Below are 56,328 nucleotides of genomic sequence, written 5' to 3'. Positions count from 1 at the left end.
GTACATGACGGCGATGGGCGTTCCGGCCTTTATTCTGCCGCTGGTGATTCTGCTGGAGCTGGGCGGCGGTCTCGCTATCCTGTTTGGCTTCCTGACGCGCTTCACCGCGCTCTTCACCGCCGTGTTTACGCTGCTGACGGCCTTTCTGTTCCACAGCAACTTCGCTGAAGGCGTCAACTCTATTATGTTTATGAAGAACGTGACCATGGCTGGCGGCTTCCTGCTGCTCGGCATCACCGGACCAGGCGCTTACAGCATTGACCGCCTGCTCGGCAAAAAGTGGTAAGCGACCGCTATACTCAATAACATCAGGGCGAGGATGGTTCCATTCTCGCCTGTTTTATTTCGGAGGAGCTATGGGACAACTGGTTGACGGCGTCTGGCAGGATAGCTGGTACGATACCAAATCAAACGGCGGCCGCTTTAAACGCTCTGCAGCCGCCTTTCGCAACTGGGTTACCGCCGACGGCAGCGCCGGCCCTACCGGCAAAGCGGGTTTTGCCGCCGAGCGCGATCGCTATCATCTTTATGTGTCGCTTGCCTGCCCCTGGGCGCACCGCACGCTGCTGATGCGTCAGCTAAAGGGGCTGGAGCAGATGATTTCCGTTTCCGTGGTGCATCCGCTGATGCTGGAAAACGGCTGGACCTTCGCGCAGGATTTCCCGGCGGCCACTGGCGATACGCTTTATCAGCACGATTTCCTCTATCAGCTTTATCAGCATGCCGATGCGCAATACAGCGGGCGCGTAACCGTGCCGGTACTGTGGGATAAACGGCAGCAGACCATCGTCAGCAACGAATCCGCCGATATCATCCGCATGTTCAACAGCGCGTTCGACGCCGTTGGCGCACGGGCGGGCGACTACTATCCGGCGGCGCTGCGTGAAAAAATCGACGCGGTTAACGGCTGGGTTTATGACCAGGTAAATAACGGCGTGTATAAGGCAGGTTTCGCTACTTCGCAGCCGGCTTATGAAGAGGCGGCGACCGCGCTGTTTCATGCGCTGGAGCGGCTGGAGCAGCTGCTTGGGCAGCATCGCTGGCTGACCGGTAACCAGCTGACCGAGGCGGATCTGCGCCTGTGGACCACCCTGGTGCGCTTCGATCCGGTCTATGTTACCCATTTTAAATGCGATCGACAGCGCATCGGCGATTACCTGAACCTGAACGGCTTTTTACGCGACATCTGGCAGATGCCGGGCATCGCCGAAACGGTAAACCTCGATCATATTCGCCACCACTATTACCGCAGCCATAAAACCATCAACCCCAGCGGCGTGATCTCGTTAGGCCCGGAGACGCGCTGGGATGAGCCGCACGGACGCGACGAGCGTTTCCCTGACGCGCAACGCCAGCGTTTTCATCAACCAGGCGCCTAAGGCGAACGCATCAACCACCGAGCGCCGCCGCGCAGCCACATGCGCGCAGGCGCTGCCATTCACCGCCTGTTTTGCACGCCGTCCAGCGCGATCCCGCTTTGCCTGCCACAGCCTGACAAGGCTACCCTTTTTTCGCCAGCAGGCGCGGAATTTCACGCAGGCACCAGGCTTTCGCCTCGCCCATGCTGTCGCGACGCCAGGCCATGATAATATCGATCTCGCGCGTTGTTTCCGGGCTGACCACGCGCAACCGTCCCTGCGCAATATCTTCTTCCACCAGCGGCCAGGGCATGCTCGCCACGCCCAGCCCGGCCAGCAGCGCACGTCGCTTATCGTCCATGCTGCTGAGCGTCAGACGCTGCTGCTTATCCAGCAGCTGTACCGTTAACACCGGCCTTTCGCGCGCGGTATCCGCCACTGCGATACCACGATATTTTACCCGCGTGGTTTCCGACAGCGGCTCCGGCTCCTGATGGATCGGATGATCCGGACTGGCGACGATAACGCTCATCACGCTGTAGAGCTTGCGGGTATTGATCTCCGTGGAGGCGCGAAAGTGCATATCGGGCGCCACCACAATATCGGCGCGTCCCTGCTCCAGCCGCTCCCAGGCGCCCGCCAGCACTTCGGTGATAAGGGAAATCTGCGTATTGGCCTTTTCCGCCAGCTTGCCTACCAGCGGAAACAGCGATTCGGTAGGCACCAGCGCTTCGGTTACGATGGTCAGGTGGGTTTCCCAGCCGCGCGCCAGCGCTTCCGCATCGGTAGTCAGTTTATCGGCTGCCTCCAGCAGCACCCTGCCGCGTTCCAGCAGCATACGCCCAACGTTGGTAAACCTGGTGCGATGGCCGGAACGATCAAATAAAACGACATCCAGCTCCTCTTCCAGCTTCTGCATGGTATAGCTAAGTGCAGATGGCACGCGGCCCAGTTCATCCGCCGCCGCGGCAAAGCTGCCGCGCCGATCGATAGCGTCCATCACGCGTAATGCTTCCAGGGTCAGGGCCCGATCTTTTGCCATAGCGCATCTCTGTCAGTAATTTTGAATATGCCTGGCAGATTAACTGGCTAACAATCCGGCGTCCAGATATTTACCATGGAAACCTAACCAGCGTTTCTGCGCTACAGGCAAACGCTGCCGGGAGGCAAACTAACGATGATGACTTCACGCACCGCGCAACAGTGCGGCCAGGCCGATTACGGCTGGCTACAGGCGCGCTATACCTTTTCTTTTGGCCACTACTTCGATCCGAAACTTCTGGGCTACGCTTCGCTGCGCGTGCTGAATCAGGAAGTGCTGGCGCCCGGCGCCGCCTTTCAGCCGCGCACCTATCCGCAGGTGGATATTATTAACCTGATTTTGCAGGGCGAAGCGGAGTACCGCGACAGCGAAGGCAACTGCATTCGCGCCGCCGCCGGCGAAGCGCTGCTGCTGTCAACGCAGCCGGGAGTGACCTGGAGCGAACTGAACGTCAGTAAAGAGCGCGCGCTGACGCGTCTTCAGCTCTGGCTCGACGCCTGCCCGGATCGCGAGAATAATCTGGTGCAGCAGCTGGCGCTGAATACGCGCCAGCCGCATCAGCTAGTCGCCTCGCCTGACGGAGAAGATGGCAGCCTGCTGGTGCGTCAGCAGGTCTGGATCCACCATATCCGGCTGGAGCCAGGTGAAAAATGGCAGCAGCCGCTGCGGGGATCGCGCGCCTGGCTACAGTCGATCCACGGTAGCTTTCATGCGCTGACGGCCAACGGCGAGCGGGAGAGGCTGGCCTGCGGCGACGGCGCCTTTATCCGTGACGAATCCCGCCTTTGCCTGGAGGCGCAAACCTCGCTGCGCGCGCTGGTCATCGATCTGATGGCGTAACAGAGCGGGGCGACATCAACGTCGCCCCTGGAGAACTATTTCAGGATAGTAAAGGCGGTAGTGACATGCTTCACGCCGCTGACCCGGCTGGCGATATCCGCCGCCGCGCTGGCCTCCTGCTGCGTCACCAGACCTAACAGAAAGACCTCGCCGTTTTCGGTGGTCACCTTCACATTAGACGACTTCACCCGATCGCTGCCCAGCAGCTGAGAGCGCACCTTGGTGGTGATCCAGGTATCGGATGAGGCGGTGCCGAGCGTCACCTTCGGCCCCTGGCGCACTTCGTTATAGACCTCCGTCGCGCCCTCCACGCCCATCGCTATCTGCTTCGCGCGATCGGCTACGTCGCTGCCCGGCGCCTGGCCGGTCAGCAGCACTTTGCCCTGGTAGGCGGTAGCGACGATATGCGCCTCGTTTTTGATCTGCTGATCTTTCGCCAGCGCGTTGCTGACGCGCAGCTCCAGCGTTCCATCGTCCACCTGCGTCCCTACGGTACGTGGATCGGTCGCGGTCTTGGTCGCCACCGCCGCGCTGCCGACAACCACGGCGGCGCAGCCCTGTAACAGCAAGGCGGTAAAGATCACGGCCAGCACAGATAATGCTTTCATGGCATCTCCTTATTTATTCCTGGTGTGGAAAAAGCGTGTTATCAATCAAATCACACAGGCAGTTCACGGTGAGCATATGCATCTCATGAATCCTTGCGCTTCTGTGCGAAGGAATGCGGATCTCCACATCCTGCGGGCCCAGCAGGCCGGCCAGCTCGCCGCCGTCATAGCCGGTCAGGGCGATAATGGTCATATCACGCGTGACCGCCGCCTCAACCGCCTTAATAATATCCCGGCTGTTGCCGCGGGTAGAGATCGCCAGCAGCACATCGCCCGTCTGACCCAGCGCCCGCACCTGCTTGGCGTAGACTTCGTCATGCAGCCGGTCGTCGCCGATAGCGGTCAGCAGGATGTTATCCGCGCTCAGCGCCAGCGCTGGCAGACTGGGGCGCTCCGCTTCGTAACGGTTGATCATGCTGGCGGCAAAATGCTGCGCGTTCGCCGCCGACGTGCCGTTGCCGCAGCAGAGAATCTTATTGCCGTTCAGCAGCGAATGCACCATCGTCATCGCCGCACGCGAAATGGCATCGGGCAGCGCCTCCGCCGCGGCTATTTGTGTTTGTATACTTTCGGTAAAACAGGCTTTAATTCTTTCCAGCACGCTACCACCTGGTTCTAAATGTGGGCTTGAAACGCATCGGGCAGCCACGTGAGCTGCTCTCCGGTGATGGCGACCACGTCAAAGCGACAGTCGGCCGTATCGAAACTGGCGTTGCGCGCCGTCAGCCACAGGGCCGCGCTGCGCAACAGCTTCTGCTGCTTGCGCCAGGTCACGCTCATTGCCGCGCCGCCAAAACGCGCGTCGCGGCGATAGCGTACCTCGACAAACACCCACTGTCGCCCGTCACGCATAATTAAATCAAGTTCGCCAACGCGATAGCGCACGTTGGCGGCAATAAAAACCAGCCCCGCCCGCTCCAGATGACGCCGCGCCATTAATTCATAGCGCGCGCCTTTTTGCTGACGGCTTAGCTGGCCGGGACTACCTGCCCCTGACGATACTGGCTCCATGTCAGCTTCCTGTTGATAACGCACTGCTCAGTCGCGCTCAGCTGGCCGGTGTTGCCTTCAATACGATAGCCGGGCACCTGGCGTATTTCGCTAAAGTGGTTAGCAAGCGTCCAGGCGTCAATCCCCATCGCATAGAGACGAACCAGCGAGTAATCATTGTTAAAGCTGCGCGCCGCCTGCTGCATCAGCGCCGGATTAGCGCCTGACAGCAGCGGGATATCGCTAAACTGCAGCCCTTCCATCTCCAGACGGAAATCAGTCCCGGTTCCCGCCTGGAAGCTGCGGGAGCTGGCATAAAGCGCTACGCTGCTGCGGCTGCTGATACGCATGGCGATCATCGGCTTGATCAGCTGCAGTTCGCTCTGCGTCGCTACGATATAGACCGCATCGACGCTGCCGCCGCTGCCTGTGGCCGCCGCGCTTTCCGCCGCTCCGCTCTGCTGCGGCGCTGGAATAGTAAGCCCGGCGATAGTGACGCTCTGCGGCTCGCTGACGGCTGGCGCAATCGGCGTGCCGCTCAGGCTAATCCCGGCTCCGCTGTTGATGCCCCGCTTCAGTTCGGCGGTGGAGCCAAACGACTGCTGCAGCACCGTGTCGCCGCCCAGCTGCTGCCACTGCTGAGCAAAAGCTTTGCTGACGCGGTTGCCCAGTGAACTGCGCGGCACCAGCAGCAGCGGCATACGCTTGCCCTGCTGCCAGATATGATGCGCGGCATCGCGCGCTTCGTCTTCAGGGGAAAGCGCAAAGTAGCAAAGATTCGGATGGTTCTGGATATTCTCCGGCTCGTTAAGCGCCAGCACGTTCAACGGCGTCGAGCCATCCGCCACCTGCTGCACGTTGTTTTTCAGCAGCGGGCCGACTACCAGCGTCGCGCCATCCTGCAGCGCCTGGGCGATAACCTGCTGCACCGGCTGCGAGCTGGTATCGTAAACTTTCACCTCAACGCTGCCGGCGGGCGCGGCGGCGGCCGGCGCTGGAACCGCTTCCTGAGGCGCGGCCTGTGCGGCCTGCGGCTCGGAGGCATCGCCGTCAGCTGCGTCGACCGGGGCGGCCGCAGGGCTTACTACCGCGTCAGCCGGGCGATCGCCGCCGCCATCCTGCGGCGCATCCGGATTTTCCGCAGCATCGTCGCCGTCATCGTTCAGCGCGATGGGATCCTGCGCGCTGCCGGGCGCAGAGACAACATTCAGCACGCCGTTTTTCGCATCAAAGAAGCCTTTCTGGATGGCGCCGGCAAATATCTGCGCCTGACCATTTAACGGCAGCAGCAGCGCAATCCTGCCGGCAGAGGCGGGCTGATAGTTCTGTAGCTGGCTCAGCGCGCCGGGCAGGTTCTTCGCCGCCGGGTTCTGCGGGTAGCGCACCTGCCAGTCGCGAATGCCGTTTTTCAGCATATCGGGTTCGCTACGGTTCGCTTTGTAAATATTGAGCAGATCGAGCCAGCCCTGCAGCGTATTCTCATCCGCGTTGATCACCAGGCTGTTCATCTGCTCCGGCGGCAGCTGCAACAGCGCCTGCCAGGTGGCATCGATGTTATCCTGATGCGCTTTATCCGCCAGCAGCGGTTCCTGAGCGATCAGCGCGCGCAGCAGATCGAGCGACGGGCGCCCCTGGCTGGCGGCGATCTTCAGGCCGTAATAGCGCCGCTGTTGATCTTTAGACATGGCGGAGGGATCGAGTTTCGCCAGTATACCCTGCGCGTTGGCGACATCCTGACCGCCAAGACGCAGCTGCGCGGTTAGCAGCTGCAGCTCCAGACGCTGAGTATCGCTCAAACTCTGGGGAAGCTGGTTAATCTGCTGGCCCGCCTGGGGATACTTCCCTTCGTTAAGCAAGGCACGTATAGCGAGTAATTGCCAGTCAGCCTTGTTATCATTTGGGCTTTGCTGCACCTGTTGCAGATAATAGTCGGAGGTGCCCATGGCCGGCCCCTGGATATCTACCGAAGGGGCTTGCGGCGTCTGGCCGGTACAGGCTGCTAAAATCAGCCCCGCCAGCAGAACGGGCACGAAGCGTCCTGCTTTTTTTCGTACGACTTTTGAAGGAAGCATACTGTATCCAGTAAGTTTTTTTCAGAATGCTCAATATTAAATCGGCTATTCGGATGAAACAATGATACAACACGATCGGGCAGAGATCTCTGCCAGCACGCTCTATATCGTTCCCACTCCGATCGGCAATCTGGGCGATATAACCCAGCGGGCGCTGACGGTGCTGCAGAGCGTCGATCTGGTGGCTGCGGAAGATACACGTCATACCGGACTGTTGCTACAACATTTCGCCATCAATGCGCGCCTCTTCGCATTACACGATCACAATGAACAACAGAAAGCAGAGCTTTTGCTAACCCGGCTGCAGGAAGGCCAAAGCGTCGCGCTGGTTTCCGATGCCGGCACGCCGCTGATTAACGATCCCGGCTATCATCTGGTGCGCCGCTGCCGCGAGGCGGGCATACGCGTGGTGCCCCTGCCCGGCCCCTGCGCCGCCATCGCCGCGCTAAGCGCCGCCGGCCTGCCCTCCGATCGCTTCTGCTACGAAGGTTTTTTACCGGCGAAAAGTAAAGCGCGTTGCGATACGCTGCGCGCCCTGCTGCAGGAGCCGCGCACGCTGATTTTCTATGAGTCGACGCATCGTCTGCTCGACAGCCTGCGCGATATGGTAAGCGAGCTGGGCGGCGACCGTTACGTGGTGCTGGCGCGCGAGCTGACCAAAACCTGGGAGTCGATTCACGGCGCGCCGGCGGCGGAACTGCTCGCCTGGGTTGAAGAGGATGAAAACCGGCGGAAAGGCGAGATGGTGCTGATTGTCGCCGGGCATCAGGCTGATGAGGAGGCGCTGCCCGCCGAGGCGCTGCGTACTCTGGCGCTGCTGCAAAAAGAGCTGCCGCTGAAGAAAGCGGCCGCGCTGACGGCGGAAATTCACGGCGTGAAGAAGAACGCGCTGTATAAATACGCGCTCGAACAGCAAGAAGGATGACAAAGCGGCCGGAATCGCCTATCATCCGCGCCGAAGCTGACCAGACAGTCGCCGCTTTGTCGTCGTCCTCCTTCGGGGGAGACGGGCAGAGGGGAGGAAAGTCCGGGCTCCACAGGGCAGGGTGCCAGGTAACGCCTGGGAGGCGCAAGCCTACGACCAGTGCAACAGAGAGCAAACCGCCGATGGCTCATTATTGAGCACAGGTAAGGGTGAAAGGGTGCGGTAAGAGCGCACCGCGCGGCTGGCAACAGTTCGTGGCACGGTAAACTCCACCCGGAGCAAGGCCAAATAGGGGTTCACATGGTACGGCCCGTACTGAACCCGGGTAGGCTGCTTGAGCCAGTGAGCGATTGCTGGCCTAGATGAATGACTGTCCACGACAGAACCCGGCTTACCGGTCAGCTTCACTCTTTAAAAACCCCGCTTCGGCGGGGTTTTTACTTTAGCAGCGGTTAACAAATGCCAGCGGCCGCTAATAAACCCCAGCCAGTAATAAACATTAGCCAGTTATAACAATGCGCCTGGCCGCCGCGATTAAAAATCGCCTTTTGCTACCATTTCACGCAGATGCTCAATATTGGTCGGACGCTCTTCTCCAGGCTGATAGCCGCGAGGAGCGGCGTCATACTGTTGTTCAATAAAATGATGCTCGTGAATATATTTGCGGTAGGCATCGATCTTTTTCAGCGCCTGAGTATAAGCATCGCTGTTCGGTTCCAGCGCAATAAGCTGCGCGACAAATTCCTTTTTTTTGGTATCGATATTAAACAGTTTTGAACGGACGAGGAATTGCTGAACATGATAGCGCCCCGCCTCTCTCATGCCGGTATATTCCGGGAAGGCTGCCAGAGCAGCCGTATCCAGCGGCCGGCTGGTTTCCCAGGCATGTAACGCTAATTTACGCCCGATAAATTCTACGTTCTGATAATGGCGGTCAATAAAACCATCCTGGCAGTAGCCTTCTTTAGTTAAGTTGCCCACAGCGCACCCTTTGCATATAGTTTTGACAATCTCATCTTTAGCGGGACTTAACCTTAAAGATGAAAATTAAAGGCAAGGGTTCGATCATACTGCAACGGAAAAGCGACGCCAGACATATTTCGTGAAAAACCGCGGCAGATCGCGCCGGCTATAATTAATCAGCGCGGACAAACCAGCAGAAAACAATTTACACACAGAACAAATACATCACATTAAAATAAGCAAAGAAAAATAACTTATTAATCCAGCGATAAAACAGCCGGACCGAGATCATTTTTATATTTCATTATTCATTCCGGCTTAATTATTAAAATATGGCTACAGCCGGCTCAGACAATCCAGCGCCACCGCCTTAAAGCTGTCGAAGTCGTGGCTGTCGCGCAGCCGCGTCATGGCGCGCTCGCGCATAAAGGTGACGAACAGATCGTAAATCGCCATCGCCTCTTCATAATCATCTTTACTGATCGCCAGCAGGAAAATGACATAGGCGGTCTCTTCGCCCCAGGCGATACCCTGCGGCGCCAGCACGGTGTAGACCACGCTTTTCTTCGCCAGCAGCCCCAGCGAGTGCGGCAGCGCGATCCCTTCGCCCAGCATGGTGCTGAGAATCGCCTCGCGCTCCTCAACCGAAGGATAGAAAGCCTGATCGACAAAGCCTTCCTGCTCCAGCTGCCGGCAGAGCTGACCAAACAGCTGCGCCTGATCGATAGGACGATCGATAATGCAGAAATGGCGAGCGTCGAAAAACTTCTCCAGCATATAAGGGCGAGTGCGATCCACCAGCACCAGTTTACCCAGCTGCTCCAGCTGATAGTCGGTGGGAAACGGCGACATCACGACTACCGGCTTGCCTTTCTCGCTAAGCCGCACGGTAGAGATAATAAAATCTTCTTCAATGGCCGCCTGCGCCTCATATTCCCGCAGCGAAATGATGCGGGTTACCACGATTTGCGGATAGCGGCGCAGCAGCATCGCCTGAATCATGCGCACGGTAGAGTTGCCGGTATCGCACACCAGCAGCACCTGCGGATGGCGCTGGTAGCCGACGTTATAGTGGCGCTCCAGCCCAACGCCGATGTGCAGCACCAGAAAGCCGATCTCGTTTTCGCTGATTTCGTAAGGCGTGTACTTGCTCCAGCTGGAGACCGCCGCCAGCGTAACGTCGTAGGCCATTGGATAGTGCTGCTTGATATTGGTCAGCAGCGGATTAGGGATGGTGATCTGGTAGCGCACGCGGGTGATCATGGTTTTAATATGCGTGAGCAGATCGGCGCGCAGCTGCTGGTCGTTTTGCAGATTGTAGTTATAGTGGGTGTTGATATAGCTGAGGATATAGTCCACCAGCGAATCGCCATCGTCGGCGCTGATGGCGCTGGGCGCGATCTCCTCCACGCGCCGGGCGGCGATATTCAGACGCAGCCAGGCCTCTTCCGCCGGCGCAATCGCCTTGCCGGCCATCGGGCGCAGCAGGTTGATAATATGATGCGCCGCCTGCTGCACCTCGTCATCCACCTCCTCGGCGCTAAAATCGCACAGCGGATAGCCTTCGCTAATACGGCGTACCGCCACCGCGCAGTAAATACGCAGGTAAAGCTCGCCTTCATCGGTCATGCGGATGTTAAAGCGCGTAAAGCACTGCTGCAGCAGCGGCTGCAGCGTCAGCAGCATGCCGCTGTTCAGCGCCTCCATCTGCAGCAGCGGGCTTTCGCTGTTCTCCTGCGCGATCTGCCAGAGCAGATCGGTAAGGCAGGTGCGGATAGCCATTTCGCTGCCGAACAGCTTCATACCATAGCGCGGGCGCGCCTCAATGGTGAGCTGATAGCGGCTGAGCCATTCGCGCACTTCAGCCATATCGCTTTGCAGCGTGGCGCGGCTGACAAACCACTCTTCCGCCAGATCCTCCAGCTTGATGGCCCATGCCGAAGTGAGAAAGCGCGTCAGCAGATAGTGGATGCGTTCGGTTGAAGTGCGCGGCACGCGCAGATGGGACGGCGTCTGCTGGCGCAGGCGCTGATAGCGCGCCGCATCAACAATGCGCAGCTGGTAACCCTCGCCGCGGCTGAGAACAAACAGCGCGCCGTGATCGGCCAGCATCTCATTCAGCATATTGATATCGGTGCGCACCGTGCGCGTGGAGACGGCGAAACGCCGCGCCAGCTCGTCCTGCGGCAGCGTTTCGTTTTGCAATATATCAAACAATTGCGCCAGTCGCTGGTTTGGAAACCTCACGGCGGCTCTCCCCTGTTGGCAGCATACGAAGGCTGCGAATTAAAACTATTAACCACTGTTCATGGTACGATCACCATCTGAGACGGCGCGCCAACCGCGGTAAAATCGCCGCTGAAGCGTAATCCGCCGCTCTCCGGATCCCGCTGGAAGCGGGTGATATTATCGCTGCGCTGGTTAAGCACGTAGAGCGAGCGTTCATCGGGCGAGAGCGTCAGCGTGCGCGGGTAGTCGCCCTGCGTCCAGATGTGATCCACCAGCTGTAGCTCGCCACCGTTGGCAATACGGAAATGCGCGATGCTGTTATGCAGACGGTTAAGCACATAGAGATGCTTACCAGCCTTATCGATAACTAACCCGGAGGCGAAGCTGGTACCTTTGTAGCCCGACGGCAGCGAGGAGAGCGTTTGCTGCTCGCTCAGCAGGCCCGTCTGCGGGTTGAAACGATAACGCGTCAGCGTTGAAGCCTCTTCGTTAATCAGGTAGAGCGTTTCGCCCTGCGGCGCAAAGACGAAATGGCGCGGCCCCGCTCCGGCGGAAGAGGCGGCGAGCCACGGCGGCGTATTCGGCGTCAGCCTGCCCTGCTCGCTGAGTCGGTATTGATAAATGCGATCCAAACCTAAATCGGTACTAAAGACGTAGCGCCCGGAGGCGTCGCTGGCGATCATATGCGCATGCGGCCCGTCATGATCGCTGCGGGCAAAGCTGCCTTCTACTGCCGCCTGCGGCTGTGCAGCGCCCGGCGGCCCCTGGTGCTGCCTGCTGTCGCTGGCGTTATCCAGCCCGCCATCTTCACGTACCGGCAGCACCGCAATGCTGCCGCTTACGTAGTTAGCCACCAGCAAAAACCTGCCGTCAGGGGTCAGCGTCAGATAAACCGGCCCGCTGCCCATGCTGCTGACCTGATTAATCATCGTCAGCTCGCCTGCCGCATTCAGCCGCCAGGCCGTAACGGCGCCCGGACTGCTTTCGCTGGCGACGTAGAGCACGTCGCCGCGCGCGTTAGCCGTCAGCTGCGCGGCATTGGGCAGCTGGCTGACCAGCGTTTTGCCGCTGAGCGCCCCGTCCGGCGCAACGTTGAAGCGATAAACGCCTTCGCCATGCGGCTGATAGCTGCCGACAAAAGCCCAGGGTGCCGCCTGCGCCAGCGGCGCCGCGCTGAGTAATACCATCAGAGCCGAAAACAGTCGCATCGCATTTACCTCTTTACGCTACGCCGCCGGGGAAGCGACATTTAGCCAACGCATTTTTTTGTGATAGCCAGCAGGGTTTTAACATCCTCCGGGCGGGTATTGCCACTCTGTTTATCAATAATTGAGCTGTAGATATGCGGAATAATTTTACTAACGCCAGCATCTAACGCAATTTGCAGGATCGCCTCAAAGTTTTCCAGATCGATGCCGCCGGTCGGCTCCAGCCAGAAATCGTGCTGCGCGCACGCCTGCGCTACCGCCTTAAACTCGTCGATCGCCTGCAGGCCGCCCATCGGGAAGTATTTTATCGAACTGCCGCCCATATCTTTCAGCATCGCAATCGCAGTTTCCACCGGTACTATTGCGTCCGGCGCCTGCGAACTCAACGGGCCGGTAGAAATCTTTACCTTGCCCGGCGTGCCGGTAGGCGACACCAGGCCGTTGACTACCGTCTGCGCCTGGCCGAGCAGCGCGCGGCTGGTGCCCACGCCGGTAAACACCTGATTGACATGCTGCGGCTGCACTTCGCCGGAAATCTCGCTGACCATCGCGGACTGGCGCGGATCGCCGGCGCCGAGGCCGACGGAGAGCGCGTTATCGATCAGCGCCGCGTATTCGCGCATATCCTCTACCGCGCTCGCCACGCTGGCGTAATTTTTGGAAAGCACGCCAACCAGCACATGGCCTTCCGCCGCCTGCCAGATAGCCTGCGCGTTCTCTTTCGATCCCGCCAGCACGTTCAGACAGACCCGGTTTTTGTAAAAGTTAGGGGTTAGCGTCATGCTTACTTTTCTCCTGTAATCAGAGCCTTGATATTGATAAAGATGGTATTGAGCTGTTCCGCCGTGACGCTGCGCACGTCCGCTTCCACGATGCCCTCATTGGCCTTATAGCCGCGGAAATAGATCGCCGTAGCGCCGTTTTTCAGCGCCTGAACCAGGTCGCCGGTGGTTTGACCGATTTTCGCCTCATCAAAATGTATCTCCGCGCGGGCGATATCGCGCCCCGCCGCATCCCATACCACGCGCGCGCTGACGCCGTTCAGGCCGTTCAGGTTGTCGATAAAGGCGCTCATTTTCTCCACCATCTGCGCCCCGCTCTCTTTTTCGCGCGTCAGGTAGTTTTCTATCGCCTGCGTCAGGCCGAGGATGCCCTCTTTGCCCACTTTCATCGCGCGCCCGATGCCTGCCGACTGACGTTTCACCCACTCCACATACTGATGGCGGCCCACTACCAGCCCGCTGGTTGGCCCTTCAATCGCCTTCGCGCCGCTGTAGATCACCAGATCGGCGCCCTGCTGGTAATACCGTTGCAGATCCTCTTCCGCCGCCGCATCGACGATCAGCGGCACGTTATGCTGACGCGCTACCGCTGCCGCCTGCTCGACGCTGAGATGGCTTTTCTGCACGCAGTGGTGTGATTTGATATACATAACCGCCGCCGTTTGCGGCGAGATGGCGGCAGCAAGCTGCTCCGGCGTACATTCGTTGGCGTAGCCCGCCTCAACCAGCCGTCCGCCGCCCAGCGTCACCATAGTGCCGACCGGCGCGCCGAAGTTGACGTTGTGCCCTTTCGGCAGCACGATTTCATGCGGCACCGTCAGCGCGGCGGCGTGCAGGTTATCCAGCAGCCAGCGGTCATCTTTAACAATCACCGCCGCCACCGACTGCGCGATGCCCGCCGAGGCGCAGGAAACCACCACCGCGTTTTCAGCGCCGAGCAGGCTGGCGATATAGGCGCCGGTCTTATCCACTAAATCTTTTATCTCGAAGTAATGGTTGAGACCATATTTTACCGTCTCCACCACATCAGCCGTCGGCGTGGAGACGCCGAGGATGGTCATGCGCCCGGAAGCGTTAATCACCTGCTTCAGGCCATATTTTTCATAAATCGAAGACATGATTGATTTTTCCTTTATCGGTAAGCTTCCACTGCCCGGCAACCACCACCGCCAGCGGTGTAAAATGCTGGTGGCCCAGCACGCTTTCGCCTTCTGAATCCAGCAGCGGATGCGGCTCGTCGCTGAGGGTAAACAGCGTCAGATCGGCATCAAAACCTGGCTCCAGCCGCCCTTTGCTTTGCAGGCGCAGCCCCTGCGCCGCATTGCAGGTGACGCAGTCGATAATCTGCGGCAGCGTCATGCCGAGGCTGAAGAATTTCGACATCACGTGCGCCAGGCTTTTTACCGGGCCGTCGATGCGGTTGCGGCAGTAAATATCGGAACTGATGGTATTGGGCAGAATGCCCTGGGCGATAGCCTGTCGCGCCACCGCAAAGCTGAAGCTGGCGCTGCCGTGGCCGACATCCAGCCGCACGCCGCGCTGCATCGCCGCCTGCACCGACTGGCGCAGTTCGCCGGCGGGCGTCAGGATGCGATTCGGTTTGCCGTTATAGCAGTGGGTGATGATATCGCCCGCGCCAAGCAGTTCGGCGATGTCGTCGAGGTTCGGCGGGTTATTGCCGATATGCACCATCAGCGGCAGCCCGCCGTTTTCCTGCTGAATCTCTTTCGCCAGCGCCAGCGGTTTAACGCCGTTTTTCTCCACCACGCTGCTGCTGATACGCGCCTTGATGCCGAGAATAAAACCGGGCAGGCGCTGCAGCGCCGCCTTTATCGCCGGCCGGTCGATCTGGCTGAGATCGGCCAGCTCATTCTGCGTCACGATGCCGGTACGGGCGATATTCAGCAGCGCATAGACCTGGGTTTCCGCCGTGCGCGTCAGCTGATAAAAATCATCAATATCCAGCGCGCCGGTGCTGCCGGCATCAACAACGGTGGTAACGCCGGTCGCCACGCCGACGCGATCCGCCTCATCGTGATAAACCGGCGATTTGGGATAGCAGTGAACGTGCGAATCAATCCAGCCGGCGCTGACCCATACCGTGCCGTCCAGCACCTTTTCCTGCTTCGCCTCGCCGTTAATTTCTCCGACGGCGGCGATTTTTCCATCCTGAATCGCGATATCAACCAGCCGATCGTCTACCAGCCGGGCGCGACGAATAATCAAATCGAACATGCTAATTCCTTCTGGCGGGCCGGCCCCGAACGAGCGGCCCGCGGTGAATTACAGCGCTACCGGGTAGATAGCGCCCAGCACCATGGCGCCCAGAATCGCGCCGCCGGTAATCGGTTTGTTCCACAGGTAGAACAGCAGCGCGCCGAGCAGCGAGCCAAGACCGATAGGAATGGAAGCGCCCATCGCCGAGAGGATGATCAACGGGCCAAGGAAGCGCCCGGAGGCGTTGCCCGCGCCCATCATAACGTCCGCTCCGTAGGTGGAGTCGCTCTGGTTGATGGTGAATTTACGCGCCAGGATGATCACATAACCGATCGCCACGCCGATCACCAGGCCGGTCAGCAGCGAGGCGGCGAAGTTAGCCACCGGAAAGACGATGCCTGCGCCAAGCAGCAGCGCCGGCACGCCCAGCCCGACGCCGGTCTGAATCGCCCCGCCGATATCGAGAATCCCCACCAGCGAGCCTTCAATGATGCGGGCGAACAGGAAGCTGGCGCCGAAGGCCGCTACCGCGCCGTAGACGCCGGTTTCCATACCGGAGCGCAGCATGGAGACGAAAGCCACTTCGTTAAAGGCGCCGATGCCGTAGAGGTAGTACATGTGAGTACCGGCAAACACGCCGGCTGAGAGCAGGCCGACAAAGATCGGGAATGACCAGTCGGCGTACCAGAATCCGCTTTTTGTTTCGTTCATCGTTATGCTCCCGGTTATTTTCCGCTCAGTCCGTTATGAATCATTTCAAGCCAGCCCGGTACGCCCGCATGGAACGATTCCAGCAGCTTCATATCAAAGCCGCGGAAGAAGCCGCTCAGCACAAACAGCAGCACGATCGCCACCATCATCACTTTGGTGACTTTGTTCCAGCCGCTCTCTTCCACGCCCTTACCGATCAGGATGCCCAGTACCAGACCCGGTACGGCGTTACCCATAATCAGCTGCGCCAGGCCGCCGAAAATAGTGGCCCAGAAGCCCGATTTCCTGCCGGCCTCAATCGCCGCCAGCCAGAAGATCACCGGCATCACCGTGTTAACCAGCAGGTTGGCCGCCGGAACCAGCACTTTCACCGCGGTAACCTGCAGCGCTTCCGGCACCGCCGAGGCGGTCGAGTTAAGGAACGCTACTACCAGCATGCCGATGAGGCCGCAGGCAATCGCCATTTTTTTCGGATCGTGCAGCGTTTCCGCCACGTTACGGTTCTTGATCATCAGCGCCGCCGCGCCCCAGTTGGGGATAATGCGGTGGTCCACATCCTGAGTAAACGAGCCTGCCGCTACCGAGGAGGCCCATGCGTTAAAGAAGAAGCCGAGACCAAAAGAGAAATGCGAGGCGGGATCGCCTTCACAGGAATTTAATTCGCCCAGTGTGCGAAAAGCGCCCATGCCCTGCGAGGTTGGCGCATGGAACATACGCGCGGCTCCTGCGCCCACGCCCACGCCTACCAGCCCGCCAATCACCAGCGACTTAAGCAAAATAATTAAAAACATGCGTCTTTCCTTATGTCTTATCGCCCAACGTTTTTTTATGGCGCTACCGTAAACTCCACCTTGTCGGTATCAATCACGGTAACGTTGACGGTAATCTCCAGCTCTACGCTGTAGTTCCGTCGCTCACGCGGTAGAAAGAAAAACAGAAACTTCTCTTTCCTGATGCTCTGCTGCGCCCGAATCACCTTTACGTCCTGAGGCTCAATGCGCAGCAGAATTTTTTGTGTGGATTGCAGTACTTTTTGTTGAACGCGGCTGAGCGCGTCGGCAAAGGCTTTGCCTTGCGTATCGCCCTTGCCGCTGACCTGCACTGAAGTAGTGAATTGTTGTTTCATACTCAGCTGCCGTACTTTTTATTCCAGGCCTGCACCAGCTTCTCGCCCAGCTCCTCTTTATCCATAAAGCCAAAACCCAGCACCGTCGCGCCTTCGTTAATCGCCGTGACGCCTTCCTCAATAGAGCGCATGCCGTGTTTGGCCTTATAGCCATATTTGTTCTGCGCCGTAATCGCGCCCGCGCCGCCGCTGCCGCAGAAAGAGATGCCGAAGTCGGCATTTTCCGCTTTCATTACGTCGCCCAGCTTCATATCCGCCGCCACGCCCGGCACCACTACCGCCCGGCCGCCCGCCTTTTCGATGCCGGCCGCTACTTTTTGTCCTTTACCTAAACGATCGCCAATGACTACGGTTACCATATTGCATTCCTTCTGTTGTATTTGCTGACTGCCGACAGAGCGATCTCCGCCCGCTTATGCATTCGCCTTTGCCACTTCAAAATGTACCGAAAGCAGCCACGCCTCTTCACGCGGCAGATTGCCGAACAGATCGACCACCTGCTGCGCCAGCTGCATCGATTCCGGGGAGATATCCTCGAACAGTTCGGCCTCGACCTCCGGCAGCGGTTCGCCGGTTAACGACCGCAGCGCCATGGCGCGTACGTGAGAAGCCAGCATCTGCTGCTGCACTTCGTTGGGATGAATCGCCGCGGCGGTAAAGAGTTCATCGATCTGTTTCATTACCCGCTCAGCTAACGCCGCCGTTTCCGCCCCGGTCACCAACGTTTGCTCCGATCTGTTATCCACCTTGCCTACTCCTGATTGCCTGAAGGTCCATTTTTTTCGCTGTGAAAACAAAGTAGCGCTATCGCCGGCTGGTTTGTAGAACGACTTTTTCCGCCACGAAGTGGAAATCAGCGCGCAGGAGGTGAGCAAGGTCGCAAAACGCCAGCTTTGTGCATCTCCTGAGCGCGCGGAGGACCTGATACGCGCCACCGCGCCAGACGCCGCACAACAGCGTTATGCAGAGCAAACTAACCGTTTAAAAAGCCCACGGGAAAATAAGAAAAGGCTATGGCAGCACCCGCGCCCTTTGTGAGGTATGGCTTGATGTGGAACAAACAGGGGGAAGTAAAAAAGAGACGGGCAACCGGCAGGTTGCCCGCTGAGGCAGAGATTACTGTCCGGCGATACTCATTTCCGGCAGCAGTACCGAACCGCACTGGATATTGCTGCGCGTTTCAATATCGTCGCCGACGGTAACGATATTGCGCCACATATCCTTCAGGTTGCCGGCGATAGTGATTTCACTGACCGGATACTGGATTTCGCCGTTTTCCACCCAGAAACCCGCCGCGCCGCGCGAATAGTCGCCGGTGATGCCGCTGACGCCCTGGCCCATCAGCTCGGTAACCACCAGCCCCTTGCCCATCTGGCGCAGCAGATCGTCAAAGCTGCTGCCCTGGCCTTTGATGCGCCAGTTATGGATGCCGCCCGCATGGCCGGTGCTCTGCAGCCCCAGCTTACGCGCGGCGTAGCTGGTGAGCAGCCAGCTTTGCAGCACGCCATCCTTAATGATTTCACGATCCTGCGTACGCACGCCTTCGCTGTCAAACGGCGTCGAGGCCAGCCCTTTCAGCAGATGCGGCTTCTCTTCGATAGTAAGCCACTGCGGCAGAATCTGCGTGCCCAGCGCATCCAGCAGGAAGGTGGACTTACGATAGACGTTGCTGCCGCTGATGGCGCCCACCAGATGACCGAACAGACCGGTTGCCACCTCCGGCGCGAACAGTACCGGCGCCTTCATCGTCGGCAGCTTGCGCGGCGCCAGGCGCGAAAGGGTACGGCGCGCGCACTCCTGCCCTACCCATTCCGGCGACTGTAAATCTTCAATCGCCCGTCCGATGGTGTAGGCGTAATCACGCTCCATATCGCCTTCCGCCTCGGCGATGACGCAGCTGGAAAGCGAGTGGCGGCTGGAACAGTAACTCTGCAGCATGCCGTGGCTGTTGCCGAACACCTTGATGCCGACGTGGCTGTTAAAGCTGCCGCCTTCGGTATTGGTGATGCGCTTATCCGCCTGTAATGAAGCCTGCTCGGCGCGCGCCGCCAGTTCGATCGCCTTATCGGGATCGATCTCCCACGGATGGAACAGATCGAGATCCGGCGCCTCGAAGGCCAGCAGTTCGCGATCGGCCATGCCGGCAAAAGGATCGGCGGAGGTGTAGCGGGCGATATCTACCGCCGCCTGTACGGTACGCTTGATCGCATCGGGGCTAAGATCGGTTGAGGAGGCGCTGCCCTTGCGGTTTTGCCAGTAAACGGTAATGCTTAATGCGCCGTCGCTGTTAAACTCGACGTTTTCCACCTCACCATAACGCGTACTGACGCCGATACCCGTAGTTTTACTGACCGCGACTTCAGCGCCGTCGGTGCCCGCCTTCGCCAGTTCCAGCGCCTGGGCCACTGCCTGCTCCAGCACTTTACGTTGTTCTGCAACCTGAGTGAGTATTTTCATTGAGCTACCATATATGATGAGTACGGCCTGCCCGCGCCGGCTTAGCCTGGTGATGCGCGGCAACGCGTAAGTTGTATCCTTCTCTGGAGTCTAACAGACTCAGAGAACAATTTCGCAGTAGCCGCGTAACCTGTTAGCATTAGCCTCTTTTTCAGGAGCCTGATAATGACGAAACACCCCGAAGAGTGGCTCGATGACGTACCGGATAATCAAGAAGAAGAAGATGAAGAGATTATCTGGGTCAGTAAGAGTGAAATTAAACGTGACGCCGAAGCGCTGAAGCGCCTTGGCGCGGAGATGGTCGATCTGGGCAAGAACTCGCTGGATCGCCTGCCGCTGGATGAAGAGCTACGCGAGGCGATCGAGCTGGCGCAGCGCATTAAAAAAGAGGGCCGCCGCCGCCAGCTGCAGCTGATCGGCAAGCTGCTGCGCGCCCGCGATCCCGATCCGATCTACCAGGCGCTGGATAAGCTGAAAAACCGCCATAACCAGCAGGTGGCGCTGTTCCATAAGCTGGAAGCGCTGCGCGACCGCCTGGTGGAACAGGGCGACGACGCCCTCACCGAAGTGCTGAATCTCTATCCGGATGCGGATCGCCAGCAGCTGCGCAGTATGATCCGCAACGCGCAGAAAGAAAAAGCGGCCAGCAAGCCGCCCAAAGCCAGCCGCCAGATTTTCCAGTATCTGCGCGAGCTGGCGGAAGCCTGATTCCGCCGCAGAACCGCCGGCGTTACGCTGTTGTCAGGTAACGCCAGCCGGCGCCCGCGCCGCTGGCGGCGCGGGCTGACGACGCATCTATCGGCCTAATCGATCCAGCAGTTTCTGATGAATGCCGCCGAAGCCGCCGTTGCTCATCACCAGAATGTTGTCGCCCGGCTGCGCATGTTTAGCGATGGTTTCAACCAGCACATCGATATCGGCGCTCCAGAAGGCGGGCTGGATACAGGCGTCCGCTACTTCAGCAACCTGCCACGGAATATGGTGCGGCTGATAGAGGAATACCTCGTCGGCGCGTCCCAACGCCGGGGCCAGATCGTCTTTGCTGACGCCCAGCTTCATGGTATTGGAACGCGGCTCCAGCACCGCAAGAATGCGCGCGGTGCCGCCTACTTTGCTGCGCAGCGCCGCCAGCGTGGCCAGGATAGCCGTGGGATGGTGCGCGAAGTCATCGTAAACGTTGATATTGTTGACCTCGCCGCGCAGTTCGAGGCGCCGGCGAGCGTTAATGAAGTCGTTTAGCGCGCGCCCGGCGTCCTCTGGTTTGATACCGACGTGGCGCGCCGCCGCGATCGCCATCAGGCCGTTATGCATATTATGTTCGCCCACCAGCGCCCAGTTGACCTCCGCCACGCGCTCGCCGTCGAGCCAGACCTCCCAGTGCGAGGCGTCCGGCGTCAGCTTTTTCGCCTGCCAGCGTCCGCCTTCGCCTACCGTCTCCTGCTCGCTCCAGCAGCCCATCGCCATCACCTGCTTCAGGTGGGCGTCATGTTCCGGCAGCAGGATTTTTCCCTGGCCCGGCACGATACGCACCAGATGATGGAACTGCTTCTGGATGGCGCGCAGATCGTCGAAGATATCGGCGTGATCGAACTCCAGGTTGTTCAGAATCAGAGTGCGCGGGCAGTAGTGTACGAACTTAGAGCGCTTGTCGAAAAAGGCGCAGTCGTACTCATCAGCCTCGATAACGAAGAATGGGCTTTTTCCTAAAGTTGCCGAGACGGAGAAATTACCCGGCACGCCGCCGATCACGAAGCCGGGTTCCAGCCCGCAGGCCTGTAGAATCCACGCTGCCATGCCCGCGGTGGTGGTTTTACCGTGCGTGCCGGCCACCGCGATCACCCAACGATCGCGCAGTACGAAATCATGCAGCCACTGCGGCCCTGACATATAGGGAATGTTGCGCTCCAGCACCGCTTCCACGCAGGCGTTGCCGCGCGTCATAGCGTTGCCGATGATCACCAGATCCGGCGCAGGCTCGAGCTGACTGGCGTCATAACCTTCAATTAAATCAATGCCCTGATTCTCTAACAGCACGCTCATGGGCGGATAAACGTTGGCATCAGAGCCGGTAACCTCATGGCCCAGCGCACGCGCCAGCATCGCCAGTCCGCCCATGAAGGTGCCACAGATACCAAGGATATGAATACGCATAAAAGATCCATTTACGAAAAAGTTCGGGACACAGTGTAGCGCCGAGCGACGCGGGAAGAAACGGATTTGACCTGTACGCCTTATGACGCATTCGGCTAAACTGCCTGTGCATACCCGCAGCTTTGTACCCTATATGCTGCATTCCATCGTAGATTCAGGGATTGTGTTATGAAAACATTAGGCGAATTTATCGTCGAAAAGCAACACGACTTTCCGCACGCCACAGGCGAACTAACCGCGCTGATTTCCGCCATTAAGCTGGGCGCAAAAATTATCCACCGCGATATTAATAAAGCGGGACTGGTTGATATTCTGGGCGCCAGCGGCGTAGAAAACGTGCAGGGCGAGCAGCAAATGAAGCTTGACCTGTTCGCTAACGAAAAGCTGAAGGCGGCGCTGAAAGCGCGCGGCATCGTTGCCGGTATCGCTTCTGAAGAAGAAGATGAGATCGTTATCTTCGAAGGGGCGGAAAACGGTAAATATGTGGTGCTGATGGATCCGCTGGATGGTTCGTCCAATATCGACGTCAACGTTTCCGTCGGGACGATTTTTTCCATTTACCGCCGCGTCACGCCTCCCGGCACGCCGGTCACCCAGGCTGACTTTATGCAGCCGGGCAATAAGCAGGTCGCCGCAGGCTACGTGGTTTACGGCTCCTCCACCATGCTGGTTTACACTACCGGCTGCGGCGTACATGCCTTTACCTACGATCCGTCGCTGGGCGTGTTCTGTCTGAGCCAGGAACGCATGACCTTCCCGGAGAAGGGCTATACCTACTCCATTAACGAAGGCAACTATATTCGCTTCCCGCAGGGGGTGAAAAAATATATTAAGTTCTGCCAGGAAGAAGATCAGGCGACCCACCGTCCCTACACTTCACGCTATATCGGCTCGCTGGTAGCGGATTTCCACCGCAACCTGTTGAAGGGCGGCATCTATCTTTACCCCAGCACCGCCAGCCATCCGCACGGCAAGCTGCGCCTGCTGTATGAGTGCAACCCGATGGCGTTTCTCGCTGAACAGGCGGGCGGCAAGGCCAGCGACGGCGCCAACCGCATTCTCGATATTCAGCCGGACGAGCTGCATCAACGCTGCCCGTTCTTTGTCGGCAATAATGAGATGGTCGATGACGTAGAGCGCTTTATGCGCGAATACCCGGACGCCGCGCAGAGCTAATCTTTTAGTCGGGTCGTCCGCGGCGCGGGCGGCCAGGCTAGCCGCATGTTTTTTCGCGTTTTTACCTCTCCTTTCTCGCCTCGTCCTCGTTGCGTTGTTATAGTGACCGCTTCCCTTTCTGGCTTGCATCCGGAGCGTTAGATGACGGCCTATGTTTCTATTCTGATATTACTGGTACTGGGCGGCCTGAGCCTGCTGGTCCATAACACTGCGGTGACTCTCTCCATCGCCATTCTGCTGCTGATGAAAATCACGCCGCTCTCGCACTTTTTCCCCTACGTAGAGAAGCAGGGCCTGACGCTGGGCATTATTATTCTGACGGTTGGGGTGATGGCGCCGCTGGTCAGCGGCTCGCTGCCCGCCAGCACGCTGCTGAAATCGTTCCTCGACTGGAAATCGCTGCTGGCGATCGGCGTCGGCATTCTGGTCTCCTGGCTGGGCGGACGCGGCGTGGCGCTGATGAGCAGCCAGCCCACCATCGTCGGCGGCCTGCTGATCGGCACCATTATCGGCGTTTCGCTGTTTCGCGGCGTGCCGGTGGGGCCGCTGATCGCCGCCGGAATAGTTTCTCTGTTTCTGTTCAATAAATAGCGGCGGCTGAAGCATTCTGAAAGCCGAAAAAGAGGGCATACTTTCATAGACAGTTGGCTATAATAGCCGTCACTCAACTTATGACGAATGAAGGAATGCGAGATGAGTTTGAACCTGGTTCCCGCCGGTAAAGACCTGCCAGAAGATATCTATGTGATTATCGAAATCCCGGCCAACGCCGATCCGATCAAATATGAAGTAGATAAAGAGTCTGGCGCGCTGTTTGTTGACCGCTTTATGTCAACCGCTATGTTCTATCCGTGCAACTACGGCTACATCAACCACACCCTTTCCCTGGATGGCGATCCGGTTGACGTGCTGGTGCCGACCCCGTACCCGCTGCAGCCAGGCTCAGTGATCCGCTGCCGTCCGGTTGGCGTGCTGAAAATGACCGACGAATCCGGTGAAGATGCGAAGCTGGTTGCCGTGCCGCACACCAAGCTGTCGAAAGAGTACGATCACATTAAAGATGTGAACGACCTGCCGGAACTGCTGCGCGCGCAGATCACCCATTTCTTTGAACATTACAAAGATCTGGAAAAAGGCAAATGGGTTAAGGTTGACGGCTGGGATAACGCTGAAGCCGCAAAAGAAGAGATTCGCACCTCTTTTGAACGCGCCGCGAAGAAATAATTTCCGCCGGGTGAGAACGCTCTCGCCATGCTGATGAAAAACACCGCCCGAAGGGCGGTGTTTTGTTATTCACCGGTGGATGCTTCATCCCTTTTGAGCCAGTCGCCGCTGGCGATACGCGCCAGGCCATCAACCGAACGCTGGTAAACGTACAGCCAGGCGCTGCCGTACGGCGTCTGAATCAGCTGGCGCTTATATTCACCGCCGCTGGTGCGCAGCGCGTCCAGTTCCCCTAAGGTACTGGCATCGATCCGATAAACTTCCCCATACACCCTGCCCTCGCCCGGCACCACGCCGGGGTAGAGGCCGAGATTGTACAGGTCGTAGCCCTCGATCTGATGATCGCCGAGCCACTGCGCGTTTGTCATCCAGTGACTGTTTCCCTGTTTGCGCCGTAAACTGCCGTAGACAATTATTCGCATTGCTAAAACTCAAACTGATAGAGCAAATCGAGTGCCTGGTCGATGCCGGACACTGCTTCCAGATAGAGTTTGGGCATCAGGCGATAACGCAGGGTTAAGGTCGCCAGTGAATCGAAGATGCCCACTCCATATTTTACCTGTAGACCCGGCAATACGTAGCCGCTGACCTGTACCTGTTGACTGTCGCCAACGCCAGCGGTATCAAGGGCCAGATTGCTGACGCCGAAGGTCTCGCCGATTTTACCCACAACCTGCCCACTTTGTGCAACCCCTAAACCTACCAGAGCGGAAGTCAGCGCGTTGCTGTCGCCGTCGGTATCCAGCCCCTGCCCGCGCAGCAGGTAAGAGAGCGCCTCCTGCTGCGACATCGCCGGATCGGAGAAGATCTCCGCTTTCGGCTCGTCCGCCAGCCCGGTCACGCGCAGGCCGGCGGTAACGCCGTCTTCGGTGGCGTCCGGGTTACGAATCGCCTCCATATTGATATAGGGCTGATCCGGCGGGCCGGCGAACTGCAGCTCGCCCTTGCGCACCACCAGATCCTGGCCGTAGGCGTGGAAACGCCCGGACGGAATATTAATCTGGCCGTTCAGCCCCAGGCCGCGCTTATCCTGCACCAGCTTCAGATCGCCGTTCAGCTTCGCCTTCAGACCGAACGCGCTCAGATGTACATTATCGCCGACGTGGATAATCAGATCGCTGTTGATCGGCACCGCCGCCGTCTGCGGCGCTACCGGCTGCAGATTTTTATCCAGCAGCACCTCATCCGAGGAGACGCCGGTAGCGCTTTCCGGCACCTCCTGCACCACGATGCGCGCCCAGGGCACATCCACACGCCCGTCCAGATTAAAGGCGACAGGCGAAGCGTCAAAGGTGAGATCCGGCGAAACATCCATGCGCACCATCGGCGGCACGGTAACCCGTACGCGATCGCCTTTCGCGGCGATATGGGCGCGCCAGTTATCAAGCTGGCTCCAGTCCGCATTGCCGTTAAGGTTAATGCCGCCGTGCGTGGTCTGAATCAAACCCTGCAGCGTCGAGCGCATACCGTTAAACGCCATCGAAAGACTGGCGCTGGTCAAATCAACCGGCATAAAGCTGCCTTTTACATCAACATCGCGCAGCCCCAGCTGGCCATATATCTGCGGACGCTGCACATCGCCGCCAAGACGCAGCGCGCTGTTCAGCACCCCTTTAATCTCCTCGCCGCGCATCAGCGCAGGATTCAGCAGCGCCAGCGAAATATTGTTGATGTTGATATTGCCCGACAGGTTGCGACGGTTCTGCGGATCGCTGATCTGCACCTTGCCGTCGAACTGGCCGTTGTTGGCGATACGCAGCAGCCACTCCAGCTCTGCGCGCCCGTTGCGCATGGCGGCATTAAGGTTCAGCGTATCGAAGGCGATCGGCAGCGCGTTGCCCTCAACGTCCTGGGTAACCTTCACGCCGTTGCCCTTCAGCGCCACGCGCCCGACGGGCAGCGAACCATCGCTGTGCCAGCTGACATCGGCATCGCCGCTGAAGACGCCGGCCAGCTGCGTTTCCGCCGGCAGGAAGGGACGCAGCATCGCCAGATCGAAGCGGTTCAGTTCGATGCGCGCATGGCCGTCCGGCCCCGCCTCAATCGGCTGCGGCACGCAGAGCTGCGCGTTCGGGTTGCGCCAGCAGTGCGCGCCGATAGTAGCGGTCTGGCGGGCGTTGAGGTAATCGATCGACATAGCGCGCGTCAGTCGCCATTCGCCTACCGGCGTAGCGAAGAAGGTGTTGTTCAGCGTGCCGCGCCAGCGCTGCTGCTGCCGATCGAAGCTGCCGTTGAGCGCCAGCTGGCCGGAAACCGGATCGCCGTTGACCACCAGCTTCAGCTGATGCTTATTCTCATCGCCGTCGGCGTCCAGCGTCAGGCGATCGATCGCCAGCGACGCCTGCGTAAGGCGGTCGACGCGCAGCTGAAGTTTGCCAGCCACCCGATCGCTGGAGCGTACGTCGCTCTCCAGCCGCACGCGAGCGATACGCAGCTCCTGCCAGCGCAGACCGTTAGCGGTAAGATCCGCCAGCAGCTGCGGCGCCTGTAGCGTACCGCGCGCCTTAATGGTGCCCTGCGCCACGCCGCCAAGGCCGGGCAGCGCGTTATCCAGATGCGGCGCGTCAACGATGGCGTCGAGGTTAAGCTTTTCGCCCAGCTCGCCCTTAACGTTCAGGTTGTTGCGTCCCAGCACCAGTTTGATGCCGGGAATATTCCACTGGCTGTAGCTGTTGCCGTACAGCGTGCCGTCGGCGGATACCGCGTTCTGCCGCACCTTGCCGTGCAGCTGCAGCGTCGGCACGCGCATTTGCCAGCTGCCGCCGTACAGGCTGCCGCGCGTGGTAATTTTGCCATCCAGCGTAGCGGGCCAGTCGGGATACTGCTGGGCGGTGTTGATGCCGTCGAGCGTTAGCTCGCTGCGCCAGCTGATCGCCTTGCTCCAGTCCACCACGCCGCTGAGATCGGCATGTCCTTTTAACGCCGACAGCCGCAGTTTATCCAGGCTGAACTGCTCGACATTGCCTTTGCCGTCCAGCGCCAGTTCGGCGGGCGGTATCGCCTCGCCTTTCAGCGCCGTGCGCAGCGACATAACGTAGTCGGTTGCCTTACCGCTAAAGCTGAAATCCAGATTGCTGGCCTGATACTGCGCCGCGCCGCTTAACGGCCAGCGCAGCTGCGGGCTGGTCAGCTTCAGCTGTAGCGGCAGGCCGGGCGTCGCCAGCTCGGTTTGCCCTTTCAGCTGCGCGTCCAGCGGACCGGAGAGATTCAACGCCAGCTGAAGCTGCTGACGCAGCGCGCCGCCGAGCGTAACTTTAAGCTTCTCGCCTTTTAGCGGCTCTATGTTCAGCGCGCCGTCAAGGGTGAAATCTAGCGGCCAGTTATCAACCAGCTGCGCCTGGCCGCTGGCGTTTACCTGCCCCTGCGGCGAGTCGATATCCAGCGTTTGCAGCTGCAACAGCCGATCCTGAGTTTTCGCCTTCAGCAGCAGGCGGTTTATCGCCAGATCGGTATCGCCGGTCAGGCGCAGCTGCTCGCCGATAATTTCCTGCACCTCGATATCCAGCGGCAGGCGAAAATCGGGCAGCGCGGGCAACAGCGGCTGCGCAAACATCGCCTGCAGCGTTTCGCCCAGCGGTTTTTCCTGCGGCTGCGGCTGTTCGATTTTCGGCTGCACTACCTGTTCATCCGCCACCTGCGCCGCTTTCGGCAGCGCCACCAGCAGGCTCTGTATATGCGTCGGCGTCAGGGTCAGCGCCCGCTGCCGCCAGTGCAGCCCGGTGGTGAAATCCAGCAGGGAGACGGCGGTATTATCCACCCTGACGTTGATATTGTGCAGCCGCAGCTGACGCAGCGTGACGGGATAAGGCGTGCTGATATCGCCTGAAGCGCTTTCCTCTTCCGCCGGCGGCGCGGCGGCCGGCGCCATTTTGCTGCTGTCGACCACCACGTTGACATCGCTCAGCGCCAGATCGTTAACGCAGAAGGCGGAGTTTTTCAGGCAGCCCAGCTGCACCGCCAGATGCAGCTCGCCGGCGTTAACCGTCACGCCAGGCATTTCATATTGCACGCCCTTCAGCGTCAGGTTACGCCAGCCGCCATCCACCTGTTCGATTGCCAGACCCGGCACCCAGCGCGCCGCGCCGTTCAGCAACAGATGCAGGCCGGGCGTAGTACCCACCAGCAGCAGCACGCCGCCCAGCAACAGCACAATAAAAATCAGTATGCCAATCAGGACCTTTTTCCATAGCTTCATAGTTCAGGCCCCAGTCCGATGTAAAACTGCAAACCGTGTTCCTCTTTATCGCCGATGGGCCGCGCCAGGTCGAATTTAATCGGCCCGACCGGCGACTGCCAGCGCACGCCGAAGCCCGCGCCGGTTTTAAAATTGCTCTGTTTAATATCGTTCACCGCCTCGCCGGAATCGACAAATACCGCGCCCCACCACTTGCCGGTCACGTTGTACTGATATTCCAGCGAACCGGTTGCCAGGTTCGAGGCGCCGGTAAGCTTACCGTCCTCATCACGCGGGGAAATGCCTTTATATTTGTAACCGCGAATGCTGCGATCGCCGCCGGCAAAGAAGCGCAGATCGGGCGGCACTTTTTCGAAATTATTGGTTTCAATCCAGCCGAGATTGCCGCGCGCCACGAAACGGTGACGATCCGCCAGGGTACGAATCCAGACGTTTTGCGCCTGCAGCACCAGGAAATCGACGTCGGAGCCCCAGGTGGTGTCGGAAATATCAATGGAGTAGCGCTGCGAATCGCCCCAGGTCGGCATCAGCCCGCCGCGCGATCGCGTGCGGTTAACGCTGACGCCGGGATAGATCAGCATGGTGGTATTGGTAACGTTGGCCTGGGTAAAGTGATCGAGACTCCAGCGCAGGTTTATCGCCTTTTGCCAGCCGGTGCTGTTATCCCAGTAGCGCGACAGCGCCAGCGTGGTGGAATCCGCTTTGGTATCGTTGAGGTCGGTACGTTTCAGGCCGCCCTGCAGCAGGTAATACTGCTCCAGCGGGCTTTTCAGCAGCGGCACCTTGTAGCTGAAATCGAGCTGCTGCTCAGGTGCGGAGATATTGGCGCTGGTGGTCAGGCTGTGGCCGCGCGAGTTGACCCAGGGTTTACGCCAGGTCGCCTTCAGCCGCGGCCCGACGTCGGTAGAGTAGCCGATGCCGGTTTCGATGGTGTTTTCGGTGCGCGGCGCCACCACGCCGCTGAGCGGCAGGATTTTATCCGGCGTGGTTTGATCGAATTCCGGCGCCACCACCACCGAGTTAAACCAGCCGGTGGCCGACAGGCGGCGGTTCAGCTCGGCCAGATCGCGCGAGCTGTAGTAGTCGCCCGGTTTGAACGGCACCAGATTTTGCAGATATTCTTCGCGGATTTGCGAACCTTCGAAAGTCACCGCGCCGAAGCGATAGCGCTTACCGCTGTCGTAGTCGAGATCCCAGTAAGCTTCCCGGCGTTCTACCGAGACGCCCAGCTGGCTTTTTTTAAATTCGCCGTCAAAGTAGCCGTTACGCAACGCCAGGTTGGTAAAGCCGCTTTTAAAGCTGTCATATTTACCGTGGTTGAGGATGGCGCCGTTTTGGGGCCGCCCTTCTTTTATCCACTGTTGATACTCAACATCGTCGCGCGCGTCGCCGCGCACAATTATGGTGCTGCCGGCAATTTTTACCGGCTCGCCGGGCGTTACCCTGGCGATCAACACCGGCCGTCCGCCCTTTTTCGGCGCGGGGCGGCTCTCAAAATCGATATTGGGCTCATAGTAGCCCAGCGCGCGCAGCCCTTCTTCAATCGCTTTTTTTACGCGCGCGCGAAACCGGCCATCCGCCGTGACTTCATCCGTATCAATGGTAGAAAGACTTGCCCTGACGTTTTTCTGTAAATCCCCGGTTAACCCTTCAAGCTGTAAGCGGATATTCGCCGCCTGAGCGGCAGGCGCGGCAATCAGCAAACAGGTCATGTAACAGACATGAATTCGTGGCACGCTTACTCCTGTTAATGTTGCCAGGTCCCCGTGAATGCCAGGGGGACAAATAACATCGCCAACCAACAGGCGCTAATGTCGAGATTAGATTTGTTTAACAGCATAGCCGTACTCCTGACGCTTCGTTTGCTTAAGCGCCAGGAAAAAGGCGGCGTTAACGCAAATTTTGCCCGTATTGTCCGTAAACCCGCGCTGCGTTACAACCGGGAAAGACTATTCTTTGCGCATCGCCGATGAAAATCATCTTTTTCGCTACGGGAATGCAGCTGTTTATTTATTACCCTGCGCGCCGCTGCAACAGCGCTGGCGGGCCGTGTCGCGCTACTGCTATAATCGACGGCAGTCGTCGAAACGGCTATTGTCATTCCTTTCTGCCCCGACCCTGCGTGTCGAAACGGCGCAGACATTTTTGGCACGGATAGCGCTCAGCCGCACCGGCAGTCCCGCAGGATCGCCGTCGCGCGCGCTGCCCAGGCCAAAAATGACAAGTACCCAAAACCAACGGAATCTCTATGTTAGATAGCTTACTTGTCATACTCGTGTTGATTACGGTCAGCGCTTTCTTTTCCCTGTCGGAAATATCGCTGGCTGCCGCACGTAAAATAAAACTGAAGCTGCTGGCCGACGAAGGCAATATCAACGCGCAGCGCGTGTTGAAAATGCAGGAAACGCCCGGCATGTTTTTTACCGTGGTGCAGATCGGCCTGAACGCGGTCGCCATCCTGGGCGGTATCGTCGGCGACTCCGCCTTTTCCCCCTCTTTTCAGCGCCTGTTTGCAAACCTGGTTTCGCCGGAGCTGGCGGAACAGCTGAGCTTTATCTGCTCGTTTACGCTGGTGACCAGCCTGTTTATCCTGTTTGCCGACCTGACGCCGAAACGAATCGGCATGATCGCGCCGGAAGCGATCGCCCTGCGCATTATCAACCCGATGCGTTTCTGCCTGCTGCTGTTCCGCCCGATGGTGTGGTTCTTCAACGGCATGGCCAATATGATCTTCCGCCTGTTTAAAATTCCCATGGTGCGCAAGGACGATATCACTTCCGACGATATTTACGCGGTGGTGGAAGCCGGGGCACTGGCTGGCGTGCTGCGTAAACAGGAACATGAGCTGATTGAGAACGTGTTTGAGCTGGAATCGCGTACCGTGCCCTCTTCCATGACCTCGCGCGAGAATATTATCTGGTTCGATCTGCATGAAGATGAAAGCAGCCTGAAAGCCAAAATTGCGCTGCATCCCCATTCAAAATTCCTGGTCTGCAGCGGCGATATTGACCATATCGTCGGTTACGTAGATTCCAAAGAGCTGCTGCTGCGCGTGCTGGGCAACCAGAGCATGACGCTGAACAGCGGCGTGCAAATTCGCTCCGCGCTGATTGTGCCTGATACCCTGACGCTTTCCGAAGCGCTGGAGAGCTTTAAAACCGCAGGCGAAGACTTCGCGGTGATCATGAACGAATATGCGCTGGTGGTCGGCATCATCACGCTCAATGACGTAATGACTACGCTGATGGGCGATCTGGTCGGCCAGGGGCTGGAGGAGCAGATCGTCGCGCGCGACGAGAACTCCTGGCTGGTAGAAGGCGGCACGCCGATCGATGACGTGATGCGCGTGCTGGATATTGATGAGTTCCCGCAGTCCGGCAACTATGAAACCATCGGCGGCTTTATGATGTATATGCTGCGCAAAATTCCGAAGCGCACCGATTTTGTTAAGTTTGCCGGCTACAAATTTGAAGTAGTGGATATTGACAGCTACCGTATCGATCAGCTGCTGGTAACGCGCATTGATGAGCGTCCGGCGTCGCTGACAATCAGTAAGGAAGCTGAAGAATAAACGGAAAAAACAGGGCAGGAAGGCGGCGGAAGCAGTCCAGCCGCCTGACATCATCAGGGCGCGTTCAGCGCGCCCCGTTACCGTTACTTATTGATACTCGCCCTGCAGACGAAGTACCTGACGGTTTACCTCTGACATCACGCTATAATGCTGCTTATCTTTGACGCGCGGTACGAGAATTTTACCTTTATCGAACTCGAACGCGCCCACATCCTTGATGTAAATCCTTCCTTTAAACAATGTTTTGACATATTTGGCGATCTGGAAAGGATTATAACGCTGAAAAATCTTCATCTTGCTTTCAACTCCGAAAATAGGAATACGCCTCGCCGTTGCCAAAATCGGTACGAACCTATGAAGCGCAAAGGGCCGATAAACTATAGAACATCATCCGTTTCCTGTGCTCTGAAAACTAAATTTTTTTACTGATTTGACACTTCATTACAGTAGAGTCTGTTACTACCGTTACATAAAGCAGTATAAACCTTCTGCCTCCGGCGATTTGTGCAGTCTGCCGCAAAGCTGGCAACGCATTGAGACAGCAGCATCATGGACGCTTATTATTTCAGAAACATGACCAGCTGGTCCGATCACCTGCCCGGAGGAAAAAATAATGATACGCGCCTCGCTCGTTCTGCTTTGCGGCCTGCTGCTGCCGCTCGCCGCTGATGCTCATAACTTTAGCCATGCCCGGCGCGTTGCGCCCGTCGGCATTAGTGATAAAGGAGAGCTTAACTATCAGCACGGCAGCTTCAGCTATCGCTCATGGAACAGCGCTCAGCTGATCGGCAAGGTGCGGGTGCTGCAACATATCGCCGGACGCTCATCGGCAAAAGAGAAGAACGCCGCGCTGATTGAAGCGATAAAGCAGGCGCAGCTGCCGCACGAGAGTTATCAAACCACCACCATTATTAATACCGATGACGCTATCCCCGGCAGCGGCATATTCGTACGCAACAGTATCGAAACCAGTAAAAAACAGTATCCGTGGTCGCAGTTTATTGTTGATGAGAATGGCGTGGCGAAACGCGCCTGGCAGCTGGAAAAAGGCGGTTCCGCCATCGTAGTGCTGGATAAAGAGGGGCGGGTTCGCTTTGCTAAGGATGGCGCGCTTAGCCAGCAGGAGGTGCAGCAGGCGATCGCCCTGCTGCGCCAGCTGCTGCAGGCGTCGCCGCTTAAAAAATAGAGACGCGGAAGCCGGGGTTAAGGAAGGATTCGCGCGGCGTGTAGTCCAGCGTGCGGCCATTCCAGTCGTGCACGTGCGCGCCTGCCGCCAGCGCCACCGCGTGACCTGCGCCGGTATCCCAGATATTGGTCGGCCCAAAGCGCGGATAAAGCTGCGCCTTTCCTTCCGCCACCAGGCAAAACTTTAGCGAAGAGCCGATGGCGATGGTTTGATGCTCGCCCAGCTGCTTCAGATACTCTTCCAGCTCATCGCCGTCACGATGGGAACGGCTGACCACTACCAGCGGCGGACGGGCGTCACGGATTTTAATCTGCGTTTTCTGCCCCGCTTCTTCTTTCCACGCTTTGCCCTGCGCGGCAGAGTACATCACGCCCAGCACCGGCGCGTAAACCACGCCCAGAACCGGTTTGCCCTGCTCGATCAGCGCTATATTGACGGTGAATTCGCCGTTGCGCTTAAGGAATTCTTTGGTGCCGTCCAGCGGGTCTACCAGCCAGTAACGCTGCCAGCGCTGGCGCACCTCCCAGCCTGGCGGATCTTCTTCCGACAGTAGCGGCGTCTCCGGCGACAGCCGCTGCAGGCCCTGCATGATAACGCGATGCGCCGCCAGATCGGCTGCGGTAACCGGCGAATCGTCAGATTTGTGAGAAACGTCGAGCGGAGCCTCGCCATGGTAGACGGTCATAATGGCCTCGCCCGCTTCGCGCGCCAGCTGACAGATTTGCTCTAACATTTTTCACCTCTTTATTGATGACCAGAATAAGCCCGGCGCCGTGGCCCGCGCTTACCGGGAACAATCATGCACGTTAATCATAGCAGCTGGCGCTTTAGCGCCGTGCGGCGCGCGCCAGAAGCGCTTTGTCGTCAGACCAGTTAATTATCAATAGCATACTTGACGCGCTACTGTCATTAGCCTTGCCGCGGCGGGCGTTCCTGGCCGGCTTTCCTCGCGGTTTTCCGCCGCGCAGGGTTATTTTTTGGTTGCTCGTCACAAAATTGCGCGCCTGAAGATAACGCCCGCCCGTTAATTTGAGATCCTGGCAAAAATTTATTTCAGGAGGAAAACATGATTAAAGGTATAACGCTGCTGCTCTCTCTGGTTTCGGTTGCGGTTTCCGCTGCAACGGTTGACTTACGCATTATGGAAACAACCGATCTACATAGCAACATGATGGATTTTGACTACTACAAAGATAAGCCCACCGATAAGTACGGACTGGTTCGTACCGCAACGCTAATTGCCGCCGCGCGCGCCGAGGCAAAAAATAGCGTACTGGTGGATAACGGCGACGTTATTCAGGGCAGCCCGCTGGGCGATTATATGGCGGCAAAAGGTATCGCGCCGGGGGAGACGCATCCGGTATATCAGGCAATGAACCGACTGAACTATCGCGTCGGCAATCTCGGCAATCACGAATTTAACTATGGCCTCGACTATTTGCAGAAGGCGCTGGCGGGGGCGCATTTTCCCTATATCAACGCCAATATTATCGATGCGAAAAGCGGCAAGCCGCGCTTTACGCCCTGGCTGATTAAGCCGGAGCAGGTTACCGGACGCGATGGCAAAACCTATACCTTAAACGTGGGCTATATCGGCTTTGTGCCGCCGCAGATTATGGTCTGGGACCGCGTCAACCTGCAGGGCAAAATCACGGTAGATGATATTACTGAAACCGCGCGCCGCTGGGTGCCGGTTATGCGCCAGCAGGGCGCGGATGTCGTGGTGGCGATCGCCCACTCCGGGCTATCCAGCGAACCCTGGCGTGCGCTGGCGGAGAACTCGGTCTGGTATCTCAGCCAGGTGCCCGGCATCGACGCCATTATGTTTGGTCATGCCCATGCGATTTTCCCCGGCAATGATTTTGCCGCCATCCCTGGCGCCGATATTAAGCAGGGCACGCTAAACGGTATTCCGGCAGTAATGCCAGGGATGTGGGGCGATCACCTGGGCATCGTCGATCTGACGCTGAATAACGACAGCGGCCGCTGGCAGGTTACCGCTGCGCGCGCCGAAGCGCGGCCCGTCTATGATAAGGCCGCTAAAAAATCGCTGGCGCAGGAGGATGCGGCGCTGGTACAGGTATTAAGCGATGCCCATCGCGCCACGCGTGAGTTCGTCGCCAGACCGATCGGCAAGTCTGCGGATGTGATGTACAGCTATCTGTCGCTGGTACAGGACGATCCGACGGTACAGGTGGTCAATAATGCTCAGCGCGCTTACGTAGAACATTTTATTCAGGGCGATCCCGATCTGGCTAATCTGCCGGTACTTTCCGCCGCAGCGCCGTTTAAAGCGGGCGGGCGCAAAAACGATCCGGCCAGCTACGTTGAGGTGGAGAAAGGCGATCTCTCTTTCCGCAATGCGGCCGATCTCTACCTTTATCCTAATACGCTGGTGGTGATGAAAGTAAGCGGGGAGCAGGTAAAAGAGTGGCTGGAGTGTTCCGCCGGACAGTTTAATCAAATCGATCCGCAACAGCGGCAGCCACAGGCATTGATTAACTGGAACTACCGCACCTACAACTTTGACGTGATTGACGGCGTTAATTACCAGATCGATGTAACGCAGCCCGCTCGCTACGATGAAGAGTGTCAGCTGATTCATCCACAGGCTTCACGCATCAGAGATTTAACCTGGCAGGGTAAACCTGTCGATCCACAGGCGACTTTCTTAATCGCCACCAACAACTACCGCGCCTGGGGCGGGAAATTCGCCGGTACCGGTGAAAAATATATCGCCTTCTCCTCACCTGATGAAAACCGCTCGGTGGTTGCAGCCTGGATTAGCGCGCAAACAGAGGCGCAGGGGGAAATTCATCCGCAGGCCGATAATAACTGGCGGCTGGCGCCGATTCACAGCGACATTCCACTCGATATTCGCTTCGAAACTTCGCCATCAGCCAGGGCGGCGCAGTTTATTTCGCAGCGCGCTGTTTATCCGGTACATTATAAACAGCAGGACAGTAACGGTTTTGCCATTTATCAGTTGGATTTACAACAGCAAAAACGCGTTTCACAGCGCTGAAGCAGCCACAAGTAAGCAGAAAAAAAGCCAGCCGAAAAGGCTGGCTTTTTAACTACTTTAATTACGCCTCGGCCTGGCCTTTATGCTGCCTGATGACGTCAATACTGTTGTTAACAATACCTACGATACCCGCGCCCATTTCAGAAATAGCACCGAAAACATTGAGCTCAAGAATTCTGCCGATACCGGAAGCCAGCAGGCCGGCGCTTTCTTCAGCGCTGCTCTGCAGCCCACGATCTTTAAGGGCATTATCTACAATTGAACCAATCGCTACGCCGATGCTTTTAGCGAAATCGCTAATAATTCCAGCGCCAGATACATGGGCGATCTCAGTATTTGTTAACTCTTTCATATTATTCCCCTCATTTAATTTAATCACCTTCCAATAGAAATTCTCTACGGAATGGCAAATAAATCATAAGTGCTGCAATTACTCTGGTAAAATGACTTACGCTTAAAAAGTAAATTAACGAGGGGTAAAAAATAATAATATTTCTGCCGCCAATTTATTAACTTTAAATAAACATAAAATGACAGAGAATTATTTATCTGTGACATACCTGCATTATGACAGCGAAAGAGACGATAATATCTAATAAGATTACTATAAAACAGCAAGTCTTACCGAATATCAAATAAAACGGCGAGCGCCACAATAAAAAAGCAGTATCTAATTGATATACAAGCAAAAAACACCTCAATAAAATATTATTGATAAATATCTGGCATCATTTTTATTCGGCTATAATAGCGTCATGCCAATTGATTGTTCCGCGATATTAAAAAATACCGCAACAATACTCTTATTAATTCTTACCTGATAAAAAACAGGTTGAGCAATGTAATGCGCCTGTTTATTCAGATAACGATGCCTGACGAAGGAAAAGCCAGACTATGCTGGCTTTTAGGGACAGAAATTATCTATATCAGGCTTAATACTAGCTTGCAAATTAATACAAATAATCAATTATAAGTGATACTGCTTATTGCATAAGTAAGCCAGCGTCAGGAGCGGCTTACCGATATTATTATTATTAATAGCCGAAAACCTGTTTCATTGCATTCAGGCCGTTATCAATCAGGCTGATAATACCCTGGCCGATATCATCAATACCGCCGACAATTTCCAGACCAACTAACTTCCCAAGGCCAGATCCCAGCAGCGTACCGCTTTCGCTGATGTTAGTCGGAACGCCAAGCCATGAGGTTACAGAGTCAACAAATCCGCCGATACCCGCACCGAAATCGCCGAGGAAACCTTCCAGACCAAATAAAGAGCCACCGGAAATCTGTTCTATTTCTTGTCCATTTAACTGACGCATAATTATTCCCTTGTATAGTTAATTTATTAATTCCTTATGATTAAGGCAGGAAAATCATAATAAAAACCAGGTTAATAAAGCAATCAATTCCTAGTTATAATTGAGAATATAATCATTAACTACAAGTTAATAACTGTTTTTTATATGCATGAAATTTAAAAGGAAAACAATAGTAAAACACGCCACCTCAAAAAAGGTGACGCCGTAGCAGATAAAGGAAAATAGCAAATAACCGATGAGAAATATCATAACAAAACGATTTATTTCTTATGTAATATATCAGTTGGGGTTATTCCAGGTTAGCCGGCGTTTAAAGCGCTGCTCGCTAGCGGCATTTTGCCATGGTGTGAAACAGCTGATAATAGCCCTCTTTCTATCTGTGGCCACGGCGATAACGCCCGCTGAGTTTGTTCCTTTAAAACCATGGTTGTGTCGGTTTTATTGCGGTTAATTTACCGTCTGCGCCAGCTGACAAGGCGGTTTACTCTTTTCTGCCGCATTTTTACCAGGCCTCGGCTTCATCTCACTCTGTTTGAGATAAAAATGGCATTTGTAGTTATGGCAAAAGAAGCGCGACAGGAAGTCATTAACAGCGTTTATTAGTAATTATACGATCTCATAACCTGCAACCGTAAATTGCCGCGGCAAAGCAGAGGGTAGAATTCGATCATTGCGGCGGGATAATACAACTAACATGAAGAACGGAACGGAACAGAACAGAACAGAACAGAACAGAACAGAACAGAACAGAATAATAAAATGGCCTGAAATCGTTCAGCAACAGGCCATTTGATGTAGCCATCAAAACAGATAGCTACCAGCCGTTAGCTAAGCTATAAGGCGCTTAGCTAAACAGCTTTTCACAGCCTTTACGCAGGGCTTCAACGCCGCCGGAGAAGTTCAGTTCAAACAGCAGGCCAATGCCTTCGCCGATCAGCGAAGCTGCTTCGCTGGTGTGATTATTTTGTCCCAGCAGACCGGTAATTGAATCATAAATTCCGCCCCAGATGCCGGCAAAAGTTCCGCCAATAATACCTAATACGCCTGCGCCAGAAACCGCTGCAATCTCTTTTGCATTAAGTTCTTTCATTTTACTCTCCTTAAGTTTATAAAAATTCCGTTTTGCTTAATAAAAGCAATAAATCTTAGCTTTTCAATTAAATAAGCGCAACATAAAGAGAAAAATTGGGACAAGACTTAAGAACCAACCTGTTTACCAGGTTATTAATATTAAAAAAAATATTAACAGCGATCATCGATAGCAGGTTACCTTAATTAATCTTAATCAGGTAAATCATAGAGTTAATATACTACCATCGGAAAATAACTTATTTCATATCAATAAAATAACAAATAAAAAATAAAGTGCTGCAGGCGGCATAAAGCGCTGAGGCAATAACGCGAAAAAAAGCGGGCGCCCTGCCCGCTTTTCAGACATCATTTAACCCATTCGTTAAACGATATCTAACAATTCCACCTCAAATACCAGCGTACTGAAAGGAGGAATTGAAGCGCCAGCGCCACGCTCGCCATAGGCGAGATGATGAGGAATGGTTAGCTCCCATTTAGAACCTACCGGCATCAGCGTTAATGCTTCGATCCAGCCAGCAATAACGCCGCTGACCGGAAATTCCGCCGGCTCGCCGCGGGCGACAGAGCTATCGAATACCGTACCGTCGATTAGCTTGCCGGTATAATGAACGCGCACATGATCCTGGCGGGACGGAATTGGTCCGGTTCCCTGGGTAATCACGCGGAATTGCAAACCAGATTCGGTGCTGTTTACCCCTTCACGCTGGCTGTTTTCCTGCAGATAGGTCTGCCCTTCCGCCGCCATCGCCTGCTGGCGCTCACGACGAACAACATCGGCACGTTCATGAATTTCACGCAGCGCACGATGTACTACGTCAACCGGCACGGCAGGCGCGTTCCCTTCCAGCGCATCGCGCAGGCCCGCCAGTATCGCTTCAGGCAGTAAACCCTGCAGGCCAGATTCAAGCAGCTGCTGTCCTACCTGCAAACCGATACCGTAACTTGCCTGAGCTTCAAGAGTGTCAAAAGAAGGGGTGGTCATAGTTTATCCTTTCATTAATACATCAAAGAGCAGGCAGCATATCAGTCTGTGCCACGGCGGTAAAATATGCCTTCTCACGATGCGAGCGAACAACAGTTTACAGGCACAACGCTGCTGAGATTTTTACCGCGCAGTCAGAGTTCTTCTGCGCTCCGGCAAACCGTACCGGCCTGGAACATAGCAGGAAACGTGTATGTCCATGCCGGACGCTGAGGGCTCGCTATGCAGCGCCATTATGTTTTGTCCCCAAAACAATAAAAGCCTGAGCTATAGAAATAGCTCAGGCCTGAATTAATACTGTTGCTCCAGAGAGCAAATTTGCGACGTTATGCCTGAGGCTGCAAGCCTTTAAGCAGATCGTTCAAAGCTTCGCTGATTTGAGCGAAACCTTCTGATACTTTGAACTGGAACAGGTTGCCGATGCCGCTACCAACTTTAGCAGCGATATCACTATAAGTGGTGCCTTCCTGGCCTAACATGGAAGCAATGGAATCAAGCATAGAGCCAACAAAGCGACCGATATCTTCACCGTTGCCGCTGTCAATGATGCATCCGCCTGAAACTGCGTTAATTTCTTTTACGTTAAGTTCTTTCATTACTTTCACCTTATAACTAATAAAATATGCATGCTCATTATTAATTAAAGCCGCCATCTGCCGCTATTAATTAACCTGAGCGCTAACGTTAAGACAGGGCTAATTTCGCTTAACTCATTGCCAGTAAAGTAATAAAGAGAGGACGATTATTACTTACAGTCAATCCTAAACGCAATCCACCTTGTCGAAAACAGAATAACACCTAATGTAAAGACGTGATAAAAATATTACGACAATTTACCATTCCAATGCGAAAATAATTTTTCAGTTTAAGCTCAGGATTTTTTTACCAGAAAGCAAAGGAAGATGAAGCAAAGAGTAAACAAAACAGAATAATTATATTTTAAATATTATGCACAGCTATCTATTGGCGTGAATAATTCAGTAGCACTGGCATATCGTTTTTCACAGACAAAAAAGCCTGAGCTATTTAATGTCAGCTCAGGCTTATGCAGGGTTTTATTAAGCAGGTGATATCAGACAGCGATTAGCTTTTACTTCCGGATCCAAAACTGTTAAAGATATTGCTGATTCCCTGGCTGATGCTATTAAAACCTTCGGCAAATCTAAGTTCGACCAGTTTACCGATACCTGCACCAATTTTAGCGAAATTCACTTTGTAAGCCGTCTCCCTGTTGCCATACTGCAGGATAAGCGCATCAAGGATTTCACCAAGGCTGGTACCAACGTCGTTGCCGTAATCAGCAAAAATACCGGCGCCTGAAACTACTGCGATCTCCTGGGTATTTAGTTCTTTCACTTTTCTCTCCTTTTAATTAGGGCTATCACCCTTTCCATTGCTAACTCATGCTATCATTGCAGGCAAAAAATCAATCTGAGAGTCAGGTTAACAGCGCGCAATCCAGCCGATATTATTCCTGATAAAATAGTAACGCCTGGATTTTTACAGCGTTTTGATTATTGCTATTATATGTAATTACTCGTCCAGTAAAGCATACCATCAGCTCTGTCATGATCTATAACAATATTACTACAAATAGCAAGCCTTGATATTTGCTCTGTCAGTTGATTTAATCCAGCCAATGCATACCTGTTCGACTTTCGGAATATCAATAAAAAAGAAACTAATAATTTCGATATTATTCATTACCCTCTGACCCGCAGATAAAATAAGCAGCCACCGTTATTTCACTTTTATTTTCTGGACGAAATAATTCCCGTACCGGTTAACTTAATAACAGACGGAAGCGAAAGAAACCGGGCGTTAACGTAGGCGGCAGCGGCAGCACTAACGCTATCTGTTCGCTTAGCTAACAGCGGACGAACAACGAAACAAGGAACAAGGAACAAGGAACACAGAACACAGAACACAGAACAAAGAGCAAAGAGCAAAGAGCAAAGAGCAAAAAGTGGATTTTCTGATGTCAGCGGCGATCCCCGCCACCTTCCGCCGCGCCGGCGTTAAAATATCTTTTCATCCGGTGACTTTTTGTAGCGAAAAGGAAACAATAGCACTATCGCAACTTTTGTAATCCAGACAGGCACTTTGCGTTTTTTTTGCCCATAATGCATCGTTGAAGCAACTGCGACGCGCCTGAGGTGCCGGAGGTAAATGTTATGCATAAGGAATCTCATTCTGGCATCCGCTTATGGCTGGCGAATATCTGGCAACTGCCGGACCGCCTCAGCTGGATGAACCCGCTGCCGTCGGCACATCGACGCGGTATTATTCTGGCATTGCTGGTTATGCTGTTGGCGTTTCTCTGGCCGACGTCGCGGGATACCCCTCCGGCACCGGCCTCACACAACGCCAGCAAAGAGGTGCCGCTGCAGGCGGAAATCTATAATAACGCGCCCGCCTCACCGCAGCAGCAGCAGCAGCAGCAGCAGCAAGATAACAGCCAGTGGCGCAGCTTCCAGGTTGCTCAGGGTCAAACGCTGGCGCAGCTGTTCCGTGACAATAATTTGCCGGTTAATGATGTGTTCGCCATGGCGGGCGTTGAAGGAGATGACAAACCGCTGAGCAACCTGCGCAGCGGGCAGCAGGTAAGGATTCGGCTGGATAATAAGGGTGTAGTGACGGGGCTAACGGTAGAAGGCGACAGCGGACCGGCGCTCTTTACCCGTCAGCCGGACGGCTCGTTTCTGCGGGCGCAGTAATAGATTAGCGACACAAACAAAAACGCCGGCCCAAAGGCCGGCGTTTTTATATTACTGAAAATCGCTTACTCAGTAACGATGTTCACGTTCAGCTTAGCGAATACTTCGCTGTGAACCTGGAAGCTTACTTCGTGCTCACCGGTAGTACGCAGAACGCCGTTCGGCAGGCGAACTTCGCTCTTCGCCACTTCAACGCCAGCTGCAGTTACAGCGTCAGCGATGTCGCGGGTACCGATGGAACCGAACAGTTTGCCTTCGTCACCCGCTTTAGAAGCGATGGTCACGCTGCCCAGCGCGTTGATTTTCTCAGCGCGAGCGTTGGCTGCTGCCAGAACTTCAGCCAGTTTGGCTTCCAGTTCAGCGCGGCGAGTTTCGAAAAACTCAACGTTTTTCTTGGTTGCCGGCACAGCTTTGCCCATAGGCACCAGGAAGTTACGAGCATAGCCCGCTTTAACGTTAACCTGATCGCCCAGGCCGCCCAGGTTTGCTACTTTATCAAGCAGAATAACTTGCATTACCTTATCCTCTCAAAGTCGATAATTGGACAGTGGCCGATTACTGATGACGATCAGTGTACGGCAGCAAAGACAGGTAGCGCGCGCGCTTGATAGCACGAGCCAGCTGACGCTGGTATTTAGCGCGAGTACCGGTGATACGGCTCGGTACAATCTTACCGCTTTCAGTGATGTAGTTTTTCAGCGTAGCGATATCTTTGTAGTCGATCTCTTGAACGCCTTCCGCGGTGAAACGGCAGAACTTGCGACGACGGAAATAACGTGCCATTTGGCTAGTCTCCAGAATCTATCAATTCAATCTGCTCGGCATGCAACACGATTTTGTTAAGGCCATTGCGCCCTTGATGGCTACAAATGAAACCTTCAACCGTGATCTGCGTGCCGACCGTTATATGTTGAGTAATCGCCTGATTCGCCTGCCCGCTAATAATCACGGGCATACGGCACCAGGCCTGCCGGAAGAATCCGGCCTCTTCCTGCTGCGAGCGGTGTTCAAGCACCAGCTGGCAGTGTGGAATCCCTGACGGACTTACTTTTTGCAGCGGCGTCCTGCATACCATGCCGGAGAGACGCAGCCGGTTCGCCGTCACGGTCGATTACTCTTCAGAATCCCCGGCATCTGCATCGTCAGAGGTTTCGTTAGCGAAATCTTCACGACGCTCACGGCGCTCGTCTTTCGCTTTAACCATCGGAGATGCTTCGGTTACGGCGTTTTTGGTACGCATAACCATGCTGCGGATAACGGCGTCGTTGAAGCGGAAGTTAGTTTCCAGCTCATCGATGACTTCCTGCGGCGCTTCAACGTTCATCAGAACGTAATGCGCTTTGTGCAGTTTGTTGATCGGGTAAGCCAGCTGACGGCGGCCCCAGTCTTCCAGACGGTGAATCTTGCCTTCTGCACCAGTGATAGCACCAGTGTAGCGCTCGATCATGCCCGGAACCTGTTCGCTCTGGTCAGGATGAACCATAAAAACGATTTCGTAATGACGCATCGAGTTTGCTCCTTACGGATTATTCAGCCTCCTGTCAGGGTCAACCGCGGCCCATGGAAGCAAGGAACGTTTTAAAGTGCGGCTGAAAAATTGACGCGTAATCATACTGGCCCGCGTGGGGAAACTCAAGCAGGAATCACGGAAAAAACCGCCGGGGCGGCGGGATGGCGCGACGGCGACGGCGGTTTTCAGCGCGGCTTCTGTACAATCAAAGGGATGCGCGAAAAAAATCCACCAGCGCCTGAAGCGCCTGCGGGGTGATTTTATGGCCGACGTTCGGCTCGGTAAGCCAGGTGAGCTGTCGGTCCTGCTGTGAGGCGCGTAATGCCGCTACCAGCCGCTGCGTTTCTGCGGCGGGCACCACCTCATCCGCGGCGCCATGCCACAGCAGCAGCGGACGATCCGCCAGTTTCGCCAGCTGGCGGCTGGGATCGTAGGCGGCCAGCGGCGCCAGACGCTCCGCCAGCGCAGCCTGCTCTGCTGGCGTGCGGGCCTGAAACGGCGGAAACAGCGTGCGGCTCAGCGCCATAAAGTAGCCCGATCCCATCAGACAGGCGACGCGGGCGATCTGGGGGTAGCGCGCCATCGCTCCCAGCGCGGTCATACCACCCATTGAGGCGCCCGCCACGCTGAAGCGTCCCTCTTCAACCCAGCCGCGCGCGCGCAGCGCCGCTTCCAGCTGCGGCAGTTCATCGATATTGCTGCGCAAAATCTCCCAAAAGTGCGATAGCCGCCATGCCTCATCGCCGGTAAAGCGCGAGCCGTGTCCGAGCGCATCCGGCATCACCACGCGAAATCCCGCCTGAGCCAGCGCCACCGCCGCCCAGGCATACACTTCTTTCGAAGAGAGATAGCCATGCCAGAACAGTACGGTTGGCAGCGCCTGGTTACGCCCGGCCGCAGGCGCGGCATGCAGGCACTCAATGTCGCCCAGCGGCTCGGTAACCACATCAATCATCATCTTTGCTGCTGCATTCTTACCCTTCATCTCGCCTCGCCGCTTACCGCTGTCGTCATCGCCTGGGATTATCGTCTGTTGCGCTTCATCTTAGCGCCTGCGACGCCAGGCGCATAGGGCGCCAGCCGTTCTGAATACGTCGCGATCCGTCGCCAAAGCGGATATGCCTGATATGAGGTTAGCGGGCTGCCGTCCAGGCCAGCGACATAGCCTGATGGCGCGCTCCATTAATCAACAGGCGAAAAAAGTTTCCTTTCCCCTGCCTTTTGTAGGGTAAAACTCCGCCATTTTTGGCCGTTTAACGAGATCCCATAATCTTATGCAAAGGTAAAAACTCATGAAGCGACTATCGCTCAGCCGCGCGAGTTTAGGCGTCAAGCTGTCGGTCATCACCTCTTTGAGCGTGGCGATACTGTTTTTCTCTCTCACGCTCGCTTTAAGCAATAATGCGGCAAAGCAGCTGCAGGCTTTAACGCTGGAAAATATGCAGAATCAGGTAGCCGGCATCGGCGATATGGCCGGCATGTTCAACGCCACGCTCAGCGAAGAAGTAGCCAACTACACCAGGCTGTTTCAAAGCTTCCTGCCGCAGGATTTTAGCCGCGATGAAAACGCGCGCATGACGGTAGGCGATTTCTCAACGCCCACCCTGCGCGCGGGCGCCAGAACGCTGAATCTCGATGAGAGCGTAGTAGATGACTTTCTGGCGCGCACCGGCGCCATCTCAACGATTTTTGTACGTGACGGCGCTGACTATGTGCGCGTTGCCACCTCGCTGCGTAAAGAGGATGGCGCACGCGCCATGGGGACACGTCTCGATCGCCAAAGTCCGGCATTCGCGCTGGTCAATAAAGGCGAAGCGTATCGCGGCCTGGCTGCCCTGTTCGGCAAACGCTATATCACGCAGTATCAGCCGGTAAAAGATGCTGGCGGCACGGTGATCGGTATTCTGTTTATCGGCGTCGAGATTGGTAAGCAGGTAACGCTGATGCGCGATAAGGTGCTGAATAAATCGTTCAGCGATACCGGACGCTTTATGGTGATGAGCGGCGCAGCGGATCAAAGCCGCGGCAAATGGCTGTTTCATCCGCAGGAAGAGGGAAAAATGGCGCGCTGGGCGCCGGAAGTGATGCAGCAGCTGACCGGCCAACCGAGCGGCACGCTGGAAACGGTGCAGGACGGCGAGCCGCGGATTATCGCCTGGCAGCGTCTGCCCGGCTGGAACTGGATTATTCTCGGCGACGTGGATAAAAACAGCCTGCTGGCGCCGATCACCTCCGCTCGTAATACTTTTCTGCTGCTGGGGCTGGCGCTGGTACTGTTGTTCGCGCTGGGATTCGTGGTTATCGCGCGCCGCTGGGTCAGCACGCCGCTGCAGCAGGTGATTCATCTGGCGGAACAGTATGCCGCCGGTAACCTGCAGGCGACGCTGCAAACCCGCCGCCGCGACGAGGTCGGTCAGCTGATCGCCGCCATTAACGGCATCGGCGACGGCCTGGCGCGCATCGTCTCGCAGGTACGCGCCGCGGCGCAGGAGATTAGCCAGGGCACCGACGCCATCGCCATGAGCAGCGAAAATATCAGCGAACAGATCACCCGTCAGGCCAGCAGCGTAGAGGAAACCTCCGCCAGTATGGAGCAGTTAGGCGCCACGGTGGATCAGAATGCGGAAAACGTGGCGCAGGCGCTACAGCTGGTAGCGGAGGCCGCCAACGCGGTGCAGCAGGGCGATGAGCAGGTCGCCCGCTCGGTAAATACCATGTCGGCGATTAAAGTCTCTTCCCAGAGCATTGCCGATATTACCCACGTGATTGAATCGATCGCCTTCCAGACCAATATTCTGGCGCTGAACGCGGCGGTAGAGGCGGCGCGCGCCGGCGAGCATGGCAAAGGGTTTGCCGTGGTGGCTGCTGAAGTGCGTGCGCTGGCCAGCCGCAGCGCCCAGGCGGCCAAAGAGATCGATGCGCTGATCGTCAACTCAATCAATAGCGTAAGCCAGGGCCATGCGCTTTCCGAGCAGACGCGCAGCGCGATGGAGAATATCGTCAGCCGCATCGAGCAGGTAAAAGCGCTGATGGGCGAGATCAACGTCGCCTCGCAGGAGCAGTCGGCCGGTATCGGCCAGGTGAATATCGCCATGACGCAGATCGGCCAGGCAACGCATCAAAATACCGAGCTGGTGGCGCAGTCGGAAGATACCGCCCACGCGCTGAGTAAAAAAGGGCATCATTTAACCGAGCTGGTTAGCGTTTTCACACTGAAAAGCTAACTAACCAGCGGGGATCGCATACACTTTAGCGATCCCCGTCACGAGGAACCTGCGATGCGTTCTTTACCTTTACTGCTGTTAACGCTGACGCTCAGCGCCTGTAGCGCGCTGCGTCAGACGCCGCAACCGCCGCCGCCGCCCACGCAGCAGGCACAGGAGATTAGCCGCGCGCAGAGCGCCAACCTGCTGAGGCTGGGCAGCATTACCAGCACCTCGCGCGGATCGCCGGACGATGCGCAGCGCGACATCGCGCAGAAAGCGAACGCCGCAGGCGCCACCTGGTATCAGATCGTCGCGCTAAGCGAAACCATTATGCCGGGAATGTGGTACGCCTCGGCGATACTGTATGGCCCGGCCGCCTCAACCGCCGGAGGCTCGCAGCAGTAAACGCTCGCTGACTACCTTATTAAGCTGAACCGGGCCGCGCGAATCCAGGTAGTGCCGACACCAGGCATCGGCCAGCGGCGGCTCCAGATGGTTCAACAGCAGCTCGCCGGCCGCCAGCAGCCAGAGCTGGCTGGTCAGCTCGCGCGCCTGCGACTCCTGCGGTTTACGCAGCCGCAGCCGTAGCTGACGCCAGCGGCGATCGAAATGGCGGTTAAGCCCTTTTACCGCATCAAACTGTGCGGCCAGCATATCCTCAAGCGCCGGCTGCTTTCTTAATACCCGCAGTACATCCAGACACATAACGTTTCCGGCGCCTTCCCAGATGCTGTTTACCGGCGCTTCGCGGTAGAGCCGCGGCAGTTCGCTCTCTTCGCAATAGCCTGAACCGCCCACCACTTCCATCGAGGTGGCGACAAAGGGCGCGCCCTGGCGGCAGATTTCAAACTTGGCCGCCGGCGTAAACAGACGGGCATAGGCGCGCTGCCGTTCATCCGCCGGCTGCGACCAGGCATGCGCCAGCCGCAGCAGCAGCGCCGTTTGGCCCTCCAGCCGTAGCGCCTGCTGGCAGAGCAACTGCCGCATCAGCGGCTGATCGACCAGCGCCTTTCCCATCACCTGGCGTTGATGCGCGTGGTAAAGCGCAACGGAAAAGGCGCGGCGCATCAGGCTGTGGCTGCCTAAGGCGCAGTCGAAGCGGGTATAGCCGCCCATTTTCAGGATCTGACGCACGCCTTCCCCCTCTTCGCCCAGCAGCCAGCCGATCGCGCCGTCAAATTCCACTTCGCTGCTGGCGTTGGCGCGGTTGCCGAGCTTCTCTTTCAGCCGCTCGATGCGCACGGCGTTACGCGTGCCGTCCGGCAGCAGACGCGGTAAAAAGAAGCAGCTGATGCCGCCCGGCGCCTGCGCCAGCACCAGATGGGCATCGCTCTGCGGCACCGAGAAGAACCATTTATGGCCGGTAAGGCGGTACGCTTCGCCGCTGCCGCGCGCCGTTAGCGGTTCAGCGCGCGTGGTATTGCTCAGCACGTCGGTGCCGCCCTGCTTTTCCGTCATCCCCATGCCGATCAGCAGGCCGCGTTTCTGCGGCGCGGGCTGCAGATGGGCGTCATAGCGATCGCCAAGCAGCGGCGGCAGCCAGTCGGCAAACTGCGACGGCAGGCTGGCCTGCAATAGCGGCGTGGCGCCGAAGGTCATGGTGATGGGGCAAAGCGTGCCCGATTCCACCTGCCCGTGCAGAATAAAGCGCGCCGCCCGCGCTACAAATGCGCCTGCTCCGGCCTGCGGCTGCCAGGGCAGATTATGCACGCGATTGGCGCACAGCCCCTGCATCAGCAGGTGCCATGCGGGATGAAAGCGCAGATCGTCCAGCCGCTCGCCGCGCGCGTCATAGCGCAGCAGCTCCGGGGGAAAGACATTTGCCAGCCGCCCCAGCTCCAGCGATTCGCTGCTGCCAAGCTGCTGCCCAACCGACGCCAGCAGATCCAGATCCCATTCGGCGCCGTAGCGCGCTACCGCTTCGCGCAGAGGGGTATCGGAAAGAAACAGGTTGCTGTTGGTCAGCGGACGCGGCTGATTAAAAACCGTATGGGTGAAAGGCATAGCGACGCTCTCCGAACGGAAGCCGCCGCCAGGGCCGGGCTTCCTGGGTTATTCTGCATAATAGTAGTATGCAGAAAGCCGCCAGGCCTGCCCGTAAGCAGAAGCGATTTCGGGGCCGGGGTCACGGCCCCGGAGAGTCAGGCGCGACGCTGACGCACCGCTTCAAACAGACAGATGCCGGTAGCAACCGAAACGTTCAGGGAGGAAACGCTGCCCGCCATCGGCAGGCTGATCAAATCGTCGCAGTGTTCGCGCGTCAGGCGGCGCATGCCTTCGCCCTCGGCGCCCATTACCAGCGCCAGCGGCCCGGTAAGCTTGCTCTCCCAGAGATGGTGCGTCGCTTCGCCCGCGGTGCCGACGATCCAGACATGGTACTCCTGCAGCAGACGCATGGTGCGCGCCAGGTTGGTCACGCGAATCAGCGGAACGCTCTCCGCCGCGCCGCAGGCAACCTTCTTCGCCGTGGCGTTAAGCTGCGCCGAACGATCCTTAGGTACGATGACCGCATGCACGCCGGCCGCATCGGCGCTGCGCAGACAGGCGCCAAGATTATGGGGATCGGTAACGCCGTCAAGGATCAGCAGCAGCGGAGATTCGATGGAGGCCAGCAAATCAGGTAAATCGCCCTCCTGATAGTGCCGTCCCGGTTTCACCTGCGCCACGATGCCCTGATGCACCGCGCCTTCTGATTTACTGTCCAGCCACTGACGCGTGGCAACCTGAATTACAACGCCCTGCGCTTCCAGCGCAGCGATCAACGGCTGCAAACGACGATCGTCGCGGCCTTTAAGAATCCAGGCCTGCTGAAAACGCTGCGGGTCGCGCTCTAACAGCGCCTGTACGGCGTGGATGCCGAAAATTACTTCACTCATGTTTTATCCGATGCTGGTTACGGACGGCCCTGCCGCCCTCTGGCCTGCGGCGCGACAGGGTTCGCCTGTGGCTACCGCCTACGCCTCTTTTTTCTTCGCTGCGCGCTTCGCTTTGGTTGCGGCGGCGATTTTACGGGTTTTTTCCGCAGGTTTTTTCGCTTTTTTCTCGCCTTTCGCCTTTGCCGGCTTTTTGCTCTCGCCGCGGAAGGCTTCATTCGGCTCGAAATTAACGTTTTTACGCATCTCGCGACGGCGCTTGTTGTGCGCTCCGGCGCCGCCTTTCTTCGCTTTCTCGCGCTCCGTTTTACCTTCGCCGCGTGGACGGCGCTGGCTGGATATCAGCGCGAAATCGATCTTACGCTCATCCATATGCACCGCTTCCACCCGAACTTCAACGGTGTCGCCCAGGCGATAGGTGCGTCCGCCCGATTCACCAATCAGGCGCTGGCCTACGGCGTCAAAGCGGTAGTAGTCGTTATCCAGCGTGGAGACATGCACCAGCCCGTCGATAAACAGATCGTTCAGGCGCACAAAGAAACCGAAGCCGGTAACGCTGGCGATTACCCCGGTAAAGGTGTTGCCTACCTGATCCTGCATAAAGTCGCACTTCAGCCAGTCCGCCACGTCACGCGTAGCCTCGTCGGCGCGGCGCTCGGTCATCGAACAGTGCAGGCCCAGCTGCAGCATCTGCTGCATATCGTAGTGGAAGCCGCCGGTCGGCGTGCTGTTGCCTTCCAGCTTGCCCTGCTGCTGAGCGATCAGATATTTGATGGCGCGGTGCAGCAGCAGATCAGGATAGCGGCGGATCGGCGAGGTAAAGTGCGCGTAAGAAGAAAGCGCCAGGCCAAAGTGGCCACGGTTTTCCGGATCGTAAACCGCCTGCTTCATCGAACGCAGCAGCATGGTTTGCAGCATTTCCTGATCGGGACGATCGGCGATGGTTTCCAGCAGCTCGGCATAATCCAGCGGCTGCGGCTTGCTGCCGCCCGGCAGCGAGAGGCCCAGCTCCGCCAGCACGGAGCGAAAGCTTTTGATGCTGTCGTCGCTGGGGCGATCGTGATCGCGGAACAGCGCCGGCTCCTGGTGCTTCTCAACAAAGCGCGCCGAAGCGATATTCGCCAGGATCATGCACTCTTCAATCAGCTTGTGCGCATCGTTGCGTACGGTACGCTCTACGCGCTCAATACGGCGCTCGGCGTTAAAAATAAACTTCGCCTCTTCCGTTTCAAACGAAATGCCGCCGCGCTGCTCGCGCGCTTTTTCCAGCACCTGATACATGCGGTGCAGCTCTTCGATATGCTTCACCAGCGGCGCATACTGCTCGCGCAGCTCAGGATTGCCCTGCAGGATTGACCACACCTTGGTATAGGTCAGACGCGCATGGGAGTTCATCACCGCTTCATAGTGCTTATAGCCGGTCAGCTTGCCGCTGGCGGAGACGGTCATTTCGCATACCATACACAGGCGATCCACCTGCGGGTTAAGCGAGCAGAGCCCGTTAGAGAGCACTTCCGGCAGCATCGGCACGACCTGCGACGGGAAATAGACCGAGGTGCCGCGATTATGCGCTTCATTATCCAGCGGCGTGCCGGGACGCACATAATAACTGACGTCCGCGATGGCCACCCACAGGCGCCAGCCGCCGCCGCGCTTTTTCTCACAATAAACGGCGTCATCGAAATCACGCGCGTCTTCGCCGTCAATAGTCATCAGCGGCAGCTGACGCAGATCGACGCGGCCCTGTTTCGCCTCTTCCGGCACCTCTTCGCGCAGCGTAGCGACCTGTGCTTCTACTTCCGCGGGCCATTCATGCGGAATTTCATGGGTGCGCAGCGCCATATCAACCGCCAGGCCGGTGCCCATGTTATCGCCCAGCACTTCGATAATTTTGCCGATGGCTTTGGTACGGCGCGTCGGGCGCTGCACCAGCTCCACCACAACCACAAAGCCCATACGGGCGTTCATGATCTCTTCCGGCGGGATCAGGATATCAAAGCTCAGGCGGCTGTCGTCCGGCACCACAAAGCCAACGCCGGCTTCGGTAAAATAGCGTCCGACGATCTGGCTGTTGCGCGGCTCCAGCACGCGCACAACGCGCGCCTCGCGGCGCCCTTTGCGATCGGCGCCCAGCGGCTGGGCGAGAATGACGTCGCCGTGCATACAGAATTTCATCTGTTCGGCGGAGAGATAGAGATCGTCTTTTTGGCCTTCGACGCGCAGGAAACCGTAGCCGTCACGGTGCCCCATCACTTTACCGCGCAGCAGATCGAGACGTTCAGGCAGGACATAGCACTGACGGCGCGTGAATACCAGCTGTCCGTCACGCTCCATGGCGCGCAGACGACGGCGCAGCGCCTCCTGCTGCTCATCGCCTGCAATATTCATTTCTGCCGCCAGCTCTTCACGGCTGGCCGGTTTTTCACGTTTTTCTAAATGGGCGAGAATAAACTCGCGGCTTGGAATAGGGTTCTCATATTTTTCAGCTTCTCTTTCCTGAAAAGGATCTTTTGACATAGCGGTTCCTCCGTTGTCAGCAGCCGGTCGGCGTGGGTGTTCCAGGCTCCGGCAGCAAAATTTTATAAAGCGGATGGTTATCCTTCACCAGATCGGCCAACGTATAATTATCCAGCTCGCGCAGGAACTGCTCGGTCGCCGCATTCAGCGCCAGGCGCAGGCGGCAGGCGGGCGTAATCGCGCAGATGTCGCAATTCACCAGATGCAGCGGCTCCATTTCCCGTACTACCTGGCCGACGATAATTTCCGAGGCGGGCTTGCCAAGGCGGATGCCGCCGTTTTTACCCCGTACCGCTGCGACATAGCCCAGACGACTTAACTGATTGATAATTTTGACCATATGATGGCGTGATATGCCATAAGATTCGGTAACCTGAGTAATATTAGTCATCTGTCCGGCCGGTAACGAGGCCATATAAATCAGGGCCCGCAGGCCAAAATCGGTAAAACTCGTCAGCTGCACAGTAACCTCAGTGAATTTCTGGTGAATTTCATCCGCTTAGCATAATTATTGTCTAATGATGATAAACCAGCCCGTTAATTTAGGGCATTTTTTTAAACCAGCCGGATGCAGGAAAAGCGATAAGCGAAATAGGCGGGGGAAAAAAGCGGAGCGCCAGCTGTCAGGCACAAGACAAAGGCCGGACATTGTCCGGCCTTGCACGCAATCAGGCGTCAAACGGATGACGCAGGATCATAGTCTCGCTGCGATCCGGACCGGTGGAGATAATATCAATCGGTACTCCCGTCAGCGCCTCAACGCGCTTAATGTAATCGCGCGCCGCCTGCGGCAGAGCATCGACAGATTTCGCGCCAAAGGTGCTTTCACTCCAGCCCGGCAGCGTTTCGTAAATCGGCTCAATGCCTTCCCAGCCTTCGGCAGCCAGCGGCGTAGTGGTGACTTCGCGGCCGTCCGGCATGCGGTAGCCGACGCAGATTTTAACCTCTTTCAGGCCATCCAGCACGTCCAGCTTGGTCATGCAGAAGCCGGACAGGGAGTTGATCTGTACCGCGCGACGTACCGCGACGATATCCAGCCAGCCGGTACGGCGACGACGACCGGTAGTGGCGCCGAATTCGTTGCCTTTTTCACACAGGAATTCGCCGGTTTCGTCGAACAGCTCGGTCGGGAACGGACCTGCGCCAACGCGCGTTGAGTAAGCCTTGATAATGCCCAGCACATAATCAACATAGCGCGGGCCAATACCGGAACCGGTCGCTACGCCGCCTGCGGTGGTATTGGACGAGGTAACGTAGGGATAGGTGCCGTGATCGATATCCAGCAGCGTACCCTGCGCGCCTTCGAACATGATCAGATCGCCACGCTTACGCGCGTTATCCAGCAGATCGGAAACGTCGACCACCATACTGGTCAGGACATCAGCGATCTCCATCACGTCTTTCAGCACTTCGTCATAGTCAACCGCATCGGCTTTGTAGTAGTTCACCAGCTGGAAGTTATAGAAATCAACGATCTCTTTCAGTTTGCTGGCGAAGGTCTCTTTGTTAAAGAGATCGCCCACGCGCAGACCGCGACGGGCGACTTTATCTTCATATGCCGGACCGATGCCGCGCCCGGTCGTGCCGATCGCCTTCGCGCCGCGCGCTTTTTCGCGTGCCAGATCCATCGCAACGTGGTATTGCAGGATCAGCGGACAGGCTTCAGAAAGTAACAGACGTTCACGTACCGGGACGCCACGCTCCTCCAGCCCCTTCATCTCTTTCATCAGCGCAGCCGGAGACAGCACGACGCCGTTGCCGATAATGCTGATAACGTTTTCACGCAGGATGCCAGAAGGGATTAAGTGGAGAACGGTTTTTTCACCGTTGATGACAAGCGTATGACCCGCATTGTGGCCGCCTTGATAGCGCACCACATATTTAGCGCGCTCTGTCAGAAGGTCAACAATCTTACCTTTGCCTTCGTCACCCCATTGGGTGCCCAGTACGACAACGTTCTTACCCATTTTCTTAAAACCACCGATTGCTTAAAAATGGATTCTACCACCATGATTTCTCACTTTCAGCACTTTTGGCATACGATTGCGCACTTTTTTGATCGAGATTTAGGCTATGCCGTTGCCCGGTTTTCCCTTTTTGCTGACGCCGCCTGGATATAGGCTTAGCTGCCGCCGTGCACACTCAACATGTAGTAAATCACCGCGCCGGCCACTACCAGACCGCCGCCAAAACGCTGTAGCAGACGATCGGGCAGCTGCGTCAGCGTAGCGATCATGCGCCGCCAGAGACGCGGCCACAGCATCGGACCCAGCCCTTCTAATACCAACACTAACGCCAGCGCCATCCAGATTGTTGCTTTCATTGTTTTTTAATCGTCAACGGGAAGAAGCGAGCGATTATGCACACTGACAGATACGCCGTAAATATGGCGACGCAGGAAGCGAGGGTAAAAAGCGTGAGCAAATCATTCAGGGCGCGTCGGCAGCCGCCGGCAGGACAAAAACCGCGTCGGGCGGCGACAGAAAACAAGCCGGGCGGCAACGGAAAAGGCACGGCGAAAACGGCGAGATAAAAAAAGAGCCGACGCAATGTCGGCTCTGTCAGCACTCTATCCGTACTCTATCCGTTAGCGCGTTGCAGCGCCGGAAGGCGATTTCATATAGCGGAAGAAGTCGCTGTCCGGGCTCAGCACCATCACGTTTTGATCGTCATCGAAGCTGTTTTCATAAGCGCGCAGGCTGCGGATAAAGGCATAGAAGCCCGGATCCTGACTGAAGGCGTTGGCAAACAGCTTAGCGGCTTCGGCATCGCCTTCACCACGGGTGATCAGCGCCGTGCGCTGAGCTTCCGCCAGCGTACGCGTTACCTGATAATCCGCCTGGGCGCGCAGTTTTTCCGCCTCTTCCTGACCCTGTGAGCGCTGGCTACGCGCTACCGCTTCACGCTCGGCGCGCATACGGTTATAGATAGCGTCAGACACTTCGGTCGGCAGGTTGATCTGCTTGATACGCACATCGACCACTTCAATACCCAACGCCGCCATACTGTTTGGATTGATCGATGGCTCGTTGCTCTTCGTTTCGCGTTCAACGCGCGCCGCCGCGTGAGCGATAGCGTCATCCGCCGCCGGCGTCTGCACTTCATCATCACGTCCGGCGCTGCCGGTATTCAGCGCATCGCGCACGTCGGTAGTCAGGCGCCCGCGTGAATCGGTCACGATATCTTTAACGTCGAGGCGGCCCATTTCAGAACGCAGACGGTCGCTGAACTTACGTTTCAGCAGCACTTCCGCCTGTGAAATATCACCGCCGCCGGTCGCCAGATAGTAGCGGCTGAAATCGCTGATGCGCCATTTGATATAGGAATCGACGATCAGATCCTTTTTCTCTTTGGTAACAAAGCGATCGGCCTGGTTATCCATAGTCTGAATACGCGCGTCCAGCGTTTTCACCGACTCCAGGAACGGAATCTTGAAATGCAGGCCCGGCGCGAACACCAGCGGCTTGTTCTCATCGTCACGCAACACTTTGCCGAAACGCAGTACGATACCGCGTTCGCCTTCCTGCACCACGAACAATGACGCGTAGAGCACCACCAGTACAACAATAATTAATACGATTAATGGTTTACGCATCGTTTACTCTCTCCCCTGGCGCTGGGTGTCGTTGCGCTGCGCGTTAGCGCGGCGCTGATCCATGATGTCCTGCGGACTGAACGACGAACTGCTGCTGCTGGCGCGCTCGTTGCTGCCTGAGGCCGGCGGCAGGCGCAGCAGGCTGCTCTCCTGGCTACTGCGCGGCGTGGTGGAGGAACTCTGTCCGCGCATCAGCTGATCCAGCGGCAGCACCATCAGGTTGCTGTTATTGTCGCTGACCAGCACCTTGCGGGTATGGCTCAGCACACGTTCCATCGTTTCGATATAGAGACGTTCTTTAGTGATTTCCGGCGCGGCTTTATACTCCGGCAGGATCTTCGCAAAGCGCGCGACTTCACCCTGCGCTTCCAGCACTACGCGCGCCTTGTAGGCCCGCGCCTCTTCCAGAATACGCTGCGCCTGACCGTTAGCGCGCGGCTGCACTTCGTTAGCGTAGG

Annotated in this window: 56 protein-coding genes and 1 other RNA gene (2 of these 57 running past the window's edge); 15 read left to right on the top strand and 42 right to left on the bottom strand. The window is 56.8% G+C overall.

From position 1 onward, the window contains the following. Window positions 1-286 carry the 3' portion of a DoxX family protein gene (locus FKM52_RS16240; RefSeq protein ID WP_141177199.1) on the top strand. Its footprint begins 107 nt before the window's first position, so the window shows 286 of its 393 coding nt (coding positions 108-393); its start codon lies off the left edge, out of view; the stop codon is at window positions 284-286. Window positions 287-356: 70 nt separating this feature from the next. Beyond that, on the top strand, window positions 357-1,379 hold the full coding sequence (locus FKM52_RS16235; RefSeq protein ID WP_141177198.1) for a glutathione S-transferase family protein: 1,023 nt from the start codon (window positions 357-359) through the stop codon (window positions 1,377-1,379). 121 nt (window positions 1,380-1,500) lie between these two features. Here the strand turns inward: FKM52_RS16235 and FKM52_RS16230 are convergent, their stop codons facing one another. Then, entirely contained in the window at window positions 1,501-2,400 is a 900-nt protein-coding gene (locus FKM52_RS16230) for a LysR family transcriptional regulator (RefSeq protein ID WP_141177197.1), read from the bottom strand. Window positions 2,401-2,535: 135 nt separating this feature from the next. Here FKM52_RS16230 and FKM52_RS16225 point away from each other — a divergent pair, with 135 nt between their 5' ends. Beyond that, window positions 2,536-3,240: a pirin family protein gene (locus FKM52_RS16225; RefSeq protein ID WP_141177196.1), complete on the top strand. Its 705-nt coding sequence runs from the start codon at window positions 2,536-2,538 to the stop codon at window positions 3,238-3,240. Window positions 3,241-3,275: 35 nt separating this feature from the next. On the opposite strand, the gene dolP is transcribed toward FKM52_RS16225, so the two are convergent. From dolP to FKM52_RS16205, 4 genes are read right to left on the bottom strand one after another with little or no spacing between them, the layout of a single operon-like run. Next, the gene (gene dolP, locus FKM52_RS16220; protein ID WP_141177195.1) at window positions 3,276-3,848 is read right to left on the bottom strand and encodes a division/outer membrane stress-associated lipid-binding lipoprotein; all 573 of its coding nucleotides are present in this window, start codon (window positions 3,846-3,848) and stop codon (window positions 3,276-3,278) included. 13 nt (window positions 3,849-3,861) lie between these two features. After that, window positions 3,862-4,449 (bottom strand): DnaA initiator-associating protein DiaA, encoded by a 588-nt coding sequence (gene diaA / locus FKM52_RS16215; RefSeq protein ID WP_141177194.1) that lies wholly within the window; start codon window positions 4,447-4,449, stop codon window positions 3,862-3,864. 14 nt (window positions 4,450-4,463) lie between these two features. Then, on the bottom strand, window positions 4,464-4,859 hold the full coding sequence (locus FKM52_RS16210; RefSeq protein ID WP_141177193.1) for a YraN family protein: 396 nt from the start codon (window positions 4,857-4,859) through the stop codon (window positions 4,464-4,466). Next, window positions 4,817-6,910, bottom strand: a complete 2,094-nt coding sequence (locus FKM52_RS16205; protein WP_141177192.1) for a penicillin-binding protein activator — start codon at window positions 6,908-6,910, stop codon at window positions 4,817-4,819. The genes FKM52_RS16210 and FKM52_RS16205 overlap by 43 nt, the downstream gene beginning before the upstream one ends. A gap of 61 nt (window positions 6,911-6,971) precedes the next feature. Between FKM52_RS16205 and rsmI the strand changes: the two genes are divergently transcribed. Together rsmI and rnpB are read left to right on the top strand one after the other, a co-directional pair. Then, entirely contained in the window at window positions 6,972-7,835 is an 864-nt protein-coding gene (rsmI, locus tag FKM52_RS16200; protein ID WP_141177191.1) for a 16S rRNA (cytidine(1402)-2'-O)-methyltransferase, read from the top strand. Between the two features lie 32 nt (window positions 7,836-7,867). Next, window positions 7,868-8,245: RNase P RNA component class A (rnpB, locus tag FKM52_RS16195), an RNA gene on the top strand. 124 nt (window positions 8,246-8,369) lie between these two features. Here the strand turns inward: rnpB and FKM52_RS16190 are convergent. The 12 genes from FKM52_RS16190 to pmbA all read right to left on the bottom strand — a co-directional run bounded on the left by FKM52_RS16190 (window position 8,370) and on the right by pmbA (window position 19,528). Then, a complete protein-coding gene (locus FKM52_RS16190; RefSeq protein WP_141177190.1) occupies window positions 8,370-8,816 on the bottom strand; it encodes a hypothetical protein in 447 nt (148 codons plus the stop codon). A gap of 318 nt (window positions 8,817-9,134) precedes the next feature. Next, the gene (locus FKM52_RS16185; RefSeq protein WP_141177189.1) at window positions 9,135-11,045 is read right to left on the bottom strand and encodes a BglG family transcription antiterminator; all 1,911 of its coding nucleotides are present in this window, start codon (window positions 11,043-11,045) and stop codon (window positions 9,135-9,137) included. A 59-nt stretch (window positions 11,046-11,104) separates the two neighbouring features. After that, on the bottom strand, window positions 11,105-12,235 hold the full coding sequence (locus FKM52_RS16180; protein ID WP_141177188.1) for a lactonase family protein: 1,131 nt from the start codon (window positions 12,233-12,235) through the stop codon (window positions 11,105-11,107). Between the two features lie 41 nt (window positions 12,236-12,276). Continuing rightward, window positions 12,277-13,017 carry a 2-dehydro-3-deoxy-phosphogluconate aldolase gene (gene dagF / locus FKM52_RS16175; RefSeq protein WP_141177187.1) on the bottom strand — a complete coding sequence of 247 codons (741 nt, stop codon included), beginning with the start codon at window positions 13,015-13,017 and terminating at the stop codon, window positions 12,277-12,279. 2 nt (window positions 13,018-13,019) lie between these two features. Next, a complete protein-coding gene (locus tag FKM52_RS16170; RefSeq protein ID WP_141177186.1) occupies window positions 13,020-14,135 on the bottom strand; it encodes a DgaE family pyridoxal phosphate-dependent ammonia lyase in 1,116 nt (371 codons plus the stop codon). Beyond that, window positions 14,119-15,252: an amidohydrolase/deacetylase family metallohydrolase gene (locus tag FKM52_RS16165; RefSeq protein ID WP_141177185.1), complete on the bottom strand. Its 1,134-nt coding sequence runs from the start codon at window positions 15,250-15,252 to the stop codon at window positions 14,119-14,121. Before FKM52_RS16165 ends, FKM52_RS16170 begins: the two co-directional genes overlap by 17 nt. Window positions 15,253-15,300: 48 nt before the next feature. Then, window positions 15,301-15,945, bottom strand: coding sequence for a DUF4310 family protein (locus tag FKM52_RS16160; protein ID WP_141177184.1), 645 nt, complete (start codon window positions 15,943-15,945; stop codon window positions 15,301-15,303). Window positions 15,946-15,959: 14 nt separating this feature from the next. Further along, window positions 15,960-16,736, bottom strand: coding sequence for a DUF4311 domain-containing protein (locus tag FKM52_RS16155; protein WP_141177183.1), 777 nt, complete (start codon window positions 16,734-16,736; stop codon window positions 15,960-15,962). A 35-nt stretch (window positions 16,737-16,771) separates the two neighbouring features. Continuing rightward, window positions 16,772-17,071, bottom strand: a complete 300-nt coding sequence (locus FKM52_RS16150) for a DUF4312 family protein (RefSeq protein ID WP_141177182.1) — start codon at window positions 17,069-17,071, stop codon at window positions 16,772-16,774. 2 nt (window positions 17,072-17,073) lie between these two features. Continuing rightward, window positions 17,074-17,430, bottom strand: a complete 357-nt coding sequence (locus FKM52_RS16145) for an SFCGS family glycine-rich protein (protein WP_141177181.1) — start codon at window positions 17,428-17,430, stop codon at window positions 17,074-17,076. Window positions 17,431-17,484: 54 nt separating this feature from the next. Next, on the bottom strand, window positions 17,485-17,817 hold the full coding sequence (locus FKM52_RS16140; protein WP_281284991.1) for a glycine dehydrogenase: 333 nt from the start codon (window positions 17,815-17,817) through the stop codon (window positions 17,485-17,487). 370 nt (window positions 17,818-18,187) lie between these two features. After that, on the bottom strand, window positions 18,188-19,528 hold the full coding sequence (gene pmbA, locus FKM52_RS16135) for a metalloprotease PmbA (protein ID WP_141177180.1): 1,341 nt from the start codon (window positions 19,526-19,528) through the stop codon (window positions 18,188-18,190). Between the two features lie 165 nt (window positions 19,529-19,693). Here pmbA and yjgA point away from each other — a divergent pair, with 165 nt between their 5' ends. Continuing rightward, the gene (yjgA, locus tag FKM52_RS16130; RefSeq protein ID WP_141177179.1) at window positions 19,694-20,236 is read left to right on the top strand and encodes a ribosome biogenesis factor YjgA; all 543 of its coding nucleotides are present in this window, start codon (window positions 19,694-19,696) and stop codon (window positions 20,234-20,236) included. An 87-nt stretch (window positions 20,237-20,323) separates the two neighbouring features. On the opposite strand, the gene mpl is transcribed toward yjgA, so the two are convergent. Further along, entirely contained in the window at window positions 20,324-21,679 is a 1,356-nt protein-coding gene (gene mpl / locus FKM52_RS16125) for a UDP-N-acetylmuramate:L-alanyl-gamma-D-glutamyl-meso-diaminopimelate ligase (RefSeq protein ID WP_141177178.1), read from the bottom strand. 168 nt (window positions 21,680-21,847) lie between these two features. Here mpl and fbp point away from each other — a divergent pair, with 168 nt between their 5' ends. The 3 genes from fbp to ppa all read left to right on the top strand — a co-directional run bounded on the left by fbp (window position 21,848) and on the right by ppa (window position 24,079). After that, window positions 21,848-22,855: a class 1 fructose-bisphosphatase gene (gene fbp / locus FKM52_RS16120; protein WP_141177177.1), complete on the top strand. Its 1,008-nt coding sequence runs from the start codon at window positions 21,848-21,850 to the stop codon at window positions 22,853-22,855. A 141-nt stretch (window positions 22,856-22,996) separates the two neighbouring features. Next, entirely contained in the window at window positions 22,997-23,446 is a 450-nt protein-coding gene (locus FKM52_RS16115) for a DUF441 domain-containing protein (RefSeq protein ID WP_141177176.1), read from the top strand. A gap of 102 nt (window positions 23,447-23,548) precedes the next feature. Continuing rightward, on the top strand, window positions 23,549-24,079 hold the full coding sequence (ppa, locus tag FKM52_RS16110; RefSeq protein WP_103059194.1) for an inorganic diphosphatase: 531 nt from the start codon (window positions 23,549-23,551) through the stop codon (window positions 24,077-24,079). Between the two features lie 65 nt (window positions 24,080-24,144). Here the strand turns inward: ppa and FKM52_RS16105 are convergent, their stop codons facing one another. From FKM52_RS16105 to tamA, 3 genes are read right to left on the bottom strand one after another with little or no spacing between them, the layout of a single operon-like run. Continuing rightward, window positions 24,145-24,501: a gamma-glutamylcyclotransferase family protein gene (locus FKM52_RS16105; RefSeq protein WP_141177175.1), complete on the bottom strand. Its 357-nt coding sequence runs from the start codon at window positions 24,499-24,501 to the stop codon at window positions 24,145-24,147. A gap of 2 nt (window positions 24,502-24,503) precedes the next feature. Continuing rightward, window positions 24,504-28,274, bottom strand: coding sequence for an autotransporter assembly complex protein TamB (gene tamB, locus FKM52_RS16100; RefSeq protein ID WP_141177174.1), 3,771 nt, complete (start codon window positions 28,272-28,274; stop codon window positions 24,504-24,506). Next, window positions 28,271-29,986 carry an autotransporter assembly complex protein TamA gene (gene tamA / locus FKM52_RS16095; protein WP_181407951.1) on the bottom strand — a complete coding sequence of 572 codons (1,716 nt, stop codon included), beginning with the start codon at window positions 29,984-29,986 and terminating at the stop codon, window positions 28,271-28,273. Before tamA ends, tamB begins: the two co-directional genes overlap by 4 nt. A gap of 536 nt (window positions 29,987-30,522) precedes the next feature. Here tamA and paeA point away from each other — a divergent pair. After that, the gene (gene paeA / locus FKM52_RS16090; protein WP_141177172.1) at window positions 30,523-31,845 is read left to right on the top strand and encodes a polyamine export protein PaeA; all 1,323 of its coding nucleotides are present in this window, start codon (window positions 30,523-30,525) and stop codon (window positions 31,843-31,845) included. 87 nt (window positions 31,846-31,932) lie between these two features. Here the strand turns inward: paeA and FKM52_RS16085 are convergent, their stop codons facing one another. Beyond that, window positions 31,933-32,139 (bottom strand): DUF1107 domain-containing protein, encoded by a 207-nt coding sequence (locus FKM52_RS16085; RefSeq protein ID WP_141177171.1) that lies wholly within the window; start codon window positions 32,137-32,139, stop codon window positions 31,933-31,935. Window positions 32,140-32,458: 319 nt separating this feature from the next. Between FKM52_RS16085 and FKM52_RS16080 the strand changes: the two genes are divergently transcribed. Further along, the gene (locus FKM52_RS16080) at window positions 32,459-33,031 is read left to right on the top strand and encodes a YtfJ family protein (protein WP_141177170.1); all 573 of its coding nucleotides are present in this window, start codon (window positions 32,459-32,461) and stop codon (window positions 33,029-33,031) included. Here FKM52_RS16080 and cysQ read toward each other — a convergent pair. Next, complete coding sequence (gene cysQ / locus FKM52_RS16075) at window positions 33,021-33,764, bottom strand: 3'(2'),5'-bisphosphate nucleotidase CysQ (protein ID WP_141177169.1); 744 nt, start codon at window positions 33,762-33,764, stop codon at window positions 33,021-33,023. The genes FKM52_RS16080 and cysQ overlap by 11 nt on opposite strands. 333 nt (window positions 33,765-34,097) lie before the next feature. On the opposite strand from cysQ, the gene FKM52_RS16070 reads away from it, so the two are divergent. Continuing rightward, complete coding sequence (locus tag FKM52_RS16070; RefSeq protein ID WP_141177168.1) at window positions 34,098-36,056, top strand: bifunctional 2',3'-cyclic-nucleotide 2'-phosphodiesterase/3'-nucleotidase; 1,959 nt, start codon at window positions 34,098-34,100, stop codon at window positions 36,054-36,056. 61 nt (window positions 36,057-36,117) lie between these two features. On the opposite strand, the gene FKM52_RS16065 is transcribed toward FKM52_RS16070, so the two are convergent. From FKM52_RS16065 to FKM52_RS16040, 6 genes are all read right to left on the bottom strand, one after another. After that, a complete protein-coding gene (locus tag FKM52_RS16065) occupies window positions 36,118-36,408 on the bottom strand; it encodes a hypothetical protein (protein WP_141177167.1) in 291 nt (96 codons plus the stop codon). A gap of 682 nt (window positions 36,409-37,090) precedes the next feature. Continuing rightward, window positions 37,091-37,378 carry a hypothetical protein gene (locus FKM52_RS16060; RefSeq protein WP_141177166.1) on the bottom strand — a complete coding sequence of 96 codons (288 nt, stop codon included), beginning with the start codon at window positions 37,376-37,378 and terminating at the stop codon, window positions 37,091-37,093. An 844-nt stretch (window positions 37,379-38,222) separates the two neighbouring features. Beyond that, window positions 38,223-38,468, bottom strand: a complete 246-nt coding sequence (locus FKM52_RS16055; protein WP_141177165.1) for a hypothetical protein — start codon at window positions 38,466-38,468, stop codon at window positions 38,223-38,225. A 363-nt stretch (window positions 38,469-38,831) separates the two neighbouring features. Continuing rightward, window positions 38,832-39,452: a BamJ family beta-barrel-assembly machinery protein gene (bamJ, locus tag FKM52_RS16050; RefSeq protein WP_141177164.1), complete on the bottom strand. Its 621-nt coding sequence runs from the start codon at window positions 39,450-39,452 to the stop codon at window positions 38,832-38,834. Window positions 39,453-39,778: 326 nt separating this feature from the next. Further along, window positions 39,779-40,048, bottom strand: coding sequence for a hypothetical protein (locus FKM52_RS16045; RefSeq protein ID WP_141177163.1), 270 nt, complete (start codon window positions 40,046-40,048; stop codon window positions 39,779-39,781). 487 nt (window positions 40,049-40,535) lie between these two features. Beyond that, window positions 40,536-40,808: a hypothetical protein gene (locus FKM52_RS16040; protein ID WP_141177162.1), complete on the bottom strand. Its 273-nt coding sequence runs from the start codon at window positions 40,806-40,808 to the stop codon at window positions 40,536-40,538. A gap of 818 nt (window positions 40,809-41,626) precedes the next feature. On the opposite strand from FKM52_RS16040, the gene FKM52_RS16035 reads away from it, so the two are divergent. Next, complete coding sequence (locus FKM52_RS16035) at window positions 41,627-42,169, top strand: OapA family protein (RefSeq protein WP_141177161.1); 543 nt, start codon at window positions 41,627-41,629, stop codon at window positions 42,167-42,169. 65 nt (window positions 42,170-42,234) lie between these two features. Here FKM52_RS16035 and rplI read toward each other — a convergent pair whose 3' ends face one another. The 5 genes from rplI to yjfP form a co-directional block, all read right to left on the bottom strand. Beyond that, window positions 42,235-42,684: a 50S ribosomal protein L9 gene (gene rplI / locus FKM52_RS16030; RefSeq protein ID WP_141177160.1), complete on the bottom strand. Its 450-nt coding sequence runs from the start codon at window positions 42,682-42,684 to the stop codon at window positions 42,235-42,237. Between the two features lie 40 nt (window positions 42,685-42,724). After that, the gene (gene rpsR / locus FKM52_RS16025; protein WP_000135199.1) at window positions 42,725-42,952 is read right to left on the bottom strand and encodes a 30S ribosomal protein S18; all 228 of its coding nucleotides are present in this window, start codon (window positions 42,950-42,952) and stop codon (window positions 42,725-42,727) included. A gap of 4 nt (window positions 42,953-42,956) precedes the next feature. Further along, complete coding sequence (gene priB, locus FKM52_RS16020; protein WP_141177159.1) at window positions 42,957-43,274, bottom strand: primosomal replication protein N; 318 nt, start codon at window positions 43,272-43,274, stop codon at window positions 42,957-42,959. A gap of 6 nt (window positions 43,275-43,280) precedes the next feature. Continuing rightward, window positions 43,281-43,676 carry a 30S ribosomal protein S6 gene (gene rpsF / locus FKM52_RS16015; protein ID WP_038623908.1) on the bottom strand — a complete coding sequence of 132 codons (396 nt, stop codon included), beginning with the start codon at window positions 43,674-43,676 and terminating at the stop codon, window positions 43,281-43,283. Between the two features lie 208 nt (window positions 43,677-43,884). Further along, on the bottom strand, window positions 43,885-44,634 hold the full coding sequence (gene yjfP, locus FKM52_RS16010; protein WP_141177241.1) for an esterase: 750 nt from the start codon (window positions 44,632-44,634) through the stop codon (window positions 43,885-43,887). 337 nt (window positions 44,635-44,971) lie between these two features. Between yjfP and FKM52_RS16005 the strand changes: the two genes are divergently transcribed. Next, complete coding sequence (locus FKM52_RS16005) at window positions 44,972-46,903, top strand: methyl-accepting chemotaxis protein (protein ID WP_141177158.1); 1,932 nt, start codon at window positions 44,972-44,974, stop codon at window positions 46,901-46,903. 54 nt (window positions 46,904-46,957) lie between these two features. Then, window positions 46,958-47,290: a biofilm peroxide resistance protein BsmA gene (bsmA, locus tag FKM52_RS16000; protein ID WP_141177157.1), complete on the top strand. Its 333-nt coding sequence runs from the start codon at window positions 46,958-46,960 to the stop codon at window positions 47,288-47,290. On the opposite strand, the gene FKM52_RS15995 is transcribed toward bsmA, so the two are convergent. The 8 genes from FKM52_RS15995 to hflK all read right to left on the bottom strand — a co-directional run. Further along, the gene (locus tag FKM52_RS15995) at window positions 47,264-48,889 is read right to left on the bottom strand and encodes an isovaleryl-CoA dehydrogenase (RefSeq protein WP_141177156.1); all 1,626 of its coding nucleotides are present in this window, start codon (window positions 48,887-48,889) and stop codon (window positions 47,264-47,266) included. The two genes, bsmA and FKM52_RS15995, sit on opposite strands and share 27 nt — an antisense overlap. 137 nt (window positions 48,890-49,026) lie before the next feature. After that, window positions 49,027-49,761: a 23S rRNA (guanosine(2251)-2'-O)-methyltransferase RlmB gene (rlmB, locus tag FKM52_RS15990; RefSeq protein ID WP_141177155.1), complete on the bottom strand. Its 735-nt coding sequence runs from the start codon at window positions 49,759-49,761 to the stop codon at window positions 49,027-49,029. Between the two features lie 78 nt (window positions 49,762-49,839). Beyond that, window positions 49,840-52,275: a ribonuclease R gene (rnr, locus tag FKM52_RS15985; protein ID WP_141177154.1), complete on the bottom strand. Its 2,436-nt coding sequence runs from the start codon at window positions 52,273-52,275 to the stop codon at window positions 49,840-49,842. A gap of 16 nt (window positions 52,276-52,291) precedes the next feature. After that, window positions 52,292-52,738 (bottom strand): nitric oxide-sensing transcriptional repressor NsrR, encoded by a 447-nt coding sequence (gene nsrR / locus FKM52_RS15980; protein WP_141177153.1) that lies wholly within the window; start codon window positions 52,736-52,738, stop codon window positions 52,292-52,294. Between the two features lie 205 nt (window positions 52,739-52,943). Then, window positions 52,944-54,242 (bottom strand): adenylosuccinate synthase, encoded by a 1,299-nt coding sequence (locus tag FKM52_RS15975; protein ID WP_141177152.1) that lies wholly within the window; start codon window positions 54,240-54,242, stop codon window positions 52,944-52,946. 155 nt (window positions 54,243-54,397) lie between these two features. Then, window positions 54,398-54,598, bottom strand: a complete 201-nt coding sequence (locus FKM52_RS15970; RefSeq protein WP_141177151.1) for a DUF2065 domain-containing protein — start codon at window positions 54,596-54,598, stop codon at window positions 54,398-54,400. A gap of 264 nt (window positions 54,599-54,862) precedes the next feature. Further along, window positions 54,863-55,870, bottom strand: a complete 1,008-nt coding sequence (hflC, locus tag FKM52_RS15965) for a protease modulator HflC (RefSeq protein WP_141177150.1) — start codon at window positions 55,868-55,870, stop codon at window positions 54,863-54,865. A gap of 3 nt (window positions 55,871-55,873) precedes the next feature. After that, window positions 55,874-56,328, bottom strand: partial view of an FtsH protease activity modulator HflK gene (gene hflK / locus FKM52_RS15960; protein ID WP_141177149.1) — the 3' end only. The gene runs 784 nt beyond the window's last position; the window shows 455 of its 1,239 coding nt (coding positions 785-1,239); its start codon lies beyond the right edge, outside the window — the gene reads right to left on this strand; its stop codon occupies window positions 55,874-55,876.

Source organism: Mixta tenebrionis, from assembly GCF_006517625.1.
Lineage (GTDB): Bacteria > Pseudomonadota > Gammaproteobacteria > Enterobacterales > Enterobacteriaceae > Mixta > Mixta tenebrionis.
This window is presented reverse-complemented; position numbering and strand designations above follow the sequence as displayed.

Bases quoted from the DNA above. Each gene is read 5' to 3' on its own strand.
- FKM52_RS16115 (WP_141177176.1), top strand. From the start codon at position 22,997: ATGACGGCCTATGTTTCTATTCTGATATTACTGGTACTGGGCGGCCTG.
- rlmB (WP_141177155.1), bottom strand. From the start codon at position 49,761: ATGAGTGAAGTAATTTTCGGCATCCACGCCGTACAGGCGCTGTTAGAG.
- FKM52_RS16070 (WP_141177168.1), top strand. From the start codon at position 34,098: ATGATTAAAGGTATAACGCTGCTGCTCTCTCTGGTTTCGGTTGCGGTT.
- FKM52_RS16035 (WP_141177161.1), top strand. From the start codon at position 41,627: ATGCATAAGGAATCTCATTCTGGCATCCGCTTATGGCTGGCGAATATC.
- FKM52_RS16045 (WP_141177163.1), bottom strand. From the start codon at position 40,048: ATGAAAGAACTTAACGTAAAAGAAATTAACGCAGTTTCAGGCGGATGC.
- FKM52_RS16165 (WP_141177185.1), bottom strand. From the start codon at position 15,252: ATGTTCGATTTGATTATTCGTCGCGCCCGGCTGGTAGACGATCGGCTG.
- FKM52_RS16155 (WP_141177183.1), bottom strand. From the start codon at position 16,736: ATGTTTTTAATTATTTTGCTTAAGTCGCTGGTGATTGGCGGGCTGGTA.
- mpl (WP_141177178.1), bottom strand. From the start codon at position 21,679: ATGCGTATTCATATCCTTGGTATCTGTGGCACCTTCATGGGCGGACTG.
- FKM52_RS16235 (WP_141177198.1), top strand. From the start codon at position 357: ATGGGACAACTGGTTGACGGCGTCTGGCAGGATAGCTGGTACGATACC.
- yjfP (WP_141177241.1), bottom strand. From the start codon at position 44,634: ATGATTGATGTGGTTACCGAGCCGCTGGGCGACATTGAGTGCCTGCAT.
- FKM52_RS16160 (WP_141177184.1), bottom strand. From the start codon at position 15,945: ATGAACGAAACAAAAAGCGGATTCTGGTACGCCGACTGGTCATTCCCG.
- FKM52_RS16085 (WP_141177171.1), bottom strand. From the start codon at position 32,139: ATGAAGATTTTTCAGCGTTATAATCCTTTCCAGATCGCCAAATATGTC.
- FKM52_RS16180 (WP_141177188.1), bottom strand. From the start codon at position 12,235: ATGCGACTGTTTTCGGCTCTGATGGTATTACTCAGCGCGGCGCCGCTG.
- tamA (WP_181407951.1), bottom strand. From the start codon at position 29,986: ATGACCTGTTTGCTGATTGCCGCGCCTGCCGCTCAGGCGGCGAATATC.
- FKM52_RS16225 (WP_141177196.1), top strand. From the start codon at position 2,536: ATGATGACTTCACGCACCGCGCAACAGTGCGGCCAGGCCGATTACGGC.
- fbp (WP_141177177.1), top strand. From the start codon at position 21,848: ATGAAAACATTAGGCGAATTTATCGTCGAAAAGCAACACGACTTTCCG.
- FKM52_RS16170 (WP_141177186.1), bottom strand. From the start codon at position 14,135: ATGTCTTCGATTTATGAAAAATATGGCCTGAAGCAGGTGATTAACGCT.
- cysQ (WP_141177169.1), bottom strand. From the start codon at position 33,764: ATGTTAGAGCAAATCTGTCAGCTGGCGCGCGAAGCGGGCGAGGCCATT.
- rsmI (WP_141177191.1), top strand. From the start codon at position 6,972: ATGATACAACACGATCGGGCAGAGATCTCTGCCAGCACGCTCTATATC.
- rpsF (WP_038623908.1), bottom strand. From the start codon at position 43,676: ATGCGTCATTACGAAATCGTTTTTATGGTTCATCCTGACCAGAGCGAA.
- FKM52_RS16055 (WP_141177165.1), bottom strand. From the start codon at position 38,468: ATGAAAGAACTTAATGCAAAAGAGATTGCAGCGGTTTCTGGCGCAGGC.
- FKM52_RS15975 (WP_141177152.1), bottom strand. From the start codon at position 54,242: ATGGGTAAGAACGTTGTCGTACTGGGCACCCAATGGGGTGACGAAGGC.
- paeA (WP_141177172.1), top strand. From the start codon at position 30,523: ATGTTAGATAGCTTACTTGTCATACTCGTGTTGATTACGGTCAGCGCT.
- FKM52_RS15970 (WP_141177151.1), bottom strand. From the start codon at position 54,598: ATGAAAGCAACAATCTGGATGGCGCTGGCGTTAGTGTTGGTATTAGAA.
- FKM52_RS16150 (WP_141177182.1), bottom strand. From the start codon at position 17,071: ATGAAACAACAATTCACTACTTCAGTGCAGGTCAGCGGCAAGGGCGAT.
- FKM52_RS16145 (WP_141177181.1), bottom strand. From the start codon at position 17,430: ATGGTAACCGTAGTCATTGGCGATCGTTTAGGTAAAGGACAAAAAGTA.
- FKM52_RS16080 (WP_141177170.1), top strand. From the start codon at position 32,459: ATGATACGCGCCTCGCTCGTTCTGCTTTGCGGCCTGCTGCTGCCGCTC.
- tamB (WP_141177174.1), bottom strand. From the start codon at position 28,274: ATGAAGCTATGGAAAAAGGTCCTGATTGGCATACTGATTTTTATTGTG.
- rpsR (WP_000135199.1), bottom strand. From the start codon at position 42,952: ATGGCACGTTATTTCCGTCGTCGCAAGTTCTGCCGTTTCACCGCGGAA.
- rplI (WP_141177160.1), bottom strand. From the start codon at position 42,684: ATGCAAGTTATTCTGCTTGATAAAGTAGCAAACCTGGGCGGCCTGGGC.
- FKM52_RS16065 (WP_141177167.1), bottom strand. From the start codon at position 36,408: ATGAAAGAGTTAACAAATACTGAGATCGCCCATGTATCTGGCGCTGGA.
- FKM52_RS16060 (WP_141177166.1), bottom strand. From the start codon at position 37,378: ATGCGTCAGTTAAATGGACAAGAAATAGAACAGATTTCCGGTGGCTCT.
- pmbA (WP_141177180.1), bottom strand. From the start codon at position 19,528: ATGAAAATACTCACTCAGGTTGCAGAACAACGTAAAGTGCTGGAGCAG.
- bamJ (WP_141177164.1), bottom strand. From the start codon at position 39,452: ATGACCACCCCTTCTTTTGACACTCTTGAAGCTCAGGCAAGTTACGGT.
- ppa (WP_103059194.1), top strand. From the start codon at position 23,549: ATGAGTTTGAACCTGGTTCCCGCCGGTAAAGACCTGCCAGAAGATATC.
- rnr (WP_141177154.1), bottom strand. From the start codon at position 52,275: ATGTCAAAAGATCCTTTTCAGGAAAGAGAAGCTGAAAAATATGAGAAC.
- dolP (WP_141177195.1), bottom strand. From the start codon at position 3,848: ATGAAAGCATTATCTGTGCTGGCCGTGATCTTTACCGCCTTGCTGTTA.
- FKM52_RS16105 (WP_141177175.1), bottom strand. From the start codon at position 24,501: ATGCGAATAATTGTCTACGGCAGTTTACGGCGCAAACAGGGAAACAGT.
- yjgA (WP_141177179.1), top strand. From the start codon at position 19,694: ATGACGAAACACCCCGAAGAGTGGCTCGATGACGTACCGGATAATCAA.
- FKM52_RS16005 (WP_141177158.1), top strand. From the start codon at position 44,972: ATGAAGCGACTATCGCTCAGCCGCGCGAGTTTAGGCGTCAAGCTGTCG.
- FKM52_RS16210 (WP_141177193.1), bottom strand. From the start codon at position 4,859: ATGGAGCCAGTATCGTCAGGGGCAGGTAGTCCCGGCCAGCTAAGCCGT.
- dagF (WP_141177187.1), bottom strand. From the start codon at position 13,017: ATGACGCTAACCCCTAACTTTTACAAAAACCGGGTCTGTCTGAACGTG.
- bsmA (WP_141177157.1), top strand. From the start codon at position 46,958: ATGCGTTCTTTACCTTTACTGCTGTTAACGCTGACGCTCAGCGCCTGT.
- FKM52_RS16230 (WP_141177197.1), bottom strand. From the start codon at position 2,400: ATGGCAAAAGATCGGGCCCTGACCCTGGAAGCATTACGCGTGATGGAC.
- hflC (WP_141177150.1), bottom strand. From the start codon at position 55,870: ATGCGTAAACCATTAATCGTATTAATTATTGTTGTACTGGTGGTGCTC.
- FKM52_RS15995 (WP_141177156.1), bottom strand. From the start codon at position 48,889: ATGCCTTTCACCCATACGGTTTTTAATCAGCCGCGTCCGCTGACCAAC.
- FKM52_RS16205 (WP_141177192.1), bottom strand. From the start codon at position 6,910: ATGCTTCCTTCAAAAGTCGTACGAAAAAAAGCAGGACGCTTCGTGCCC.